The following is a 57,671-nucleotide window of genomic DNA, read 5'->3' on the forward strand; positions in this document are numbered from 1 at the left end:
TTAATGTGCTCTCCGTGCGAGCAGGACTGTCCGAGCAGGGAACCTTATGTTCCGCGCCACCCGGGCGGACGAACCAGGTCGATAGACCCGTTATTTGATCTTGGTCGTGCCCGGCGCCAGGTTGGGGTCGGTCTCGTTGGCCTCGGTCTGGAAGTGCTCGGTGTACACGTTCTTGCCGTCGCGGAACATCTCGTAATACTGCATCTTGGCGTAATCCTCGCGTGCCTTGGTGGCGGCTGCGGCAGCGGCGTCGTCACCGGTGACGTTGGAGGAGAGCGCCCAGCGCAGGCTGGCGTCCTCGTGGCCCACGGAGTTGATGGCGGGTAGCGACTCGCGCAGCGTCATGTGCGCCTTCTGGTAGTCGGTCAGCGGTGCGCCGATCAGCTGCATAAGCTGGGTGGACAGGTAGTTGGTAGACAAGTCGTCAACCTCGCTCGTCTGGTCGCAGCCGGCAACGTCGTAGTTGGCCCAGATGATGTAGTCGGTCTGCCACAGACGCTCCTGATGCGTAGCGTCGTCCTCGCCGGTAAACCACTTGTCATTGAACTTGGACGGGAAGAACGGCTGATGGTCGCCCCAGAACACCACGACCACCTTGCGGTCGAGCTTGCTCAGGGCGTTGAGGAAGTAGCGCAGCGCCTGGTCGGACTGCTCGATGCACGAGACGTACTCGTCGACATCGGACAGCGTGCCATCCTCGACGGTCTTGGCGTCCAGGTCGGTCGTGTCGATGTTCAGGTGCATCTGCTTGTCGACCGGCAGCAGGCCCGTGTCGTAGCCCGAGTGGTTCTGCATGGTCACGTCGAAGATGAACTGCGGGTCGGCGTTCTGGTCGAGCAACTCAAGAATCTTGTCGTAGGTTGCCTGGTCGGTCACCATGCCGCGCAGGGTATCGGCGCCCTGGAAATCGTTGATGGACAGGAACTGGTCAAAGCCAAAGTCCTTGTAGACGTTCTCGCGGTTCCAGTTGGTCGCGTGGTTGGGGTGCATGGCCGTGGTGGAATAGCCGAGCGATTTGAACTGCTCTGCCAGATTCCCGGTCGTTTCCATGTTGTAGATGGTGTAGGGGTACACGCCCGAGCCCAGGTTGGCCATGGAGTTGCCGGTCATAAACTCAAACTCGGTATTGGCGGTACCGCCGCCGTAGGCGCTCACATAGAGCTTGCCGCGGCTGAGGCAGTTGGACAGGCTCTTAAAGTACTGCGGGCCCTCGTAGCCGGCGCGCATGTTCTGGTAGATCGACAGGTCCGAGAAGGTCTCGTTCATGATGGCGATGACCGTGGGCTTCTCGCTGTCGAATTGCTCCTTTGCGGCGGTGCGATCGTCACTCTTGGCGGCGTCGGACTTGTCGTAGGCCTTGGCGTACTTTTTGAGCGTGGCCTTGGCGTCATCGACAGAATAGTCGGCGGGTTTGGGCGGCTTGATGGACTGCGCCGCACTAATAAAGGCGGGCAGGTAGCCCTCGCGCCAGTAGCTCTCGAGCGGACGCCAGGTGTAGACGGTGATGCCGAGGGTGTTGTAGTAGTCGATGAGCGTGACATGCGCGGTCACGCCGCCCAGGCACAGCACCGCCACGAGCAGATTGGTGAGCAGCATGCGCTTGGCGTTGGCGGTGCCCTTCTGACGGTGCGGTGCCACCAGGCCGGCGTACTCGCACAGCAGCATGGCGATGGCGGTAAAGCCCATGGATAGCACGCAGAACAGCGAGATCGAGAAGGTGTAGCCGGTGCCGGCGACTGCGGCGGCGGTGGAGATGGCCGAAAGGTCGCCCGGCTGGATGGGCATGGATTTAAACGTGATGACGAAGAACTCGGCAATGCCCAGGACAAAGAGGGCACAGGCCAGGACCGCGGGAGCTGCGCCGTGGCGCTGGAATAGGAAGAACAAGCCGACCATGAGCACGGTGATGATGGCCCATTCGAGCAGAATGCACAGGGGGTAGACCCAGGTAAAGTCGTGGTTGGACGAGACCTCCATGCCCAGCAGCGCAAAGACGCCGGCGAGCAGCAGGCACAAGACGGCGGCGACGAGCGGTTTGCCCACAAAGGCTCCGCGTAGGCGGGCGAGCTTGCCGGTGGGGACGGGGGCATCGGACCCGGCGAACGCAAAGACGCGCGGGGCGATGCGGTCGCGGGCAATGCTGGCCCAGGCGCATCCGGTAAGGATGGCGTTGGTCAGGATGAGCATCACAAAGGCGAGCGGCTCGTTTTGGGCGACGAGGCCAATGGCGCCCCAAATGGTCAAAAAGAGCTGGAACAGGCCGAAGGCGACACTCCAGGCGATGGCGCCTTTGGCGACGGTGCCCGACTGTGCGCGAATGGCCTTGGCCTCGCGCAAGACAAGGTAGACGGTCGCCGCAAGACCGACGAGCGAGATGGCGGCAGCGAACATGCTGAGACTCCTCACAAACTTAAAACCTACGAAAGCGGGGGTTTACCCGATTGTTACCAAGATATGCGCTGCAATTGGTGGCTGCGCACAACAACCAGCCATATTAACGCGCACGTGTGGCGGTGTGGCGCAATGTAGTGGCGACCTGCGCGATAATGGACGGGAATTACACGGAAACGTAAAGGCTTCTTAAAGAAATGGCGAGGATGAGGCGATGAACGAGCGGGTTTGTATGACGAGTGCGGGCGACGTGGGTGCCGGCATGGACGCGGGCGGCTATCCGGTCGAGACTACGGGCAACGCGGTGCTGGACATTTTGGAGCACCGTTCGTCTACGCGCGCCTTCGCGCGCGATGACAGTGACCGTCCCGTAGCGGTGACCGACGAGCGGCGGGCGGCGATTTTGCATGCGGCGAGTCGCGCGCCATCGGCGGGCGCCATGATGATGTATTCCATCGTGAGCATTCGCGAGCAGGCTACGCTGGACCGTCTGGCCGACCTGTGCGATCACCAGCCCATGATCGCCAAGGCGCCCTGGGCACTTATATTTGTGGTCGATTATGCCAAGTGGATCGATCTGTTTGAGCACGTGGGCTGCTTTGAGCCCGAGTTTGTCGAGCGCACGGGCAAGGCGCCCCGCCGCGCGCCGGGTTTGGGCGACTTTGCCATCGCGGCCCAGGACGCCGTGATCGCTGCACAAAACGCCGTGGTTGCCGCCGAGGCCCTGGGGCTGGGGAGCTGCTACATCGGTGATATCGTCGAGAATGCCGAGGAAGTTGCCGAGCTGCTCGATCTGCCGCCCTATACCATGCCGCTGTCGATGCTCATCATCGGCACGCCTCGCAAAGAGCGCCCGGCAATCGCGCACCCCGTGGTGAACCTGGTGCACGAGGAACGCTACCGCCGTGCGGACGACGCGACTATGGACGCGCAGGTGGCCGAGATGGACGCGATGTTCCGTCCGCATGCCCGCGAGGTGGGGGAGCGCGTCGTGGACATCTATACCCGCAAGCACACGAGTCCCTTTATGGCCGAGATGAGCCGCTCCATGGAGTGGTGGTTCAAAAATTGGCTCGGAAAATGACGAATGTGGCAAAGGGACAGTCCCTTTGCCACATTCCATATCGCGCGATGGCATAAAGGCCGTATAAATGTTTATCTAGCTGGGAAAACAGTGCATTAAAACATGGGCCGATTGCCTATAATCCCTTCGAACATTAAAGTTGGGAGGAAACCGGCTTATGGAACAAAAGGCCAAGGAGGCAGCCTCGCACGCTGCGATTCCTGTGAGCATCTCGGCGATGCTCGTCACGCTGGGCGTGGTGTACGGCGACATCGGCACCAGCCCTATGTATGTAACCAAGGCGCTCGTTGCCGGCAACGGCGGCATCGGAAGCGTGACGGAGGAGTTCGTGCTCGGCGCGCTCTCTCTTGTCGTGTGGACGGTCACGCTGCTGACGACCGTCAAGTACGTGCTGATCTCGCTGCGCGCCGACAACCACGGCGAGGGCGGTATCTTTGCCCTGTACAGCCTGGTCAAGCGTTGCGGCAAGTGGCTTATCATCCCCGCCATGCTGGGTGGCGCCGCGCTGCTCGCCGACGGCATCCTGACGCCGGCTGTTACCGTTACCACGGCCATCGAGGGCCTGCGCACCATCCCTGCGGTTCACGCCGTGCTCGGGGATGACCAGGGCCGCGTTGTCGCCATCACGCTCGCCATCATCATTGCGCTCTTCTTGGTGCAGCGCATCGGCACGGCCAAGATCGGTCACGCCTTTGGCCCTATCATGACGCTGTGGTTCCTGTTCCTGGGCGGCACGGGTCTGTTCTTTGTCTTCCAGCACCCCGCCGTGCTGCTGTGCCTCAACCCGGTGCGCGGCATCGCCTTTTTGCTGAGCCCCAACAACCACGCGGGCATCATGATCCTGGGCAGCTGCTTCCTCGCCACCACCGGTGCCGAGGCGCTCTACTCCGACATGGGCCACGTCGGCCGCGGCAACATCTACGCTACCTGGCCGTTCGTTAAGTGCTGCCTGCTGCTTTCCTATATGGGCCAGGGCGCTTGGCTTATGAACAACGCTGCCAACCCCGAGCTCATGGGCATTGCCGATCTCAACCCGTTCTACCAGATGCTCGCCCCGGGCCTGCGCCCGTTTGCCGTAGGCCTTTCCACCGTCGCGGCCATCATTGCCTCGCAGGCGCTCATCACCGGCGCATTCTCGCTGGTGTCCGAGGCCAGCCGTCTGGACCTCATGCCGCACATGCAGGTCTTCTACCCTGCCGAGACCAAAGGCCAGCTCTACATCCCCATGGTCAACAACGTCATGCTCGTGGGCTGCGTCATCGTGGTGCTGCTGTTCCAGAACTCGGCACACATGGAGGCCGCTTACGGCCTTGCCATTACGCTGACTATGATGTGCACTACGCTGCTGCTCTTCTTCTACCTGCACGAGGAGCGCAAGCTCAAGGTTGCTCCGTGGATCTTCGCGGCCTTCTTCCTTTTGCTCGAAGGCTTCTTCTTCGTGAGCTCGCTCACCAAGTTCTTCCACGGCGGCTACTTCACCATCCTCATGGCTGCACTCATCATGGGCATTATGGTGTGCTGGTACAACGGCACGGCGGTCGAGCAGCGCCAGTTTACGCTGCTGCCGCTGCGCAGCTATCTGCCGCAGCTCAAGCGCCTGCGCGACGACGACCGTTACGAGCGCATGAGCGACAACATCGTGTACCTGACCAAGGACACCCATACCGATTACATCGACCGTGATATCGTCTACTCGATCTTGGACAAGCATCCCAAGCGTGCTCGCGCCTGGTGGTTCGTGAACGTCGAGACCATGGACGAGCCGCATACCTTTGCCTATTCGGTCGAGACGTTCGGCACCGACTACGTGTTCCGCGTGCATCTGTACCTGGGCTACAAGATTAACCAGCGCGTCAATGCCTACCTGCGTCAGGTCGTTCAGGACCTGGCTGCCACCGGCGAGCTGCCGGCGCAGACGCATGACTACTCGGTCTACAAGGATCCGGGCAACATCGGTACGTTCAAGTTCGTCCTGATCCGTAAGCTTCTGGCGCCCGAAAGCGATGTGGAGCCGAGCGAGCGTACGGCCATCACGCTCAAGTACATCATTCGTCGCGCCGCCGGCACGCCTGCACGCTGGTACGGCCTGGAGAACTCCAACGTGAGCTTTGAGTACGTGCCGCTGTTCACCAAGTTCAAGGCCGTGAACAAGATGCAACGCCTGGCTCCCAACGAGCGCCCGTAGGCGCCGACAGGTTGCACGGAGTTGGTTTTCGATGGACAAGATTGAGGCCGGGGAGGCAAACATGGATGCAAAGATGCTTGATGGCCGCGAGGTGGTTGCCAAGCTGGTACGTGAGGCACGTGCCGACGCCGCCGAAGATCGGTTTTTGACGAACCGTGCCAACATGGATATGGCCGATCGCGTAATTTCGATCGTGGCACTGGTATTTGGAGCGGTGTGCGTGTGTGCCCTGCTCGCGCACGTGCTGTTTGTCTAGCGACCGCAGGCTGTAAAGGCTATACACTTGAAACCACCACAAGGAGGCCACCACCGCAAAGGTGCCAGTCCCCTTTGTGGTGGTTTTTGTTTTTGAGAGAGGGGCGGGGCGCTGATGGACGTCCGTGCGGACGGCGATATTGCCGAGAACTTTTGGTGGCGGCGTACAACGCTGACGCGTCGCAGCCCTCTGTATGACGCCTGCGTATCGGCGGGGCTGCTAGCCGCGGCGACGATTGTGGGCGCGCTGCTCGACCATCCGGGGCTCGCGCCGAGCATCATGATCGTCTATGTGTTCGCCGTGCAGCTGTGCGCTTTCTTTACCTGGAGCCGCCTGTACTGCCTGCTGAGCTCGGCTGCCGCCGTGGCGCTCTACAACTTCTTGTTTGTCGACCCGCGCTACGCGCTGTCGTTTATCGACCGCGTCTATCCCGGCATGTTCTTCATTATGTTTGCGGTCTCGCTCGTGTCGAGCTCAATCGCGCTGGCCCTGCGCCGCGCCTTGGCGCAGGCTGCCGCCAGCGACCGTCGCACGCAGATGGTGCTCGAGACCAACCGCATGCTGCAGCGGTGCGGCGATCAACAACAGATTGTGCACGCTATGGCAACGCAGCTGGCGCGTCTTTCGGACTGTCCGGTCGTGTGGTATAGCGCCGATGCCGATAACGATGACCTGCTGCCGCGCACGACGTACACGGCCGTGGGCGATGCCGCGCCGGTACACCAGCTGGCGCCGCAGATGCCGCCGCGGCTCTCGGCGTCCGCCTATGTGGGAACGCCGCTCGATGCCACCTATGGCGCCTCGGCGTTCTACGGCATATACCTGACCGTGCGCTCGGGCGACACCATGGTGCGCGCGGGCGATCCCGCCTCGGTGGTGGGGGTGTTCGCCATTGTCGCCGAGCCCGATGCGCTGACGCCCGAGGAGCGGACGCTTGCCGATGCCATCGCGAGCGAAGGCGAGCTGGCGCTCGATCGCGCCCGCGCCATGGAGGCTCGCGAGGAGGCGGCGGTGCTCGCCAAAAACGAACAGCTGCGTGCCAACTTACTGCGCTCCATCTCGCACGACCTGCGCACGCCGCTTACCAGTATTTCGGGTAATGCCGACGTGTTGCTCGACCAGGGCTCGACCGGCACGGCCGTGCTCGACGACCAGACACGCCGCGGCATGCTCCTATCCATTCGCTCGGACGCGCAATGGCTCAACGCCACTGTCGAGAATCTGCTCGCCATTACCAAGCTCGAGGGCGGCGGCATGCATCTGTCGACTACGCTCGAGCTCATGGACGATATCGTCGAGGAGGCGCTGCGCCACGTAAACCCGGCCGTGCGCGAGCACGACCTTAAGGTGGTGGCGTGCGATGAGCCGGCGCTTGTCAACGTCGACGCGCGCCTGATGGTGCAGCTGGTGGTCAATCTGGTGAACAACGCCATCGCCTATACGCCTGCGGGCTCGCATATCGTAATCTCGATTGGCGTCCATGATGGATGCGTGGCGTGCTCGGTTGCTGATGATGGCCCGGGCATTGCGCCCGAGGACCGCGAGCGAATCTTTGAGTCGTTCTACACCGCCAACCATGGCCTGGCCGACAGCTGCCGCAGTGTGGGCTTGGGGCTTTCGCTCTGCCGCTCCATTGCGCTGGCACATGGCGGTAGCATAGAGGTTACCGCGGCGGACCCGCACGGTTCGGTCTTTACGATTGAGCTTCCCGCCGCCGACGTTTCGTTTGATAAGGAGTAGCGCTGTGCCGAACTCTGCCGTGAAACCGCTCATCTTGGTCGTTGAGGACGATCCCGCCGTCCGCAACCTTATCGTCGCCGCGCTCGAGGCGCACGGTTTGCGCCATATGGCTGTGGAGACCGCCCACGCCGCCATCGCCGCCGCTTCGTCGCAGGCGCCGAGCATTGTGCTGCTCGATCTGGGCCTGCCCGATATGGACGGCGTCAAGGTGGTGGAGTCGGTGCGCGCGTGGTCGGGCATGCCGATCATCGTGGTTTCGGCGCGCAGCGAGGACGCGGACAAGATCCGAGCGCTCGATGCCGGCGCCGATGACTACCTGACTAAGCCGTTTTCGGTCGAGGAGCTGCTCGCGCGCATTCGCACCACGCTCAGGCGCCTTTCGTATGCGCAGGCGGGCGGTGTTGTCTCCGAGGGCTCGTTCGATACCGGCGAGTTGCATATCGATTTTGATGCCGGCATCGCCACGATGGATGGCGAGGAACTGCATCTGACGCCGATCGAGTACAAGCTCTTGTGCCTGCTGGCACACAACGCCGACAAGGTGCTGACGCACCAATTTATCCTGCACGAGATTTGGGGTACGGCGACCAAGAGCGACCTGGCGAGCCTGCGTGTCTTTATGGGCACGTTGCGCAAGAAGATCGAGTCCGACCCCGCGCACCCGCGCTATATCCAGACGCACGTGGGCATCGGTTACCGACTGGTTACCCAGGGATAGGTCGGCATCCGCCATCCCACTATGAGCTGCGGTGAAATACGGTCTAAATTTGCCTAATTCCAGGCAAAACAGTCCGTATTCCACCGCAACTTTGTTATTTGCCCTTGGGCTTGCTGGCGTAGAACTTCTTCTTTTTGGGCTTGCCGGCGGGGGAGGGCTTGCCGGAAAAGTTGGACTTGCCGTTGCCGGCCTGCGCGTGCGCGGGTACTGCCGCACGGGGCTTGCGGGCCTCGGGGTTGCGCAGTTCCTCGGTTCGCTCGGCAATCTCCTCGGCGCTAAAGCCGACCTCGGCCATGGCGTCCTCGATGGGCAGGCGGCGCACGATGTAGCAGTGGTGCACCTTCTGGTTGCGCGCGAAGTCCTCGGGGATGGTCTGCGCCGTAATGTCCTCCAGCACCACGCCCGCGCGGGCGAGCTTGCGCGTTTCGGGGCGGAAGCCGCGCAGGTTGCAGCTAAAGATGGCATGGCCGCCCTGCGCGAGCAGGCGTGATACGCCAGCCAAAAGCTCAACATGGTCGCGCTGGACATCCCAGGTGCGGCGGCCCATCTTGGACGAGTTCGAGAACGTGGGCGGGTCGACAAAGATCAGGTCCCAGCGGTTGCGCGTCTGGCGCTGGTCGCGAATCCAGGCGAGCACGTCGTCGCGCACAAAGTGATGCTGCGGCCCCACAAAGCCGTTCTGACGCATATTGCGCTCGGCCCAGTCCAGATAGGTGTTCGAGAGGTCAACCGTCACGGTCTCCTCGACGCCGCCGTCTGCCGCATAGCAGGTGGCAGTGCCGGTGTAGGCAAACAGGTTGAGGAAGCGGCGCGCCTGCTTGGCGTGCTCACGCACCAGATTGCGCGTGACGCGGTGGTCCAAGAAGATGCCCACGTCCAGGTAGTCGTCAAAGTTGACGGCAAAGGTGAGGCCGCCTTCCTCGATGAGCGGTAGGCGACGGCGCGCAATGTTGGCGCGCTCGCCCGAGCCGCCCTTGCCGGCGCCCTGCTTACCGTACTGCGAGCCGCCGCGCGAACGCATGCGGGCCTTGGCATGCACATGCTCGGCTGGGACATCCAGGATGCGCGGCGCGATGGCCAAGATGTCGAGCATACGGGCCTGGGCCAGCGCCGGGTCGATGGTCTTGGGCGCCGCGTATTCGGCGATGACGAGCCAGCGGCCTGGAGTCTGTGGGCAACCCTCGTACAGGTCGATGGCGGCGGAGTAGTCGGGCAGGTCGGCATCGTAGACGCGGTAGCAGCTCACGCCCTCGCGCTTGGCCCACTTGCGGCGCAGGCGAGCGTTCTTGCGCAGGCGGTTGGCGAACTGTTCGGATTCGGGGATGAGCACGGGCAGCGGCTTGCCGTCGCCCAGGTCGAGCGTGGCAGCGGGCTCGGGCATGGCAGAAGCTGCGGCCTCATCGTTGACTTCGTTGGCATCCGCAACCTCGGCCTCGGCATCCGCGCTGGTCGCAGCTTCAAACGCTGCGGCGGCGTGGTCGAGCGAGGGCCAAACCTCGATAGTCGCCTCTTCGTTGTTGGGCATGACGGCAATGGAGCGCGCGGGCTCGGCATGGAACGCGCGGGCCAGCAGGCCGTCGCGGGTGAGCGCGGCGACCGGTGCCGAAGCAAGCTCGGGCGCGCGGCGCAGCTCGCCGACCAGCGTCATGGCGTCATGCATAAGCGACAGCGGTGTCTCGGTCGTATCCGCGACGAGGGCGGCACCGGCGACGGCGCCCGCGTGGTCCAGTACGGTGGCAGATTTGGCGGCGCAAAAATCGACAAAGCGCTTGTAGCCGGCAAACTTAACCATGCGCTCGGCGGTCTTGCGGGCGGCGGGGTCGATGTCCGCGGCCACGATGCGCGCCTCGCGCTCACGCGCTGCCGCCTCGCGCCCGCGTGCCTCGGCAAGCAACTGCTCCCATAGGGCGGCATCGTGCAGCTGCCAGCCCTCAAAGCCCCAGCGCTCGCGTGCGGCGCCCGGGGCGCGGTCGGTCAGGATGTTCACGGCCTCCAGCAGCAGGCCGCCGCCGGCGCACGACGCGTCGATCAGCGTAGGTAGGGCCTCGTTTTCGTAGTCGTCGGCCGTCAGCTCGCGCTCGCACAGCGCGGTCCAGCCGACCTGCGCCAACACCAGGGCGGCGTAGTCGGGGCGTAGCACGTGCGCGCCCTCGCCGGCGCGAGTCGCGGCGGGCGGCAGGCGCTTGAACAGCGGGTCGCCCGAAAGGTCCAGGCTTATGCTCGCACGGCGCTGGCGTAGCGAAAGCAGCAGGTGGACATCGGGGTCGGCAGCATCGACATCGGCGCGACGGCCTGTGGTCTCGGCCAGGCGATCGCACAATGCGTCCTTGGCGCGCAGGGCAGAGAAGCGCGTGTTGCGCAGCTGCTCGGTCACACCACGGGCAGTGATGGCAATGGTGGCGCCGCGGCGGACGATGTTTTCCCAGGCAATGTCGTAAACGGCATCGTACAGCTCGTCGGCATCCTGTGCCTCAAAGCGTCCGAGCACCACAAACACGCGGCTGGCCAGGCGCGACCACAGACAGGCGCGGTAGCCTTCTTCGAGCTCGCCCTCAAACGTAGCGCGGCCCTTCAGGCGGCGGACATGCGAAAGCCCGAGCCACTTGAGCTCGTCGGCGAGTGCGGATTCAAAGCCCTCGGGGCAGCTTGCATAAAATTCCATGGGTGACCTCTCTGGTTGCGTCGCTCCATTATATGATGGATGCTTCGTTTGCCATCGCCCTCGAAAGGAACCCATATGATTGATGCGTGCCCCGATTCCGCTGTGCTCTTTTTTGACGTGGACGGCACGCTGACGTCGTTCGACCCCGACGATATGACCGATAAGGACTTTTCGGCGGTTCGTCCCTCGCAGACGGTGGTTGAGGCGTTCCGTGCACTGCGCGATGCGGGGCACAAGGCATTTATCTGCACGGGCCGTCCCTTGTGGCTGGTTGCCGATGGCCTGCGTGCGCTGAACCCGGCGGGTATCGTTGCCATGGCGGGCGCCACGCTCGAGGTCGAGGGACGCGTGGTGCACGAGGATTGCATTGACGAAGACATTGTTGAGGAGCTCGCGCGCCGCATTACTGTGGCGGGCGGCGAGGCGTTGTTCGAGACGAACGGTGCCACCTATTCACTTGAGCCAGTTGGTGTCGAACAGTCATTTCTGCTAGGCGCCGGCGTGGTGCATGGCGTTGATCAGATGCGCGTCGATGGCCGCTTGCACGTAGGCAAGGTGTGCATTAACGCGTGCAACCTGGCTCGCGTAGCCAACGATGATGGCTTTATCGATCGCAACTTTGAGCTGTGCAATACTGGCGGCCAGAACCGCGAGCTGAGTCCCAAGGGCATCGACAAGGGCGTGGGCGTGGCGCGAGCGCTGGAATACCTAGGTCGCACCGGCAACGCGCGCACCTTTGGCTTTGGCGATTCCGGCAACGATCTGGGTATGCTCGCCGCTGTCGAGACGGCTGTCGCCATGGGCAACGCCATGCCCGAGGTCAAGGCGATCGCCGACTACGTGACCGACGACGTCGCACACGACGGCACCGTCACAGCGATGCAGCATTTTGGGTTGATTTAATAAATGGCCGGGTCGCCCGCAGTGGGGGCGACCCGGCCATTTGAGCTATTTTGCAATATAGAGCTTGGGATGACTGCGACTGCTCTCGATCGCCGCCGTCATGATGCCCTCGTCGTCTCCATCAACGATGATGCCGTCGAGGTCATCGATCTGCGCGGACTGATAAAAACTGGTTTTGTTGAACTTTCCCTGGTCAACCATCATGTAGCCCTGGTTTGAGTTGGTAAGGTACATATGCTTGATCATGGCCGAGAAGTCGTGCTCGACGGTAAAACCGTGGTCGGGGTGGAATCCGTCGGCACTGACAAACGCCTTGTCGGCATGTAGTTTGCTCATGCAGTCGAGCGTCAGTGCGCCCGCGAGATAGAGGTGCCCCTTGCGCACGGAGCCGCCCAGCAGCACTACCGAAGCATTGGGGAGATTGAAGCTGGCGTAGTTCGCGATTGCAAGATCGCCGGTGATAATGGTGATCTCACGCTTGTCCATGAGGGCCTTAGCGAAGTAAAAGCCTGTGGTGCCGATATCAATTACCAGAACATCGCCATCATCAACAAGAGTTGCTGCGGTTGCGGCGATGGCCTCCTTGGCCTCGACTTGGACATTGATGCGCTCCTCGGGATACGAGATTGCGTTGGAGCGAGAAAGCGATACCGCTCCGCCGCGTACGCGACGCAGCTTGCCTTCGGATTCCAGCGAGATGAGGTCGTGTCGTGCGGTGACTTCCGAAACCGAAAAACGGCGAACGATGTCGGATACCGAGATATTTGGCTTTTCGGCCAGCCAATTCATGATAAATCGCTGACGCTCGGCCGGTGAAAGGTCTGAAGTAGATGCCATATGCCGCTCCTTTTGAACAAAAGGTAAAAGATGCGCCTTTCGTAATCGAAATATAACGTATCGATATGAAAAGAACAAGGCAAATTCGAATGAATCAAAAGAACGGAATGGCATGTCACAAATGCATGCGTAGCAGATAGTTCGCACGTAAACGGGCTATAAAGAGTCTCATTCTGAAGGTGCCGCCCAAAAGAAGTACGTTCACGCCCGATATTCGACCGTTCACGGAAAGTTGACAATTGAGCTTTCGATAGCTTTTGAAATGGTTTATAAAAGAAAACCGAAAAGCTTTTGAAACAAAGAAGAAGGCTTTCGATAGCAATAGTGTTAGATGAGAAAGGACCGAACATGGCGATCAAGGTGTTTGCCGACGGCGCTAACCTCGAGGGTATGCTTGACATGCATGACAATGGCAACGTTCAGGGCTTCACGACCAATCCTTCCCTTATGAAGGCCGGCGGCGTGACCGACTACCGCGCTTTTGCCAAGACGGTTCTTGAGCACATTACTGATGTGTCGGTCTCTTTTGAGGTATTCGCCGACGACGAGGCGGGTATGGAAGCCGAGGCTCGCGAGATCGCAACCTGGGCAGACAACGTCTACGTTAAGATCCCGGCGCTCAACACCAAGGGTGAGTCCACTGCCGCGCTGGTCAAGCGCCTTTCTGCCGACGGCATCAAGGTGAATGTCACCACTATCTTCACGCCCGAGCAGGTCGACGAGTTTGTCGATGCCGTCTCTGCTGAGACCCCCTCTATTCTGTCCATCTTTGCCGGTCGCATTGCCGATACCGGCGTCGATCCGCTGCCCCTCATGGCGGAGTCCGTAAAGAAGGCTGCCGTTAAGCCTGCTGCCGAGGTTCTCTGGGCGTCTACGCGCGAGGTCCTCAATATCTTCCAGGCGGAGTCCGTTGGCTGTCAGATCATTACGGTCCCCAATGCCCTTCTTGCCAAGCGCAAGAATTTCGGGAAAGATTTGCTTGAGTACTCGCTTGATACGGTCAAGGGCTTTGCCCGCGACATTCAGGCGCTTGGTTTTCATATCCTGCCCGAGGAGTAGGGGACGAGCATGCTGACCGATCTTCTTAAGCCCGAGCTTGTTGCCTGCCACGTCGAGGCCTCCGAATGGGAGGAAGCGATCAAGGCATGCGGTAAGTTGCTCGTAGACGCTGGCAAATGCGACCAGAGCTATGTTGACGCCATGATTTCATCGGTTCACAAATTCGGCCCCTATATGGTCTTGGAAGAGGGCATCGCCATGCCCCACGCTCAGGCAGATGGCAATGTGAGTGAAGCGGGGATCTGTATCGTCACGCTTGACCCTGCCATTGCGTTTGGACACGAGGATTTCGATCCGGTTCACGTGCTCGTGGGTATTTGCGCACCCGACCCCAAGGCTCATCTTGGCTGCTTGGCGGAGCTTTCGCAGATGTTCGAGGACGAGGACTGCGTTGCCAAGCTCAGCGCATGCGATACGCCCGAGCAGGTTTTGGAGACCATGCGTTCATTCTTTTAGGCCTTAATGGCACGGCGATGCGTCGCCGCTTTTGGATAGACGGAAAACCGTCACGTGTAGGAGAGGAAGGTTGCCATGCATATCATCACCGTATGCGGAAACGGCATCGGGTCCAGCCTGATGCTCGCTGGCAAAGTCGAGGAGCTTTGCGAGGAGGAGGGCATCAAGGCCGACGTTGAGTCTATGGACCTGAACGGTGCTTCTTCCGCAAATCCGGATCTGTTCATCACCGTTAAAGAACTCGCCCCCGAGCTCCACGGCAACGTTGTGATCGTTCGCAGCTATGTGAACAAGAAGAAGATCCGCGAAGACGCCCTCGAGGCAATCAAGGCGGCCGCCGCTAACGCCTAAAGCGGCACAAAAAAGGGCGGTTCCCTGTGGAAGAGGGAAACGCGCCCACGTTAGAGAGAAAGGAAGCGCAGATGCAAGCCATCCTTCCCATACTTGAGTTTATCCAATCGATTCTGACCAAGCCAGCGTGGATTATGGGTCTATTTGCCTTTGTGGGCCTTGTCGCGCTTAAGCGTCCTGCCCACAAGGTGATGACGGGCACCCTGAAGCCCATTCTTGGTTACATCATGCTGTCCGCCGGCGCCGCTGTTGTTCAGGAGAACCTTGCTCCGCTGGGTACCTTCATCGAGACCGGTTTCCACATCACCGGCGTCGTGCCCAACAACGAGGTCGTTGTTTCGATGGCTCAGAGCGTCCTCGGCGTTCAGACCATGATGATCCTGATTCTCGGCTATGTCGTGAACATTATCATTGCCCGCTTTACCAAGTTTAAGTACATCTTCCTGACGGGCCATCACAGCATGTTTATGGCCTGCCTGCTGTCTGCCGTTCTGCAGGCATCTGGCTTCCAGGATGTCCAGCTTGTCATCGTGGGCGGCATGTTCCTGGGCCTCGTGAGCGCTATGCTTCCCGCCGTTGGTCAGCGTTTCACCGAGAAGGTTACCCATGGCGATGAAATCGCCATGGGCCACTTCGGTTCACTCGCCTATTACATCTCCGCTGCAGTCGGTACGCTTTTTGCTAAGGACGCCGAGGAGAACAGCACCGAGAAGATCGAGGTTCCCGAGAAGTTCGCCTTCCTGCGCGACACTACCATCTCCACGGCTCTTACCATGGCCTTCTTCTACCTGGTTACCGCTTTCGCCGCTTACATCGCAGATCCTGCGGTCGTTACCAAGACCGCTGGCGGCGACAACGTGATTGTCTATGCCCTGACCTGTGCCCTGTCCTTTGCCGTTGGTGTCACCATCGTCTATAACGGCGTTCGTATGATCCTTGCCGACCTGGTCCCGGCTTTCCAGGGCATCTCCAACAAGCTGATCCCCGGTGCCATCCCCGCCGTCGACTGCGCCGTCTTCTTCCCCTATGCTCCCACCGCCGTCATCCTCGGCTTTGTCGCATCCTTCATCGGTGGCGTGGTCGGTATGTTCATCGTGGGCGCTACCCTGGGCATCTTCATCATCCCGGGCATGGTTCCCCACTTCTTCTGCGGTGCTACCGCAGGCATCTACGGCAATGCTACCGGCGGTCGCAAGGGCGCAGCTCTTGGCGCTTTCGTCAACGGCCTGCTCATCACCTTCGCCCCGGCCCTGCTCCTGCCCGTTCTTGACGTCTTTGGCTTCAAGAACACTACGTTCGGCGACTTCGATTTCTCCGTCATTGGTATTACGCTTGGCCGCGCTGCCGAGGCCTTCGGTACCACCGGTGTCTACGCGATTCTTGCTGTCCTTCTGATCGTCGCCTTCGTCCCCAACTTCATCCACACCAAGGGTGCTGTGATTAACCACGTTGAGGAAGAGTAATCCAGGCATACGTTAAGCCCTAATCGGGCGGAGCTCCGATAACCGGCTCCTACACGGAAGCGGTGACGTCTCAAATGAGGCGTCACCGCTTTTGTTTTGGAGTGGTTGTGAAAACGTACCGGTGAAGCGCTGTCTCTGCGCCGCGAACGGAATCAACCGCGATGATCAGCAAAAACGTTTTGCCGCTGGGGTGTCGATATAAAAATGGTAAAACTGCAAAACCGTTCGCCGAGAAGATGAAAACCCGCAGCTCACGCCTTGATAAACGTAGGTAAAGTGTTTAGCAGTTTATCGCCCATGTGCAAGCGAAAGGAATCAGGCAGATGGCAATCAAGGTGTTCGCTGACGGTGCAAATCTCGAGGGCATGCTCGACATGTACGAGAACGGCAACGTTCAGGGTTTCACGACCAACCCGTCCCTTATGAAGAAGGGCGGCGTGACGGATTACCGCGCGTTTGCCAAAGAGGTCTTGACCCACATCACCGATGTATCCGTGTCGTTTGAGGTCTTTGCCGACGACGTCGAGACCATGGAGGGCGAGGCGCGCGAGATCGCTACCTGGGCCGAGAACGTCTATGTCAAGATTCCGTGCGTGACTACCAAGGGCGAGTCCACCGCCGAGCTGGTCCGCAAGCTTTCGGCCGACGGCATCAAGGTCAACGTCACCACCATCTTTACGCCTGCGCAGGTCGACGAGATGGTCGAGGCCGTTGACGCCGAGACGCCGTCAATCATCTCGCTCTTTGCCGGCCGCATCGCCGACACCGGCGTCGACCCCATTCCGTTTATGACGGAGTCGGTCAAGAAGGCCGCCACCAAGCCCAACTGCGAGGTCCTGTGGGCGTCCACGCGTGAGCTTATCAATATTTACCAGGCGGAAGGATGCGGTTGCCAGATCATCACGGTGCCCAACAGCATCCTGGCCAAGCGTAAGAACATCGGCCGTGACCCGTACGAGGTCTCGCTCGATACCGTGCGCGGTTTTGCCAAGGATATCGCCTCGCTCGGTTTCCATATCCTGCCGTAACGCGAACGCTGGCTACATCGCGGGTTGTTCGCCCCGGCCTTTCCTTTCCCTATCGCTCACGCGCTTCGCGAGGGTCGCGCTAGGCAAAGGAAAGGCCGGGGCTGCCGACACGAACTTGCCGGTAGGTTGGTGATAGGCTTCCATATCCTGCCGTGGACAAAGGTACCCCCGCCTGCGCCGTGCAAAATTGAGAGTATTCAGCAAGGTAAAGGCTTTTACCAGCTGGGTGAAGCATGGAACAGCCCCCGTTTTGGCTCTGATGACGCTAAAACGGGGGCTGTTTTTGACGTTATTGTCTCTGAGGGGCGTTCGGAGCGGCGGAAATTGCAGAATACTCGCGATTTTGCACGTTGCTACAGGGGGTACCTTGCTTTGACGGTTTACTTCCCCTGCACCATGGTGAGGGAGATTTTCTTGCGGTCGCGATCGACCTTTTCGACCCACACCTTTACCGTGTCACCGACGCGTACCACGTCGCTCGGGTGCTTGACGAAGCGGTTGGCCAGCTTGGAGATGTGTACGAGGCCGTCCTGGTGCACGCCCACGTCGACAAAGGCACCAAAGTCGACGACGTTGCGCACCGTGCCCTTGAGCTCCATGCCGGGTTCCAGGTCATCGATGGAAAGCGCCGAGCGGCTAAAGACCACCTCGGGCGCGTCGTCGCGCGGGTCGCGACCGGGCTTCTTGAGCTCGTTGACGATGTCGATGAGCGTCAGGGTGCCGCAGTCCAGGTCGCTTGCCAGCGCCGAGATGCTGCCCAGGCGGCGCTCGATATCGGGCACGCCGCCGCGGCTGAGCTCGCTTGCCGCAACGCCGGCGCGCTCCAGGACGGCCGTGGCCACCTCGTAGCTTTCGGGGTGGACGCTTGTCGCGTCGAGCGGGTTCTTGCCGCCGCTGATGCGCAGGAAACCTGCGGCGTTGAGGTACGCCTTGGGTCCCAGCTTGGGGACCTTCTTGAGCTGGCGGCGATCGGTAAAGGCGCCGTTTTCCTCGCGGTAGGCCACGATGTTTTTGGCTACGCTCGGCGTAATGCCCGACACGTAGCCCAGCAGGCTTGCGCTCGCGGTGTTGACGTCGACGCCCACACGGTTGACGACGTCTTCCACCACGTGGCCCAAGGTGCGCGAAAGCTCGGCCTGGTCAAGGTCGTGCTGGTACTGGCCAACGCCGATGGACTGGGGCGGAATCTTGACGAGCTCTGCCAGCGGGTCTTGCAGACGGCGGCCCAGGCTCATGGCGCCACGTACGGTGACGTCCAGGTCGGGATATTCCTGGCTGGCGAGCTCGGAGGCGGAGTACACCGACGCGCCGGCCTCGTTGACGATGGTGTAGCGAAGGCTGGGCGCCTGCTCGGAGATGAACTCCGAGACGACTTCCTCGGTCTCGCGGCTGGCGGTGCCGTTGCCGATGACGATGGTGTTGACGCCGTCTTTCTTGACGAGGCGGGCGAGCTCGCGCTTGGTGCCGGCGACGTCGTGGCGCGGCTTGGTGGGGTAGACCACGCCGTGGTCGAGTAGCTTGCCGGTCTCGTCCATGACGGCGACTTTGCAGCCGGTGCGGTAGCCCGGGTCGAGCGCGAGTACGCGGGCGCCGCGCACGGGGCGCGCCGAGAGCAGGCCCTCGAGATTCTTGGCAAAGACGTTGATGGCCTCGGTCTGAGCGCGAACGGTGAGTTTGGCGCGGGCCTCGCGCTCCAGCGAGGGGGCCATGAGGCGCTTGTAGCCGTCGGCGATGGCTGCGTCAAAGACGGGGGCAAACACGCCCTGGCGTCGGGGCCAACGGCTGCCGAGACGCGCCGTGGCGGCAGCGCCGTCGACGTTTACGCGCACGCGGAGCTTGCCCTCGCGCTCGCCGCGGTCGATAGCCAACACGCGGTGGTTGGGAATACGGCGCAGCGGCTCGTCAAAGTTGTAGTAGGGCTCGTAGGGAGCCTTCTCCGCGGGGTCGGTGGCCTCGACGACGATGTCGGCGGTGTTTTGCGTAAAGGCGCGCAGGTCGGCGACGTTCTCGGGGTCCTCGGCCACCGTCTCGGCCACGATGTCGGCGGCGCCGGCGAGCGCCTTTTCGGGCGTGTCGAAACCGGCCTCCTCGTTGACGTATGCCGCGGCGGCGTCGAGCGCGCTGCCCTTGGCCGAGGCCTGCATGATGATCATGTTGGCAAGCGGCTCCAGACCTGCCTCGCGGGCCTTCTGCGCGCGGGTCATGCGCTTTTTGCGGTAGGGCTTATAGAGGTCCTCGACACGCTGGAGCTGTGTGGCCTCGCGAATCTGCTGCTCGAGCTCGGGCGTGAGCTTGCCCTGGGCGTCGATGAGCAGGACGACGTCCTCTTTGCGCTGCTCAAGATTGCGCAGGTAGGACAGGCGCTCGTCGAGTGCGCGCAGGGCGACGTCGTCCATGCCGCCGGTGGCTTCCTTGCGGTAGCGCGAGATAAATGGGATGGTGTTGCCCTCGTCGATGAGCTTGACGGCCGCCTCGACGTTGGCGGCCTTAAGGTTAAGCTCGCGGGCGAGCTGGGCGATAAGATCCATGGGACTCCTTGCGTTTAAGGTGCGTTTGCAGCACAGGGCTACCAAGGATACCACCCGCCCCAAAAGACTGTTTTGGGGCCGCGCCACGAAAGCGGCCTATCTACTACGTTTGAACCGTATGGGTCGACCATCCCCCGGTTTTCCGAGAATACGCAAGCCGTCTACCTGCGGCTTTTATTTCGCGAAATTTGGCATGGTTAAGGGCAATCGGTTAAACGTAGTAGATAGGCGCGTTTCGTGGCGAACGAATCAAGCCGAGGTGCAAAATAGCCCCCGCCCCAGAAAAATCGTCGGCAAGGTAGCAAAATGCCCCGCGGTCAGGAGGCTGCTCGCGGGGCAAAGAAGAGGGACTTGTTGATGGCAGACCGAGGGACTCGGCATGGGGTTTCTGCCGCGGCCGCTCTCAAGGCATTACAGCTCGACGAGCTGGCCGGTCTCGGCCGCCTCCTTGATAGCGTTGAGAAGCGTGAGCGTCTTGACGTTATCGGCGGGGGTTACGACGGGCTCAACCTCACGGCGGACAACCTTCACAAAGTGCTTGAGCTGCATCTTGTGCGGCAGCGCCGGGTCCACGGCCGGAATTTCCATCTGCAGCGGCTTGTGCCAGTTGGAGGCGCCGTCGTAGGAGAACTGGTGCAGGCGGGGCAGCGACAGGGCGCCCAAGGTTCCGCCGATAAAGTAGGCGTCGGCGTCGAAGGGACGGTACTGCGGGTCCTCGCGAGCGGTGGCCTCCCAGTTCCAGGGGCTGGCGGTGGCATCGGAGATGGTCATGCTTGCGAGCGCGCCGTCGGCAAAACGGACGTTGACCACGGCGGAGTCCTCGGTCTCAAAACCGCGGGCGGCGCTGGACTGCATGCCCTGGACGGCGACGGGCTCGCCCAGCAGGTAGCGGAGCAGGTCGACGTCGTGCACCAGGTTGACCAGGATCGGGCCGGCACCCTTCTTGCGGCGCCACTCGACATCAAAGTACTCGTCGTTCTTATAGATCATGTAGTGGAAGCTCGATACGGTGAGCTTGCCCAGCTCACCGGACTCGATGATTTCCTTGGCCTTGTTGACGAAGGGGTTGTGGCGACGGTGCTGACCCACGAGCACGGGCACGCCGGCGGTCTCGGCCTCGGCGGCAAAGGCCTGGGCATCCTCGAGGTCATTGGAGATCGGCTTTTCGACCAGCGGCACGATGTTGCGCTTCACGGCCTCGCGGGCAACGCCCAGATGCAGGTCGTTGGGGGTGGCGATGATGACGGCCTCGGGCTTGACCTCGTCCATCATCTGGGCGGGATCGGTGTAAAACGGCACGCCGGCGGCCTCGGCCGTGGCGCGGGCGCCCTCAAAGGCGTCGGCGATGGCGACGAGCTCGGCTTCGGGCTCCTCGGTGACAAAGCGGATGTGGTTGCGGCCCATGGCACCGGCGCCGATAACGGCAATGCGGACGGGATTGAGCTCAGACATTTCGACTCCTTAATACTGGTGACCGGTGGAATGCGACAAAGGGACTGTCCCTTTGTCGCATCGGTAAAACTAGGCGGACTTCTTCTTGCTGTCGGAGACCATCATGTAGACGGTGAGCACGACGGCGATGGCGGCGATCACAATGGCGCCGTAGAAGGACTGCTGGTAGGCGGCGCTGCCGGCCTCGGCGTGATACAGCACGGCGGTGATGGGCTGGCTGATCCAGGTAGAAGCGGCGTAGCCCAAAAACATGATGCCGTAGTTGACGCCGATGTTGCTGGTACCGAAGGCGCCACCGGTGAGCGGCGGGTAGATGACGAGCAGGGCGCCAAAGCTAAAGCCGAGCAGGGCGAGCGCCACAAAGAACATGCTCTGCGTAAAGCTCATCGACATGATGACGAGGGCGACGATGGTCACGACAAGGCTGATGAGCAGCGACTTGTAGGCGCCGAGCTTGTCGATGATCTGACCAAAGGACAGACGGCCGACCAGGTTGGCGCAGGTGTTGACGGAGACGACCACGCCGCCGAGGGCGACAGCCGCGGCGCTCGTGGGGTCGGCGAAGAGCTGGACGGCGGCGATGGAGGCAACCTTGCCCACGAGCAGGGTGCCCGCGGTGGCGGCAAAGGCGAAGGTGACGATGAGGACCCAGAAGCGCGGGGTCTTGACCATCTCGCCCGGGGTGAGGTCGCCGAAGGTACCGGCGTGCGCGCCGCCCTTGGGGGCCTCGAAGCCCTCGGGCAGCCAACCGGCCTCGGGGGCCTTCAGGAACAGGGCGGAGGCGGCGATCGTCACAAAGAAGATGACGCCGAGTGCCTTGAGGGCGCCAAAGATGCCCAGGCTCGGGATGAGCAGCGAGGCGAGCACCGGGGACAGCACGGCGGGGCCGGCGGTCGAAGCGGCCAGGGTGATGCCGGAGGCGAGGCCCTTCTTGTCGATGAACCACTTTTGGCCGGTGGTGAGCGCCGGGTTGTAGCCCAGGCCGTTGCCGATAGCGGCGACGAGCGAGAACCACAGGTAGAACTGCCACGGCTCAGTGACGGTGCCGGACATGAACCAGCCCACGCCGTAGCACACGGCGGCGGCAATCACGACGTTGCGGGGGCCGATCTTATCGGAGATGCGGCCGGCGAAGATGCCCGTCACGGCCATGATGGTCTGAAAGACCGGGAAAGCCCAGGTAAGGGCGCTGGACCACTCGGGGTAGACGGCGAGCAGGTTCTTGCTCACGACGGAATACAGAGCGATGGAGCTGATGAAGAACATGGTGACGCACGCGGCGGAAAGCACGACGGCGCGACCCTTGTTGGAGTTGGTGGAAGCCATTGGACTCTTTCTAATCGATGCGGGGGAGGGGCGGACACGTCCGCGGGGCCTCCCTGTCAGGCTGGTTTACTGGTCAGTGGGCTTTGCGACGCCAGACTCGTCGGACCAAAGCTCGACACCCTTGTTCTTGAGGTAGTTGTCGGCAAAGGCTCGACGGCCGCCGGGCTTGGCGGTGAGGTCGCCCATCATATTGGAGAAGCCGCCGTCGACTTTGATGGCGTCGCCGGTGGTGAAGTCCGAGCGCTTGGACGCCAGGAACATGACGGCGTTGGCGATATCACTGACCTCGCCGATGCGGCGCGTGGCGATGAGGCGGCTGCGGCTCTTCTCGACCTCGGGGTCGGCGTAAAAGCTCGCCGACATGGGGGTCTTGACAAAGCAGGGCTCGACGCAGTTGGAGCGCACACCGTAGGGGCCCCACTCGGCAGCCAGCATCTTGGACATCATGTTGACGCCCGCCTTGGTGGAGCTGTACACGCCCGAGAACGTCTCGGGGGAGTGGCTGGCGACGGTCGAGATATGCACCAGGCGGCCCTGGCCGGCCTTGATCATTTCGCGACCAAAGCGCTGCGAAGTGATGAAGTAGCCGGTGAGGTTGACGTTGAGCACCTGCTCCCAGTCGCTCAGCGGCAGGTCCTCCATGGCTGCGAAGCGCAGGATGCCGGCGGTGTTGACGAGAACGTCGACGCGGCCGAAGTCGGCGATGGTGGCGTCGACGGCGGCCTGAACCTCGGCCTCGTTGGTGGCGTTCATCTTGTAGCCCTCGGCGTGGATGCCAAACTCGGCGGCGAGGTCGGCGGCTGCGGCCTTGACCTTTTCCTCGTCCAGGTCGAGCAGGACGACGTTGGCGCCGTTGCGGGCGAACTCGCGGCAAATCTCGACGCCCATGCCGCCGAGTGCGCCGGTCACGGCGCAGACGTCGCCCTCGAGCTTAAGCCAGTTGCTCATAGGAACTTCCCTTCTTATGCCTCCCTGTGGGCCGTTCCCATTAACCGACCCACGTGGTTTTCGCTGGTTATCGTATGCTTTGCATTCGCGCAGGTGAATTGCATATTTGTTAGAATGGCGTTAACCTATGGTTTACAGCACGCAAGGCAATTTGTTCTTAATTGAGTGTGTGACCTGCCAAAACGACCCCCTTCGGCAGCGCATGTCCATACGTCTGGAAACGGGAGATTGACGTGTACGATCGGCGACTCGAGGCCATAACGGCCGCTGCGGAGCTGGGAAGCTTCTCGCGTGCGGCGGCACAATTGCGCGTGTCGACTCCGGCGCTCGTCAAGCAGGTGTCGGGCTTCGAGGCCGAGTTCGGCATCACTTTGTTCGAGCGCTCGCATTCGGGCGTTAAGGTGACACCAGCGGGGGCGCTTCTGGTGGACGACGCGCGCTCGATCATGCGCCAGTCCGAGGACGCGCTGCGCCGTGCCCGACGCGCGGCGGGCGACGGCGGTGCCGTGCGTCTGGGCGTGTCGATGATGTGCCCGGGGCGCCAGACACTGTCGATGTGGACGGGCGTGCACGAGCTGGAGCCAACGTTGCGCTTCGAGATCGTGCCGGTGAATGATCTCTATGACGAGCGCGAATCCGTCATGCGCAGTCTTGGTCGCGAGGCGGATGTAGTGCAGTCGAGTTTTTCGACCCCGCGCTGGGGCGACGCCTGCCAAAAGCTCCTCATCGTCAACGTGCCGTTTTATATCGATGTGCCCCGCACAAGCCGGCTCGCGCGCAAGACGCGCATTACGGTCGCCGACCTAGAGGGCATGCGCCTGCGCGTGCTCCGTCACGGTAACGATGCCATGGACAGCCTGCGTATTGATCTTTTGGCCGACGGCGGCGTGGACGTGATCGACGTGGACAGCTTTGACTTTGCGCTCTTTAACGATGCCGAGGAAAAGGGCGACGCGGTGCTCACCTGCGGAGCGTGGTCGGGCGTGCACCCGGCCTTTGTGGGCGTACCGTTTTTGTGCGGCCGCGAGGTGCCGGTCTATTTGCACTACCCGCTCGAGCCCACCCTCCAAGTCCAAAAATTCGTCAACGCCATTGCCCAACTCCTCAAGTAGCTCACACAAAACGAGGCCCTGGCCAAACGGCCAGGGCCTCACTAACCTTTATTCCGTTTTAAACGACGGGCTGATCACGCGTAGGAGGGTGCCCCGTGGACGGCGGTGTATTTCCTCCGCGCGCAGTTTCGCAGCGCAGCGAGAATGTTTGAGCACGGAGGAGTTACCCCGCCGCCCCGGGGAACCCTCCGTCAGTAATCGTTCCTACTCCAGCTCAAACGCACCCGTGTAGAGCTGGTAGTAATACCCGCGCTTGGCGATCAGTTCGTCGTGGTTGCCGCGCTCGATGATGCGGCCGTGGTCCAGGCAGATGATTGCGTCGGAGTTGCGCACGGTGGAGAGGCGGTGCGCGATGACAAACGTCGTGCGGCCCTCCATGAGCTTATCCATGCCCGCCTGAACGATGGCCTCGGTGCGGGTGTCGATGCTCGACGTTGCCTCGTCCAGAATCATTGCCGGCGGATCGGCGACGGCGGCGCGGGCGATCGAAATCAGCTGGCGCTGGCCCTGCGACAGCTGGGCGCCGTTGCCGGTGAGCATGGTGTCGTAGCCGTCGGGCAGGCGGGTGATAAAGTCGTCCGCGCCCGCGAGCTTGGCCGCCGCGATGCACTCCTCGTCGGTGGCATCCAGGTTGCCGTAGCGGATGTTATCCATCACGGTGCCGGTGAACAGGTTCACGTCCTGCAGCACGACGCCCAGCGAGCGGCGTAGATCGGCCTTGCGGATCTTGTTGACGTTGATGCCGTCGTAGCGGATCTTGCCGTCGGCGATGTCGTAGAAGCGGTTGATGAGGTTGGTGATGGTCGTCTTGCCGGCTCCGGTGGCGCCGACAAACGCGATCTTCTGGCCCGGCTTGGCAAACACGGACACGCCGTGCAGCACTTCGTGGTCGGGCGTGTAGCCAAAGTCGACGTTGTCCATGACCAGGTCGCCACGCAGCGGCACGTACTCGATCTCGCCGGTTGCGCGGTGCGGATGTTTCCACGCCCACATGCCGGTGTGGTGGTCAGCCTCCTCGAGCTGCCAGGTATCGGGGTTGACCTGCGCGTTGACGAGCGTCACATAGCCTTCGTCGGCTTCGGGCTTCTCGTCGATGAGCTCAAAGATACGGTCGGCGCCGGCGAGGCCCATGACCACGGCGTTGATCTGCTGCGAGATCTGGCCGATCTGTCCGCAGAACTGCTTGGTCATGTTGAGGAACGGCACCACGACGGCAATCGACAGCGCCATGCCCGAGATGCTCAGGTTGGGCACGCCCAGCGCCAGGAAAATGCCGCCGGCAAGGGCCACCAGCACGTAGAGCAAGTTGCCCAGGTTCATAAGGATGGGCATGAGGATGTTGGCGTACATGTTGGCCTTCTGTGAGACCTCGAAGAGCTTTTCGTTGCGCTCGTCAAAATCGGCCTCGGCGGCAGACTCGTGGCAGAACGCCTTGACGACCTTCTGACCGTTCATGACTTCCTCGATATGGCCCTCGACCACGCCGAGCTCGGTCTGCTGCGCAATGAAGAAACGCGCGGAATTGGAGCCGAGCAGCTTGGTCATAAAGGTCATAAAGGCGACGCCGGCGATGATGACCAGGCACATCCACACGCTGTAGTACAGCATGATAAAGAACACCGTGACGATGATGATGATCGTCATGAGCAGGTTGGGCAGCGACTGACTGATCATCTGGCGCAGCGTATCGATGTCGTTGGTGTAGTGGCTCATGATATCGCCGCGCTGGTGCGTGTCGAAGTAGCGGATCGGCAGGTCCTGCATGCGGTTGAACATCATCTCGCGCAGCTTCTCGAGCGAGCCCTGCGTGACGATAGCCATGGCGCGGTTCCAGAAGAGCGAGGACAGGACACCGACGCCGTAGATGCAGGCGAGGGTGGTCACGAGCTGTGCAATCTTGGGCTGCGCGGCCCCCCAATCGCCCGACTGCCACGATTCGCTAATAATTTGCAGGGCGCTCTGCAGGAAGGTCGCGCCGATGGAGTTGATGATGGCGCAGAGCACCACGCCGGCGACGACGAGGGGCAAAAGTACGGGGTAGAAGCCAAAGAGCGTCTTGATGAGGCGCGACATGGTGCCGCCCTTACGGTTGAGCGCGCGCTCGGCGGTCGTTGCCTTACTCATGTGCCTCGCCTCCTTCCTGGGTCTGAGCTTGCGTTGCGGATGCCTCGGTGTCGGCCTCGACGGCCCCTTCGCCCTCGGCAGACATCTTGTTTTGCGAGGTAAAGGTCTCTCGGTAGATCTCGCTCGTCTTGAGCAGCTCTTCGTGGTTGCCGATCTGTGCGATGCGGCCGCCCTCCATGACAATGATGCGGTCTGCGTCCTGCACGGAGCTGATGCGCTGGGCGATGATGAGCTTGGTCGTGTTGGGCAGATAGCTTGCCAGGCCTGCGCGAATCTTGGCGTCAGTCTTGGTGTCGACGGCGCTGGTGGAGTCGTCCAGGATCAAGATCTTGGGGCGACGCAACAGGGCGCGTGCAATGCACAGGCGCTGCTTCTGACCGCCCGAAACATTAGAGCCGCCCTGTTCGATCCAGGTGTCGTAGCCCTTGGGGAAACCGTCGACAAACTCGTCGGCGCAGGCCAGATGCGCTGCCTCGCGGACTTCCTCGTCGGTGGCGTTCGGGTCGCCCCAACGCAGGTTCTCGGCGATGGTGCCGCTAAACAGCACGTTTTTCTGCAGCACCATGGCGACCTGGTGACGCAGCGCGTCCAGGTCGTAGTCGCGCACGTCCACGCCGCCCACGCGCACAGCGCCTTCGGTGGTGTCGTACAGGCGGGCGATGAGGTTAACGAGCGTGGACTTGGCCGAGCCGGTGCCGCCGATGATGCCGATGGTCTCGCCGCTCGTAATGTGCAGGTCGATATCGTCGAGCGCCTGGCGCTTCGCATGCTTGGAATACTTAAAGCTCACGTGGTCAAAGTCGATGGAACCGTCGGCAACCTCGAGCACGGGCTCGGCAGGATCGGCGATCGTGGGCTCGGCGGCCAGCACCTCGGCAATGCGGTGTGCCGATTCGTCGGCCATGGTCACCATGACAAAGATCATCGACAGCTGCATCAGGCTCATGAGAATCTGGAAACCATAGGTAAAGGTCGAGGAGAGCTGGCCCACGTCGAACAGCGTGCCCTGGCTCGTGATGATGAGCTTGGAGCCCAGGTAGATGATGACGACAAACGCGCCGTTGACGCAGATGTTCATCATGGGGTTGTTAAAGGCGAGCAGCTTCTCGGCGCGGGTGAAGTCCATCTGGACGTCGCGCGCGGCGGTCGCGAACTTCTCCTTCTCATAGTCTTCGCGCACATAGCTCTTGACCACGCGCATGCCGGTGACGTTTTCCTCGACGGACTCGTTAAGGGCGTCGTACTTGTGGAACACGCGCGAGAAGATGGGGCGCACCTTAAAGATGATAAAGAACAGCCCAAAGCCCAGCAGCGGAATGATGACCAGGTAGACCATGGCGACGCTGCCGCCCATGATAAATGCCATGGTAAAGGCGAAGATCAAGACCAGCGGCGCGCGCACGGCGATACGGATGATCATCATAAAGGCCTGCTGCACGTTGTTGATATCGGTGGTCAGGCGCGTGACGAGCGAGGAGCTCGAGAACTCATCGATGTTGGCAAAGCTGAACGTCTGGATCTTGTAGAACAGGTCGTGACGCAGGTTCTTGGCGAATCCGCAGCTCGCATGGCTGCAGGTGACACCAGCCGCGGCGCCAAAAGCAAGCGACGTCAGCGCGATGAGCACCAAAAAGCCTGCGGTGGGAAGCATCTCGGCTACGGTGGCGCCGTCTTTGATAGCGTCGATCAGGTTGGCGGTGATAAATGGAATCAGCATCTCGCAGAGCACCTCGCCAAGCACGAGCAGCGGCGTGGCAACAGTGACTTTCATATAGTCGCGGATGCTTCCCATGAGGGTTTTAATCATCCAGTTCCTCCCAGGTTACGCGGATTTTATCGAGCATTTCGGCGAGGTCCTCGCGCTCGTCGTGGGTGAGCGCGCTAAAGGCCTGCTCTCTAAAGCGAATGCGGGCCGCCTGCTCTACGTGGGCCTTTTCCCATCCCGCTTCGGTCAGGCGAATGGTGAGCTGCCGCCGGTCTTTGGGATTGCGGCTGCGCTCGATAAGGCCGGCGCATTCGATCTTGGAGAGAATCTCGGAAAGCGAACCGGGCTTAAGATCAAAGTGCAGGCCTAGTTCCTGCTGTGACATCTCGCCGTTTGGCTGCTTGGCGAGCAAGCAGACGATGGGGGCCTTTCCCGAGGCGCCGCCGCCGTGAAAGTGCAGAAAGTGGCCGCAGAAGCCCAGCCCGTTTAGGATGTGCTTGGCGAGCGCGTCTGATTGGGACTGTGCCGCGGGCGCGTCTGCGGGTTCATGGGGGTCGCCGCCCGGCGTGTGGGGGCAGAGGCCGATGTGGTCATCGCACATGGTGTCGCTCCTTTCTTTAGTTAGGTAGTGCAATTGTTTTGTGCCTAACTAATTTAGGAGTGCAAGAAATAAATGTCAAGGTACCAAACTTATTAAGTTACGGCGTTTTACCAAACGCCGTAACCGCTCGATGCTGCAAACGCTCCTAAGCGGCAATCTGATCCCTTGGGGACGAAGGAAAAGGTATCGTTTTGGGCTGCGATGATGCCTTTCGAAGCGGCCTTGCCAAAAACCATGCCTAATTACTACGATGAATCCAGCGTCGCTGACCACAACAGCTGTTTCTGAAAAAACGCAAGCTATCTACCTGCGGTTTTGTTGGAGAGAAATTCGTTGTGGTTGGAGGCGGGCGGTTAAACGTAGTAAATAGGCATAGTTTTGAAATGGCGCTATATGAGTAGCATCAACTAGGCCGCTATGGAGCAAACAGCCCCCATTTCCGAAACCTTTCCGCAACAATTTGCCCTTCGTACCGCTCGCCTCCGCCCACAACGCCTCCTGCGCTACACTTAGTCGCACTGTGGCGCTGCTGCGCCGTGCCCGAACCAAGGGAGACCCTCATGAAGAATACTCAGCTGCTGCTGATTAACGATATGTGCGGTTACGGCAAGGTCGCGCTTTCCGCCATGCTGCCGGTGCTGTCGCACATGGGTTACCGTATCCACAATCTGCCGACGGCGCTTGTGTCCGATACGCTCAACTATCCCAAGTTCTACATCCACGACACCACGGAGTACGTGCGTCAGAGTCTTGCCATCTGGGAGGAGCTCGGCTTTGAGTTCGACGCCATCTCGACCGGCTTTATCGTGACCGAGGAAGAGACGCGTATCATCTCGGACTTTTGCCACCGCCGCGGGCAAAAGGGCACCAAGGTGTTCGTCGACCCCATCATGGGCGACAACGGCAAGCTCTATGCGGGCGTGCCCGAGTCCACGATCGGTCTCATGAGGCACCTGCTCGAGTGCGCCGATTACGCGGTGCCCAACTACACCGAGGCCTGTCTGCTCACCGATACGCCTATTGCAGAGCAGATCACGCCCGATGAGGCCCGCGCCCTTGTGGACGCCGTGCGCGAGCTGGGTGCCAAATCGGTGGTCATTACGAGCGCCGTGGTCAATGGCACGAACGCGGTTATCGGTTACGACTATGTGGCGGGGGAGTACTTCACGATTCCCTTTGACCTGATTCCGGTCTATTTCCCGGGCACGGGCGACACGTTCTCGGCGGTGCTCGTCGGCCGCGTTATGGCAGGCTGGAGTCTGCAGCGCGCGACGTCCGATGCCATGCGTGTGGTGGCTGAGCTTATCGAGCGCAATGCCGACCAAGAGGACAAGTCGGCTGGCCTTCCCATCGAGGCCTGCCTGGATGTGATTGACCATGAGTAATGCTGGCGAGGACGGCGTCAAGCCTGCGGGCGAGAACAGGCCGCTCGGCGCGCCGCGTGGCAAGCGGCCGCGTATCCGCGTGAGCTGCGTGGACCAGCTGGGGACGTGCCGCTGCCACCACGGTCACAAGCCGGGCGACGTTTTTGACTTCGACCGCGATCGCGGCAAGATGTGCTCCATGGCCTGCCACGTGGGCTTTCCCTATATCGATATCCTGCGCTACGGCGGAACCGTGCCTGGAAACGAGCCCGGTACGGCAAAGTTCTGCTGCCCCGAGGTCGACACCCTCAACGTCTGGCTTGCCGAGATCGTCGACGAATAGGTGAGCGTGGATTTTCTCCCGTTTAGAGCGCACTTGAATGCTCAAAGTGGGAGAAAATCCACGCTCATTTTTCATGCGGGAGATTATCCACGCTCGTTTCGCGCCGAAGGCGTGGCCTGCGACCTCGCTTTCCTACAGCTGCTCGAGCATAGCGGCGCAACCGGCGAGCACGTCGCGGTAGGTGGCATCGAAATTGCCGGTGTACCAGGGATCGGCCACGTCGCCGGGGCGCCCGGTCCAATCGAGCAAGCGCGTAATCTTGCCGTCGGGGTCGTCGCCAAAGATGCGACGCAGGCCGCGCGCGTTCTCAGCATCCATATAGACAATGTGATCCCAGTCGCCATACTCCGCGCGACGCACCTGGCGCGCGCGATGTGCTACGACGGGAATCCCGACCTCGCGCAGCTTGGCGACGGTGCCGTGATGCGGCGGGTTGCCGATCTCCTCAGTCGAGGTCGCAGCAGAATCAATGACGAACTCCGCCTCGCGCCCGGCACGGCGCACCAGCTCAGTAAACACCGACTCAGCCATCGTCGAGCGGCAGATATTCCCATGGCAGATAAACAGTACACGTTGCATATGCGGTTTCCTTTCGATCGCCATCATCGAGTTCGAGTATCGCATCTGCGCTTACACCCTCGCCTGCTTGCGCTCCCAGCGAGCCAGCTTAATCGTCACCAGCGTAAGCGCCCAGGCGACAAGCGAGAACGCGGCGCCCACGGCGCCCACGTACGCAATGCCAACGTTGTTTACCACGGCGCCGCCCACTGTGGTGCCAAACGAAATGCCGACGTTAAACGCCATGGGCTCAACCGAACTTGCGAGTACCATCGACTTGGGATGGCGGCTGCGTGCCACGTCCATAAAGTGTGTGATGCACGAGACTGAGAACAGGTACATGAGCAGCGCCAAGCTAAAGACAAAGACCAGCGCGAGCGGCATGGTGCCGCCCACGGCAAACAGCCCGAGCAACGCCGCAGCCTGCAGCACAAACGTCACAAGCAGTGCCTTCATGCCAAAACGTGCGTCGATCCATCCGCCCAGGATGTTCGAGATCAGGCAGAACACGCCGTAGGCCATAAGCGTGGTGCTCGCCTGAACAGTGCCCATACCCAGCACCTGCTCAAGATAAGGCGTAACGTAGCCGTAGAATACATAGACCGAGCCCACGCCAAACAAAAAGATAAGCATGCCGGTGATGATGCTCGGTTCGCGTAGCAGACCCGCCTGCTCGCGGAAGGTAGCGGGTTCGTCGGTCTGTCCGGCGCGCGGCATAAACGCCACGAGAGCTCCGCAGATCAAAACGGCAAAGGTCAGCGTGCCGTACATGGCCACGTGCCAGTCGAGCGTGTCGGCCACGAACTTGCCAATCGAAGTGACAAAGACCATTGCCACGGAAAACGCACCATATACCACCGAGATGGCAAGCGAAGTTTGCTGCGGGGACAGCAGCTCGGGGATGTACGTCACGCCCACGGCGAGCAGCGCGCCCGAGACAGAGCCCAGGACAATGCGCGAGATAAACAGTACCTGGAAGTTGGGCGCCAACGCCATGACCAGGTTGCCGAGCACAAAGACAATGCTGTAGCACACGAGCAGCTGGTAGCGGCGGAACCGCCCCGTGCTGAGCGCGAGCACCGGCGTGGCGATAGCGTAGACCAGCGCGAACACGCTGATGAGCTGACCCGCGGTGGCAAGCGATATGCCGAGTTCCGTTGCCAAGTCGCTTTCGATACCGATGACCACGAACTCGGAGCAGCCGAGCGAGAATCCCAACAGCACGAGCAGCGCCAGGCAGAGCTTGGTGCGCGCGGGGGAGAGCGCGGCGGCGGTTGACTTACTTTTAGGCGTGGTTGCGGCGGTCAAGGCTGTCACTCCAATGTCGCATGAATAAGCGGGATTCAATCCCTGCAACTCTAACAGAATGTGTCAGGTGCCTGCCCCCTTTGTCGCAGGCTGCGCTTGCCTGTATAGTCGCAATACAGGCGAAGATGGTCTCAGGTACATCGCGGGCGACAGGAGATCCCATGGGTATGCACACGACAAAGGTTGCAGTGGGCGAGGGCAAGTTTGCGCTCGAGGCCCAGTTGACGGTGACGCCGCGCGGCATGGTGGTGTACGCCTGCTCGCCGGAGTACGCGCATCTGGGCGCCACGGCGCAGGCCATTCCGCGCCCTGAGCCCGGTCGCACGGCGACCGTGAGCATCCTGGCCGTTCCGTGCCATCGAGATGAGATCCCGGCGCACGATATCGCGGCGGCGCTGGCCACGCGCTTTGGCGTGCCGGTAGTTGCAAGCACGGGCTTTCATGTGGAGCATGCGACTGCGGACGATCTGCAGCGCGTGCTCGCTACCACCAAGGAGCTCATCGCCGCGCTCGAGGAGGCCGCCGCGCGCATCCTGCGCGCCGGCTGGGATGAGGGCGGTGCAGGCGCCGAGGTCGTGGCGGTCGATGCCGCGACCGGCGAGGCGCTTGGCCCTGTCGATCGCATCGAGGCACATGCCGGCGAGGGCATCCTGCATCAGGCATTTCTGACGCTTCTGGTCGAGGGCCAGGGCGAGGACGCGCGCCTGCTGCTCTGCCGCCGCAGTCCGCTCAAGCGCCTGTGGGGCGGGGTGCTGGCCGATAGCTGCGCCGGCCATCCGCTCCCCGGGGAAGACGTCGCGGCCGCCACGGCGCGTCGCATCAACGAAGAGCTTGGCATTGCGCGCGAGCCCGACCAGCTCAAGCACCTCGGTCACGTGGTGTATCGCGAGGATCACGGCGACGGCCGCTGCGAGTGCGAATGGTGCGAGGTGTTCGCAGCCCATGTTGAGCCGGGCGAGCTGCATATCAACCAAGAGGAGATCTCGGAGGTGCGTCGCGTGGCCCCGTCCGAGCTCAAAGGCTACCTGCAGGGTCACCCCGAGCAGCTGGCCCCCTGGCTCCGCGAGGCACTCAGCGACCCATCCATCCGTACGGCCCTCGCTATGTAACAAAGGTACAGTCCCTTTGCCATATCCAAACCGTCACAACATTCGATGAAAATCTCGAAATCGAGGAAAAGCGTCGAAGATTGTGACGGTTTTTGCCCAGAGGATCGCTTCTCATCCAAAAATCCCGCTTGACTGTATTGCCACAACACAGCGCAACGTAAGGGGCGTCCGATAACGGGCGCCCCTTTTTAAGCGGCAACGTGGTTGCGAATCCGGAGCGCCCCCAACAAGAAAGGTGGGGAGATGGAAGCGGAAAAGAAGGCGTTTAAGATCACCAAGCGCGAAATTGGCTTTGTGCTGGGTATCGTTGTCTTTTTGCTGGTGAAGTTTCTTCCTTTGGCGGAGCTGAGCTCGACGGTCGAGCTCACGGTCGGCGGTCAGACCTGTCTGGCACTGACGCTCGCCACGGTGGTGTTCTGGGCATGCGGTGTGGCGCAGCCGGGCTTTGTGGGCCTGCTCTATTGCGCGCTGCTCGTTCTATTCAAGGTGTGCGTGGACGACACGGGCGCCGCGAGCATCTCGGCGACGGTCGCCTCCACGTTTAGCTCGTGGACCAAAGCCACCATGTGGCTCGTCATTGGTGCCTACCTCATCGCCAGCGCGGTCAAGGAGTCGGGCCTGGGCGAGCGCATCGCCTATGCGTTTATGCTCAAGTTCGTGCGCGACGCCAAGTCGCTCATCATCTCGATCTTCGCGCTCACCTTTGTGCTGTCGCTGCTGATCCCGCATCCGTTCCCCCGCGCCTTCCTCATCCTCGCCGTCGTCTCGGTCATCGCCGAGTCCGCCGGCTACGGTGACGACGACAAGGGTAAGCTCGGCTTCCTCGTGTTTGCCGCTGCTGCCCCGGGCTCCATGTTCTTCCTGACGGGCGACTCCACACTCAACCCGCTCGTCGCGCAGTACAGCGCCGAGGCCGGCGGCATGAGCCCGTCCTTCGTCGACTGGTTCCTGTACATGAGCGTGCCCATGCTGGTCGCGCTGCTGTGCACCCTGTTCCTGGGCCTCTTCTTCTTTAAGCCCAGCAAGGAGCTCGTTTACGATCGCGAGCAGATCGTGGCCAAGCAGGCCGCGCTCGGCAAGCTCTCCGTCAAGGAGATCCGCACCATCGTGTGGCTTGTCATCGCCATCGCGCTGTGGCTCACCGTCTCGGGCGACTATATCGGCTGGGTCACCCTGGCCATTGGCGTCGCACTCGCCATGCCCATCATCGGCGAGGTCCTCACTCCTGCCAGCTGGAACGCTGTCGACATCAAGTCCCTCATGTTCCTGACGGCCGCCATGGCCGTGGGTTCCGTGGGCGGCGCCACCGGCATGAACGCCTGGATCGCCGACGTCGTGCTTCCCAGCTCCGTGCCCGAGAACATCTTCCTGTTCGCCCTGCTCGTCGCCGCGCTCTCCATGATCATCCACATGTTCATGGGCTCGGTCATGGCCGTGCTCGGTGTGTGCGTGCCGGCGTTCATCAGCTTCGCGGCCGGCTCCAGCGTAAGCCCGCTTGCCGTGGCGCTCATCGTCTTCACGTCCATCAACATCCACTACATCCTGCCGTTCCACAACCTGCCGATCCTTATCGGCGAGGGCAAGGACGCCGGCGGCTACACCTCCAAAGAGGCCATGCGCATGGGTATTCCCCTCACCGCGGTCGTCTTTATCGTCGTGCTGGTCGAGGCCGCCTGGTTCCACCTCTTTGGCCTGATGTAAGCAGTCGAGTGCTTGGCTGTAATTAGCCGAGTGCTTGAACTGCGAGTGCCCGAGCGCCCCATCTATGAGCGCTGCGGCCCCATTACGTTACCAAGCCCGGCGGCATCCTCGCCGCCGGGCACTCTCCCGAAAGGAGCATGCTATGTCCACTACCGATGCTTCCCAGATTCACGACCTGCGCTCCGCGCTCGACTTTTTGCGCGAGATGCCGGGCCAGCTGCTTGAGACCGACACTCAGGTCGACCCGGACGCCGAGGTCTCGGGCGTCTACCGTCACGTCGGCGCCGGCGGCACCGTTATGCGCCCGACCAAAGAGGGTCCGGCGATGGTCTTCAACAACGTCAAGGGCTTTGACGATGCCAAGGTCTGCATCGGCATGCTTGCCAGCCGCAAGCGCGTTGCCGCCCTGCTCGACCTGGACGAGGAGCACCTGGGCCTCGAGATCGGCAAGCGCTTCGAGAACCTGATCGCGCCCGAGCAGATCGCCGAGGGTGCGCACGTCGACTGCCAAGAGGTCGTGTACAAGGCGACCGACGAGGGCTTTGACCTGCGCAAGATCGTTCCCGCTCCTACCAACACGCCCGTCGACGGCGGCCCCTACATCACCATGGGCCTCGCCTACGGCACGAGCCCCGACGGCTCCCAGTCCGACGTGACCATCCACCGCTTCTCCTGCGTCGACAAGGATAAGCTTGCCATGTGGATTACCCCCGGCAGCCGTCACTTGGGCGCGTTCTTTGACGAGTACTGCCAGCGCGGCGAAGACATGCCCATCTCCATCTCCATCGGTTTGGACCCCGCCGTGTACATGTGCTGCGGTTTTGAGGCTCCCACCACACCGCTCGGCTTCAACGAGCTGCAAATTGCCGGCGCCCTGCGCGGCCACGCTGTCGAGCTTGCCGACTGCGTCACCGTTCCGCAGAAGTGCATCGCCAATGCCGAGTACGTGCTCGAGGGCTACCTCATGCACGACGAGACCATCAACGAGGACGTCAACGGCCACGGCTACGCCATGCCCGAGTTCCCCGGCTACACCGGCGGCGCCAAGGTCTGCCCGGTGATCAAGATCACCGCCGTCACCACGCGTGTCAACCCCATTATGGAGAGCTGCATCGGCCCTTCGCACGAGCACGTGTCCATGGCCGGTATCCCCACCGAGGCTTCCATCTACAAGATGGTCGAGACCGCTATCTCGGGCCGCCTGCTCAACGTCCACGCTGCACCCTGCGGCGGCGGCAAGTTCGTTGCCATCATGCAGTTTAAGAAGTCGAGCAAAAATGACGAGGGCCGTCAGCGCAACGCCGCCATGCTCGCCTTCTCGGCATTCTCCGAGCTCAAGCATGTGATCTTGGTTGACGAGGATGTTGACATCTTTGATATGAGCGACGTGATGTGGGCCATGACCACGCGCTTCCAGGCCGACGTCGACCTCATCACCATCCCCGGCTGCCACTGCCACGTGCTCGACCCGTCCAACGACCCCGCGTTCGACCCCACGATTCGCGAGCACGGCATCGCCTGCAAGGCCATCTTCGACTGCACGGTTCCGTTCGACCTCAAGAAGAATTTCATTCGCTCGCAGTTCATGGAGATCGACAAGGACAAGTGGGCCAAGGAGATTGCTTTCTAAGGTTCCGGCGTTCTACCGAACGTCGGACCACTCGACGCTGCGCCCGCGCCTGGCGGGCAATCTGCCCCTCATCTGCGAAGGCATGGGCATAAGCCCTATGCCTTCTTGTTTCGGGGCACCTTGCCTCGCCAGGCGCGCGCTCGCTGACATTGCCTGACCTATAGCTGCCATTTTGTTGTAAGGAGTCGCTATGTCTGATCCTGTGATCCGTCCCCGTCGCATTGTCGTTGGCGTGTCTGGCGCCAGCGGTGCCGCGCTGGGTCTTGAGTGCCTCAAATGCCTGCGCCAGGCAGGTGCCGAGTCGGCGCTTGTCGTCACGCGCGGGGGAGAGATCACCATCGAGCAGGAGCTCGGCATGACGCTCGACGAGTTTGCCACGCATGCCGATGTGGTCTACGACAACAAGAACATCGGCGCCGCCATCGCAAGCGGCACCTATCCGGTCGACGGCATGATCGTGGCCCCGTGCTCCATGAAGACGCTCGCCGGCATCGCGAGCGGCTACAGCGACAATCTGTTGCTGCGTGCGGCCGACGTGCAGATGAAAGAGCAGCGCCGCCTGGTGCTCATGGTGCGCGAGACGCCCTTCAGCGCCATTCATGTCGACAACATGGCGCGCCTTGCGCGCGTACCGGGCGTCATGCTCATGCCGCCCATGCTCACGTTTTACAACGGCCCCGCCACGCTCGATGACGCGGTGCACCACATCGCCGCCAAGGCGCTCGAGGCCGTCGGCGTGTCATGCGCAAACTATAAGCGCTGGTCATAGGCGTCTTTAGGGTAGGATACGAGTAGTGTTTGAGCCCGCTGCCCCTGTGGGCGGCGGGCTTTGTGCGCAAAAAGGATGTGTCGGGAGGACCTATGCAGACGGGCATGTATGCGATTAGCGAGATGGCGAGTTTGTTTAACGTTTCGCGCCAAACGCTCATCTACTACGACAAGATCGGCCTGTTTAAGCCCGCCGTGGTTAACGAAAAAGGCTACCGTTTCTATTCGCCCACGCAGATCCCGCTCATGCGTCTGATCTGCATGCTGCGCGACCTAGGGCTCGAACTCGATGAGATCGACCGCCTAGCCTCGACGTTCGACATTAGCGAGATGACCGACCACCTGCGCTCGCGGGTGCAGGCGCTCGACGAGCAGATTGCCGGGCTCAAAGCCGAGCGTGCGAGCGTGCAGGAGCGTCTGAGCTTTTACGACGAGGCAGTTTACTGGCGCGAGCGCGAGGGCAAGCCGGAGCTCAAGCAGTTCGAGCGCCGCTTCGTGGTCTTTGAGGAGTTTCCAGGCGATATCGAGCGCGGCCGCTCGATGCTTCACCCCACGCTCATGCGGGCCATCCTGCGCATGCGTGCGTTGACGGGCACGCGCCCTATGCGCGGCTGGGGTGCCATGCTGCGTCGTGAGGCGCTGCATTCCGACGACCCTATCGCCGGCGCGGGCTCCTTTGCCGTGCTGCCGCGCGGTGTCGAGGAACTGCTGCCGAGCGATCCCGCCGAGCTGGCAGAGATCGGCATCGAAGTGCTGCCCGAGGGCACATACCTGTGCATGAGCCGCTGGGGTATGCCGTACGAGCCCGAGGGCATCCGCGCCATCGTTGCCTGCATGGACGAGCACGCGCTCCAGCCCGTTGGCAACGCTTTCGACTTTTGCTACCTCGATACCACGAGCTACGACGAGTCCCACCAAGAGGACTTTTGCTGCATCCAAATCCCCGTTACCCTCCAGATGTGACAAAGGGACAGTCCCTTTGTCACATTCGCGGCATGGCTGCCGCCCAAACCATCACAACATTCGATGAAAATCTCGAAAACGAGGAAAAGCCTCGAATGTTGTGACGCTTTTCCTGTCTGTGCCGGCGAGCTCCCGTGTCATCTGGGGGTATAAGGCTAGCAAGTGTTTATTTGCGAGGCCAAGGGGGCGCCCCGTATGGATATCGATAACTTTGAATGGTGGTATAGCGAGGGCGAGGCTCCGGACGAAGAGTGGGACGAGCCCGCGCCGTGTGACGTGTCGAGCGACGAGGACGAGACCGGCAACGATGCCGGTGTCGAGCCTGACGCCGCCTCCGATGCCGCCGAGCCCCTGACCTTTGAGCAGGCTTGGGCCCAGGCCGAGGCCGACGAGGCGAAGGCCGATGCCACGGCCACGCTCGGCGAGCCGGCTGATATGTCGATCTCGCCGGCAAAGACCCCACAGCCGCGCCATACCATCGACCCCGGCAGCACGGCATCCTTCAGCATACTCGACGTGCCCGCGCAGGGTGCCCAGGCGCCCGCCCCCACCCATCGCCCCAACCTGGCTCGCGAGGAAGACGCGGGCCGTCGCTCTCCGCTCGGCCCCATTCTCATCGCCTTTATGGCCGGCGTCATCGCTTGCTCGGCGATCGGCAGCATCTGGGGTCATGTCGAGCAGCAGCGCCAAGACGCCGCCAAGGTCGAGATGTCTGTCGAGCAATCGCTCAGCCGCACGCGCTCGGTGCATGTGTCGGTCGAGGTTAAGGACGGTGCGACATGGGACACCGCCCGCGGCGACAGCCAGATGCTCGTCCATATCGTGGGTCGCACGCTCAAGGGACAAGCAATCGACGAGTATCAATACGTCAATTCCGAAGGTGACGGTATCGAGCTCAAGCCCGGCGACTACGAGCTCACGGTCGATGAGCCGCCCGTCGCCACCGACGGCACGCGTTACCGCGCCTCAAAGCGCATGGTTCCGGTGAGCTTTAATTCACAGGCGCCCGATACGGTCGATAGCACGCCACAGGGCGGGTTTGACCTTTACGCTATTGCTCAATAACTGCACCTGTCGCTCAACCCCGCCGCCAAGAGTGGGACAATAGCCCTCGACACCGTTGTTTACTATTGGAGGAAGTAGCATGTCCACCGTCACTACCATCAAGCGCGGCGGCCTTACCGCGGCCATCGATTCCATGGGCGCCCAGCTCACGAGCCTTGCCCTCAACGGCAACGAGTATCTGTGGCAGGGCGACCCGGCCTTTTGGGGCAAGCACGCGCCCATTCTGTTCCCCATTGTGGGCTCGCTGCGCAACAACACGGCGACGTCTGCGGCCGGCACCTGCGAGATGCCGCGCCACGGACTCGCGCGCATCGTCGAGCACAAGCTGGTCGAGGTCTCCGAGGACGGCTCGTCCGTCACCTACGAGATCACCGATACGCCCGAGTCGCTCAAGGCTTTCCCCTTCCACTTTAAGCTCAACATGACCTATGCCCTAACCGGCGACGCCACGCTTACCCAGACTTTTGCCGTCACCAACACCGGCGACGTGGACCTGCCGTTCTCGGTGGGCGGTCATCCTGCATTCAACGTGCCCGCCCCCGGTGCCGAAGACGAGGCGTTCGAGGATTACGAGCTGGCGTTTACCGAGGCTTGGACCAACGAGGCTCCCATCATCACGCCCGACGGTCTTATGACGTTCGAGGGTAGCTACAAGGCCCCCGATAACTCGGACGTGCTGCCCATCACGCACCGCAGCTTCGATAACGATGCCATCATGTTCACCGATACTCCGGGCTCTACGCTCACACTGCGCGGCCGCAAGTCGGGCCACGGCGTCAAGATCGACTTTGAGGGCTTTAAGTACATCGGCGTGTGGTCTGCCGCCAACGATGCTCCGTTTGTGGCGCTCGAGCCCTGGACCGGTCATACCACCATGGACACCGAGGACGATGTCTTTGAGCACAAGGTCAACACCATCACGCTGGCGCCGGGCGAGACGGACGTCCGCAGCTTTAGCGCCACCTTGCTCTAGAGGTTCCGCCGTTCTGACGAACGGCGGACCGGTCGACGCTGCGCGCCGCCCAGAGCGACAATTTGTCATTCAAAAGGCAAGGCATGACCAGAAGGTCTATGCCTTGCCTTTTTCATGCTAACTTGTTCGCTCTGGGTGGCGCCTGCTGGCATTGCCAAAACATCGACGCTCCCAATGACTACCGTGTGTCTATTAATTTTTCGAGCTTGTGCTGCGCTGCTGGTCGCTGGCGTATATCCTGTTAAGTCGTCAGCATACGATTCAACAGGGAAGGCAGATTATGCATTCTCCCCATCAACGCGACGCGCATCCACAGCCGGTATGCAGCCGTCGCATCTTTTTGGGTAGCGCTCTCGCTGCGAGCGCTTCTGTCGTCGCCGGCGCACTTGCCGGCTGCCAGCGTCCCTCCACGCTGGAAGTAGTTCAGTCCACGACGGGCGGCGGTCGCGACGACCTGTCCGATTCTGTGATCGGCAAGGATAAGATCCGCATTGGCATGGAGGCGGCCTACGCCCCGTACAACTGGCAGGTTTCCGAGGCCAGCGAGTTCACGATCCCCATCGATAACGTGCAGGGAGCCTACGCCGATGGCTACGACGTGCAGATCGCCAAGATCGTCTGCAAGGCTCTCGGCGGCGAGCCCGTTGCCGTCAAGCAGAGCTTCTCGGGCCTTATCGACTCGCTCAACAACGGCCAGATTGACCTCATCATCGCCGGCATGAGCGCCACGCCCGAGCGCGAGGAGTCCGTCGGCTTTTCCGACCCGTACTTCATTGGCTACTTTGGCCTGTTCGTAAAAGAGGGCTCGCCCTACCAAAACGCCACCAAGCTCAGCGACTTCAGCGGTGCCACGGTGCTCGGCCAAAAGGACACCATGCTCGATACCGTCATCGACGAGATTCCGGGCGTTGTGCACAAGAACCCGGTCGATTCGGTCCCCACGGTGTTCTCGAATCTGCTGCAGGGCACGTGCGACGCCGTGACCTACAACACTGAGAACGAAAAGGGCTATATGGCCCAAAATCCCGGTATCGTCCCCATCCACTTTGCCGAGGGCGAGGGCTTTAAGCAGGAGGTCACGGCGAATGTCGGTTGCCGCAAGGGCTCGGACAAACTGCTTAAGCTCATCGACAAGACACTCAAGGGCATTAGCCAAGAGGAGCGCGACCAAATGTGGGACGCGTGCCTCGACCGTCAGCCGGCATAGGGAGGCAGCATGAAAGGCATCAATCGTCTGGCCTCCTTTATCAAGGCCGACCACCGTTATGTGTACCTGGGCACGAGCGTTATCGCGGCGCTCGGCTTGGCATTTAGCCAGCGCAACCCCACGCCGCTGAGCTTTTTGGCGCCCACCGGCATCTTCCAAGATTGCCTTTGGGCGATTCTTTGGGCCTGGATCGTCGTGTCGGCGGCAGCGCTCGTCACCAAGGTTATGCACTGGAGCGACTATCGCGAAAAGTCACCGTTTGCATCCGAGCGTTTCCGTCGCGGCGCGCGCCTGGGCAGCTATGTCGTGGTCGTCATCGCGGCGATCTTCTTTGTCGACCGCTGCGTCATGTCGTTTATCGACCTGGTGCAGGTGAGTATTGTCTCGGACTCCAACCCCAGCGACTTTTTGTCGAGCCTGGTCTACATGACCTACAAGAGCGGGGACTTCTTTATCCGCGGCATCGAGATCACCATCGCACTTGCGACCTTCGGTACCGTCATCGCTTTTTTCCTTGCGCTGCTCTTTGTGTTTTTGCGCATTCAGACCTTCGATCGCGTGGACAACGACCTGGTGCGCTTCTTTAAGAGTGTCGGCCGCGGCTTTGCGACCATCTACTCCACCATCGTGCGTGGCACGCCCATGATGGTCCAGGGCCTACTCATCTATTACGCGGGCTTCACCGTTTTGCGCGGCATGGGCTTCGAGACCGCCCAGGCCAACCAGATCTGGAGTACCTTCACTGCCGGCCTCGTCACCATCTCGCTCAACTCTACCGCCTACATGATGGAGGTCCTGCGCGGCGGCATCGAGTCCATCGACCCCGGTCAGGCCGAGGCAGCGCGCTCGCTGGGTCTGTCACAGTGGCAAGCCATGCGCAAGGTCGTGTTCCCCCAGGGCATTAAAAATGCGATTCCGGCGCTCACCAACGAGCTCATCATCAACATCAAGGATTCGTCGGTGCTTTCGGTCATCGGCGTGTTTGACCTCATGTACGCTACTACCACGGTCGCCGGCGTGTACTACCGCCAGATGGAGGTCTACTGCGTGGCGCTCGTGGTCTACCTGATCCTGACGCTCGTGGCGAGCCGCCTGCTCGAGGCCTTTGGCAAAAAGCTTGGCGCCGAGGCCCCGGCAACGCTGCCCAGCTCCAACTAGGCTCAAGACGAGGAGAATCATCATGGCAGATACCGCCACTACCGGCACCGCGGCCGCCGCACAGACCAATGAGCCGCTTATCCGCGTCGAGGGCCTGCGCAAGAGCTTTGGCTCGCTCGAGGTGCTTAAGGGCATCGACCTCGCTGTCAATCCCGGCGAGGTCGTCACCATTATCGGCGCCTCGGGCTCGGGCAAGTCGACCTTCCTGCGCTGCCTCAACCTGCTCGAGACCCCGGACGCGGGCCACATCTGGTTCCACGGCCAGGACCTTACGGCCGAGCGCTGCAATATCAATAAGCTGCGCGAGGACATCGGCATGGTGTTCCAGGGCTTCAACCTGTTCAACAATATGGACGTGCTCGACAACTGCACGCTCGCGCCCGTCACGCTCAAAAAGATGAGCAAGGCCGAGGCCGAGAAGGTCGCGATGGAGCATCTGGCGAGCGTGGGACTCGAAAAGTTCGCGCACGCCGCCGTGGGTCGCCTGTCCGGTGGTCAAAAGCAGCGTGTGGCCATCGCTCGTGCCCTGTGCATGAATCCGCAGATCATGCTGTTTGACGAGCCGACCTCGGCGCTCGACCCCGAGATCGTGGGCGAGGTGCTCGAGGTCATGCGCAAGCTCGCTGCCGACGGCATGACCATGGTCGTCGTCACGCATGAGATGGCTTTTGCCCGAACCGTATCCGACCGCGTGGTCTTTATGGACAAGGGCGTGGTACTCGAGGACGCCGCGCCGGCCGAGCTCTTCGGCAATCCCAAGCACCAGCGCACTCGCGAGTTCCTCTCTCGCTATCTCGAGGACAAATAACCGGCGCAAACGCCTACGTTGCAGGGCCGCTCCCGTGGGGCGGCCTTTGTCGTCACAATCGAAAGGATGTCATGGCCGAGGTTTGGCGCTTCTTTGCGCATGAGGACGATTTTGCCGATATGGACGAGGCCGGCGCGTGCGAGCGCTTGGGCCGCGTGCTGTCGTTTCCGACCATCTCGAGCATGGATGCCGAGGCGGTGGACTGGCAGCCCTTCGACGACCTGCGCGCCTATATGCAGCAGGCCTGGCCGCGCGTGTTTGCGGCGGGCGAGGTCGAGCTTATCGACCACTCGCTGTTGGTGACGCTTGGCGGTTCCGACTCCGCCCTCAAACCCGTCATGCTCATGGGCCACATGGACGTGGTCCCCGTGGTGCCGGGTACCGAGGCCGACTGGACGCACGCCCCCTTTAGCGGACAGGTGGACGACACCTACATTTGGGGTCGCGGCGCTATCGACATGAAGGATCAGGTCGCAGGCATTCTCGAGGCGGTTGAGTATGCGTTGGCGCACGGCTGGGAGCACAAGCGTTCGCTGTTGCTCGCCTTTGGCCAGGACGAGGAAACCACGCAGTACGGCGCTGGAGCTATCGGCCGCGTGCTCGAGGAGCGCGGTGTTGAACTTGAATATCTGATCGACGAGGGTGACTACCGTATTGTTTCGGCTGCCGAGTACAACGCGGGCGAGGGTTGGCTCATGCACGCCGACCTGGCTGAGAAGGGTTATGCCGACATTGTGCTCAAGACAAAGAGCGCGGGTGGGCATTCTTCCAACCCCTACGGCGGCACGTCGCTCGAGGTGTTGAGCCGTGCCATCACCGCAATCTGCGATATCGAGTGGCCGACGCTCGTCACGGACCTGCTTGCCGCACAGCTCGTCGAGCTGGAGCTCTACACGGCCGACGAGATTGCTTCCAACAAGGACGCCATCGTGCGCGAGTGCCTCGCCAGCAAGAAGCTCTATCCGCTCGTGACCACCACCTGTGCACCGACCCAAATCGAGGGCGGTAGCACCGGTGCTAACGTGATGCCGCAGGATATGTGGGCCAATATCAATTTCCGCATGCTCGAGGGCACGAGTGTGGCCGATGTCGTGGCCTGCTGCCGCGTCGCCGTTGCCGAGGCGGGGCTCGCCGACCGTGTCGAGATCGAGCTCGGTCCTGGCAGCTCCGAACCCTCGCCGTCTCCGCGCATCGGCGGACCGGGACTCGAGACCGTCCGCGCCATCGCCGCCCGCTATTTCCGTGATCCAGAGGGGACGGAGGAAAACGGATCATCAGCGGCGGGCGGAGCTCCTATCGGTATCGTTCCCTCGACCGTGATCGGCGCGACCGACGCTGCCAACTACCAGCACATTTGCTCCGAATGCATTCGTTTTTCGGCGTTTGTGGTCGACGATGACGAGTGCGACCGCGGCGTCCACGGCACCAACGAGCGCATCACCCGCCGCGCCTACCTCCAGGGCGTACGCTTCCTCATCGCCCTACTCCACACGCTCTAGAATCTGACAAAGCGACAGTCCCTTTGTTAGCCGTTGGGGACGCTCTTAAACGACTAGTCGTTAAGGAACGTACCCAACGGCTACGTCCACTCATTCCGTGCGGGTTATATGCAGGTTTGCCTGCGCACGCTATCATGTATGGGTTAGATCGCAACTATGTACCCCACACGCGAAGGGATGCGCATGTATCTGAAGATCGACATGCTCTAGCCGGGCTTACCCCCGCAGTGGCGCCATGCGCCCCATCAATTCTGCCGATTTTCACCTTCACGCATATAAAGGAGTCCCGCCATGCGCGACAAGCTCGAAAAGATCATCAAGGCCTATGAGGAGCTCGAGAAGAAGCTTTCCGACCCGGCCGTTGCCTCCGACATCAAGGAGTTCACGCGTCTCAACAAGGAGTACGCGCACCAGTCCGACCTCATCGCCGCCTCGCGCGAGTACATCGGCGCGCTCGATGACATCGAGGCTGCCAAGGAAATGCTCCACGATACTACCGATGCCGATGAGAAGGAGATGCTCCAGATGGACATCTCCGAAAACGAGGCCAAGCTTCCCCAGCTCGAGGAAGACATCAAGTACATGCTCATCCCGAGCGACCCCAACGACGACAAGAACACCATCGTCGAGATTCGCTCCGCCGCCGGTGGCGACGAGGCGGCCATCTTCGCCGGCGACCTGTACAAGATGTATCAGCGCTTCTGCGAGTCGCGCGGCTGGAAGACCACCGTGCTCGATTCCAGCCCCAGCGAGGCCGGCGGCTTTAAGTCCATCGAGTTCAAGGTCGAGGGCGACCGCGTCTACTCCGTCATGAAGTTCGAGTCCGGCGTACACCGTGTCCAGCGCGTTCCCAAGACCGAGTCCCAGGGCCGTATCCAGACCTCCACGGCAACCGTCGCCGTGCTTCCCGAGGCCGAGGAGATCGACGTCCAGATCAACCAGTCTGACCTGCGCATCGACACTTACTGCGCTTCGGGCCCTGGCGGTCAGTGCGTTAACACCACCTACTCCGCCGTGCGCATCACCCACCTGCCCACCAACACCGTGGTGCAGTCGCAGGAGCAGCGCTCCCAGATTCAGAATCGCGAGGTCTGCATGCAGATGCTGCGCGCCCGTCTGTACGAGATGGAACTCGAGAAGCAGCAGGCAGAGCTTGGTGCCGAGCGCCAGAGCCAGATCGGCCACGGCAACCGTTCCGAGAAGATCCGTACCTACAACCAGCCCCAGGACCGCGTGACCGATCACCGCATCGGTTTCAACTCCACCTACAATGGCGTCCTCCTGGGCGACCAGCTCGGCACCGTCATCGAGGCGCTCGCCGCCGCCGAGCGTGCCGAGAAGCTGGCACAGGCCGTGTAGGTTACGCGGTTTTACAAACCGCGTAACGACTCGACGCTGCGCGCCGCCCAGAGCGACAATTTGTCATTCAAAAGGCAAGGCATGACCAGAAGGTCTATGCCTTGCCTTTTTCATGCCAACTTGTTCGCTCTGGACGTCGCTCGCTGGCATTGCCAAAACATCGGCGTTTCCTTGGTTGTCAAATGATCCGTAGGGAGTCATTGGGGACATTGCTTTGAGATGTTATTCAATCGGTTTTGATGGCCTTTGAGCTGCTTACCTGCTTAAAGCAATTAACGGCATGCATCTGCAATTGAAAATATTGCTCGAAAAAACGTCCAAGAAATCGCGGGGCGATTTTTGATGGGTCGTGCGTCAAGCGATGTGGCAAGTTCTTGGTTAGATATTGGTCAGTTTTGGGGCAACCTTGCCAAAAGCTTGACGAATGCAAATTTAGACGTCAGCGAATGAACACTTTGAGCGAGCTCGGTGCAAAATTCTGGGCTGATTCTCGATAATCGCCTTCAATCGCCCCTTGCCAAGCGCTGGCCTCGCTTACAATCTGCTCCGACATTCGCGCGCCGTCCGGCGCTTAAGAGGGGAGGGCCCCATGGCAAACGAGATTTGGACCATCAAGCGTTGTCTCGAGTGGACCAAGGAGTACCTGGCCGAGCGCGGCGAGGAGCACCCCCGTCTTTCTGCCGAGTGGCTGCTGTGCGCCGCCACGGGCCTGGCGCGCATTGACCTATATATGCGTATGGACGAGACGCTTAACGCGGCCCAGCTCGAGACCATGCATGCGGCCGTTGTCCGCCGCGCTAAGGGCGAGCCGCTGCAATACATCACGGGCAGCACGCAGTTTCGCATGATCGACGTCGCGTGCGCCCCCGGCGTGCTCATCCCGCGCCCCGAGACCGAGATGCTCGTCGAAGAAGTCCTGAACTATCTGGATACCGAGGTGCTGAGCCCCGAGGCCGCTGCCCGTCAGCGTGTTGAGCTGCCTTGGAACGATGAGGTCGAGCAGGCCCGCAAAGCTGAGGCGGCGCTGGCCGACGAACGCGCGACCGCCGAGCGCCGTGCTGCCAACCTGACGGCTGCCGATGAGGCGGCGCTAGGCGGCGACGTACTGGGCAGCCGTGCCTATGCCGAGGAACTGGCCGATCGCGAGGCCGAGGAAGCCGCCGCGCAAGCAGCAGAAGCCGAAGCCGCGGAAGCCGCCGTGCCCGAGCTCGACGAATACGGCATCGCCATCGAGGGTGCCGACCAGGAGACGGTTTCAGCTCAGGATGCCGCTGCGTCTGCCCCAGCCGAGCCCCGCACTGCCCGCGTTCTCGAGGTCGGCTGCGGCACGGGCTGTATCTCGCTCTCGATCGCCTGGGAGCGTCGCGGCCACGTCACCTGCACTGCTACCGATATCGAGCCGCGCGCCATCGACCTTGCTACCAAAAACCGCGATGCGCTTGGCCTCACGTCCGATGAGGTCGCCTTCAGCCTCACGAACCTGGTGAGCTCCATTCCCCGTGAAGAGTGGGGCACCTTTGACGTACTCGTCTCCAACCCGCCCTACATCCCCACCGATGTCATGCGCTCGCTGCCGCACGAGGTCAAGGACTTTGAGCCCGATCTGGCGCTCGAGGGTGGCGCCGACGGCCTCGATATCTTCCGCCGCCTGCTCAACGCGGCGCCCTACATGTTGCGCGCCGGCGGCCTCTTTGCCTGCGAGCTCTACGAGGGCGCGCTCGACGCTGCGGCCGAGCTCTGCCGCCAAGCGGGTCTGTCGGACGTGCGCATCGTCCACGACCTCACCGATCGCCCCCGCATCGTCCGAGCCATCGTCACCGAGCCCAAACAGCGCCAGTAATATTTATTAACTGGTTAGCAAAAATTATAAATTAGTTTATAATTAGGACGGCTGAAAGAGGTCGGCCCATGCAACCTCCTACCTTTCGGGAAATCATTGCCCTACTCAAGCACGATGGATTCGTGAAGGTCGCGCAAGTCGGTAGTCATGCTAAGTATGTTTCTGGTGACCGTGTTGTCACCGTGAACGGCTCTGGTGGTGATCGACCAAAGAAGGGCACGTGGGCAAGTATTCGTCGCCAAGCTGGATGGTAGTTGGAGGCAAAATGAGGCAGCGATTTACCTATGACTGCGTTCTCATAAAAGAAGACGACGGTTACTGCGCCAGCTTCCCGCAGATTCCCGGCGCCTTTGCCGATGGCGATACGCGCGAAGAAGCGATTGCCCATGCCACCGAGGCACTGATGGCGTTTTTGGCCGACGACCTCAACAACGGTTTGACTCCGGCAGGGTACGAACGCTCGGCCGAGGTCGTGGCCCTTTCAGTCGAAATCGACCACGAGGACGCTCGGGAAGCGGCGTGCCGAACATTTAAAGACGCAGCGCTGGACCTCAAAGTCTCCGCTCCGCGGATTACCGCGCTGGTCAAAGCCGGCAAACTCGATGTTGAACTCGTCGATGGCCGTCGGATGATAACGATAGACAGTATCGAGCGTTACGCCGCCCAAGAACGTCACGCCGGCAGGCCAAAGAAGTTCGTCGCAGTCCAATAACCCCCTCACTTTCACCGACTACTAGAGCCGCTCACCAAACCAACATGCGCTCTGGGCAAATAGGTTGAACGTTTCGTGCGAGAATGCCCCACAGTAAACAAACTTGCACCAGAGCGTAAGGGGCTGGCATACACATGCAGACGGTCTATCGGGTATACGAGGGAACGCGCGAGCCGCATCGGCTTGCCGTCGAGCGCACGGCCGAGGTGCTCGGCCGCGGCGGCCTGGCTTTGATCCCGACCGAGACCGTCTACGGTGTCGCCGTGGCAGTCAACGCCTTCTCGGACGCCGTGCCCCAAGATACAAGCGAATTCCCATCGTGGCCGCGCGATCCGCAGGCTGCCGTCAATGGCGCCGCAGTTCCTGCGCTCGGCACCGGCTATCGCCGTATCTTCACTCTCAAGCAACGTGAACTCACGCAAACCGTCGCTTGGCTGGTCGATGGCGTCGAAGCACTCGACCGCTATGGCGTGGATATCCCGGAAGATGCCCGCATACTCGCGCGACGATGCTGGCCGGGAGCCCTGACTATCGTGGTCAAGGCAGCCCCCTGCGTGCCGACCTTTATGCGCGCTGCCGACGACACGGTGGCACTTCGCGCTTCGGCCTCGCCCGTGGTGCAGGCGCTCATTCGCGCCTGTGGCAGCCCCCTTGCCTGCACCAGCGCCAACACGCATGGCGCGCCCGCGCCGGCAAGTTTTATCACGGTGGAGGGTCGCATCCTGGAGGGGGTCGATGTTGCCGTCGACGCCGGTGAGACCCCGTGTCGCGACGCCTCGACCATCGTGTCGTTTCAGCACGGCGAGCTCCAGATCCTGCGCCAAGGCGCACTTCCCGCATCAGAGATCGAACGGGTCCTGTCCGACCCGATGCAATAGAAAGGTTTAAGCGATGTCGTTGAATCTGGGCAGCCTGGGCATGGAAGATGCCTCGTTTGACTTTGGCGGTTCCTACATCATGGCGCTCGACTGCGGCACCACCTCGGTACTTGCGACCATCGTCGACGAGTACGGATGCATCGTCGCGCAGGCACGTCGCAGCGTCAAAACCAGCTTCCCGCGTCCCGGCTGGGTGGAGCAAGACCCCATGGCGGTCCTTGCTAGCCAGATCGCCGTCATGATGGAAGTCCAGTTTAAGAGCGGTATCCACTCCGACCGCATTGCCGCCATCGGCATCTCCAACCAGCGCGAGACCACGGTGGTCTGGGATCGCGTGAGCGGTCAGCCGATCTATAACGCTATCGTATGGCAGTGCCGCCGTACCGCACCTCTGATCGACGAGCTGGTCGAGCAGGGCGCAGAAGGGCTGGTGCGCTCCCGCACGGGACTCACGCTCGACCCGTATTTCTCGGCCTCCAAGGTGCAGTGGATTCTCGACAACGTCGACGGCGCACGCGAAAGCGCGGCGGCGGGCGACCTCATGTTTGGCACCATCGACACCTGGCTCATCTACAACCTCACCGGCGGCCAGGTCTTTGCCACCGACTACACCAATGCCAGCCGCACGGCACTCTTTAATATCCATACGCTCGATTGGGACGACGACCTGCTGGCACTCTTTGACGTTCCACGTTCCATGATGCCCGAGGTTCGCTGGAGCTCGGGCGACTACGGCCGCGTCGCGAGCGACATCATGACCAACATGCCGCCCATCATGGGCGTGGCGGGTGACCAACAGGCGTCGCTGTTCGGCCACTGCTGTTTCCGTCCCGGCCAGACCAAAAACACCTATGGCACGGGTTGCTTTATGCTCATGAACACCGGCGACGAGATCGTCGAATCCAAGAATGGCCTGGTCTCCACCATCGGTATCGCTGCGGACGGCAAAGTCAGCTATGCGCTCGAGGGCTCTATTTTTGCCGCCGGCTCAACGATGAACTGGCTTCGCAACAACATGGGCATCATCTCGAGCGTGAGCGAGTCGGCACAACTCGCCGCTTCGATTAGCGACAACGAGGGCTGCTACTTCGTTCCCGCCTTTGCGGGTTTGGGTGCTCCCTGGTGGGACCCGCATGCTCGCGGTATCGTGTGCGGTCTGACCGGCGCCTCGAGCCGTGCGACCATCGTACGTGCCGCCTGCGAATCCATGGCATATCAGAGCTACGACGTGCTGCGCGCCATGGAGCAGGACGTGGGGCTTTCGATTGAACGCCTGTCTGTCGATGGCGGTGCCTCGCGCAACGAGTTCATCATGCAATTCCAGGCCGACCTGCTGGATATCCCCGTGCTGCAATGCGAGACGGTGGAGACCACGGCAATCGGTGCCGCGTACTTGGCGGGTCTTGCCGTCGGCTATTGGGAAGACCTGGAAGAGCTGGAGCAAAATGCCCAGATCGTTAGGACCTTCCTTCCCCACATGTCCGCCGAGCGCCGCGAGCAAAACCTTGCGGGCTGGCGTGATGCAGTCAGGCGCTCGCTCAGCACCTCACAGTAGGGCTGCGATAGGCTGCTCGATACAACAAACCGCTAAACTAATGCATGGCGTGCGGCGGCAACATTGCTGCACACCTTGTCAGCAAGGCCGTTTTGCGGCCGCAACGAAAGGGGCAATCAACCCATGACCGTCACCTACGATACGTCCCGTGTGACCCTTGTCGATCACCCGCTCGTCCAGCACAAACTGTCGATCCTGCGCGACAAGAGCACCGGCACCAATCAGTTCCGCCAGCTCGTGCGCGAGCTCGCGCTTTTTGACGGCTACGAGGCCATGCGCGACCTGCCCATGGAAGACGTCGAGGTCGAGACCCCCATCACCACCGCCACGTTTAAGCAGCTCGCCGGCAAGAAGCTCGCCATCGTTCCCATCCTGCGTGCAGGCCTTGGCATGGTCGACGGTATCCTCGACTTGGTACCCTCTGCCCGCGTGGGCCACATCGGTATGGAGCGCGACGAGGTCACCCACGAGCCGCATGAGTATTACTGCAAGATGCCCAAGGATATCGACCAGCGCATCTGCCTGGTTGTCGACCCCATGCTCGCCACGGGCGGTTCGGCCGAAATGGCCGTCAGCTACCTGCGCGAGCGCGGTGTCAAGGACATCCGCATGCTGTGTATCGTCGCCGCACCCGAGGGTCTCAAATCGCTGACCGAAAAGGACCCCGACGTACATATTTATACGTGCGCCATCGACGACCATCTCAACGAGGCCGCCTACATCGTTCCCGGCCTCGGCGACGCCGGCGACCGCATCTACGGCACGCTCTAGTCGCTGGGCTAAACGGCCGCGGCTGCAAATACGAAGAAACGGTGCGCGCGGACGAACAAAAGGCGACCGCGCGCACTCCTGTTAACGGACGTTTTGCCCTGCAGGGTTCGAGAAAAACGTATTACCGTACCTGCGGCATAAAGAAGGTCTTAAGAAAACGAACAGGTGCGTATTAACCGATGCTTTTTCGGTTGTACTTTAACGATTGGCTCGTACAATAGTCACCAATGTTTGGCGGGAACTGTTCTGTGAGGCGTTAAAAAGGAAAGTGAGGACGCCAGTGTTTCAGATAGCCGATCTGCTCGCTATCGTTGCAGGCGCCATCGCGGGCGCAATTGCCTTCCTTCCCTTTGTCTTTACGCTCAAGCCGGTTCTTGACGATAAGCAGAATGCGGACATGCTCAAGGGTATGGTGAGTCTGGCGGTCTCGGCAATCGCCCTGCTCGTCTTTACCTTGGTTGTGTTTGTGTTGTTCGGAGAGGCATTTCGCATGTTCCTCCTGGGCGAGGCGATCGGCTTCGTGGCCTTTATGGCCGCCTGCGCGGTTCGTGTCGCCAAGGCGCTGCGAGATCCTCATGAGGTCGAAAGGTAAGTCGTGGAAATTTTTGAAAAGCTGCCTGATGAGATTAATCATCTGGTCAGCGAGTTCAGCTCCACCCCTGTCGTGGGCGATCTGAGCTGCGGCATCACGCAGTACTCGTTTTGGCTGATCGTCTCCACGATCGTGCTCCTGATCGTCCTGGCCGTGTTCAAGAAGAAGCAGACCCTGGTTCCCAAGGGCTTCTTCGTCAACGGTTTCGAGTACATCATCGAGTACGTCGAGAACGATATCGGCAAGGGTGTCGTGGGTGAGAACTGGAAGAAGCACTTCCCGTTCCTGTGCTCGCTTTTCCTGTTCATCCTGATCAATAACATGATCGGCCTGATCCCGGGAATGAAGCCCGGCACCGGCGCAATCGGCTCCACCGCCGCACTCGCCATTTTCGCCTTCGTGTACTTCATCTACTACGGATGCAAGGCTCACGGCGTGATCGGCTACATCAAGAGCCTCGCCCCGCAGGGCGTGAGCTTCCCGATGAACGTGCTCGTGTGGGTCGTCGAGCTTTTCTCGACCTTCCTGCGCCTCATCACGCTCGCCGTCCGTCTGTTCTGCAACATGTTCGCAGGACACGTGGTCATGGGCTCGTTCGCCATCATGGCGAGCATGTTCATGCAGCCGCTGCTTCAGCAGGTTTCCGCGGCGCACGCCGTCGGCGCCCTGCCTTCGCTGGCCTGGCTTGCCATCCTCATCCTGATCTATGCGATCGAGCTTGTGGTCGGCGCCATCCAGGCTTACGTCTTCACGGTCCTTACCGCCGTGTATGTCTCCGAGGCAGAGGAGGTCGCAGAGGAGGAGTAGTCTTCCGTTCGCGCCTTAAAGGTAAGGCAATTCGTTAAACCGCCGGTGCCCGTACCCATGGAGCCCGGCAGTTATAAAAAGGTTATCCTGCGTGAAATAAGACACGCACGACAAAGGAGGAATCGTGGGAGTTATCGGTTACGGTCTCGGTGTTATCGGCGCTGGTCTTGCTATCGGCCTGTCTGCTCTGGGTGCTACGGGTGCTATGGCCCGTCAGCCTGAGGTCCAGGGCCGCGTGTTCACCGTCTTCATCATGGGCTCCGCCTTCGGCGAGGCTCTGGCTCTGATCGGCTTCGTTGTCGCGCTGATCGTTAAATAGCACGGAGCGTCAAGTATGAATCTTTCATCCCAGAAGAGCGCGATCGCACTCTCTGCGTCCGCGGCCGCGCTGCTCATGCCGGTTTCCGCGTTCGCTGAGGACGGCGCTGCCGGTGCGGACATCCTCATCCCTAAGATGGCGGAGTTCATCCCGGCGCTCATCGCCTTCCTGATCATCTGGATCGTGCTGGCCAAGGTTGCCCTGCCGGGCATCATGAAAACCATGGAGGAGCGCGGCAAGAAGATCGAGGAGAGCCTCGACGAGGCCGAGAAGACCAAGCAGGAGGCCATCGCCAAGCGCGCTGAGTCCGACTCGATCGTCACCGACGCCCGTCGTCAGGCTGCCGACATCGTCCTCGAGGCCCGTAAGGACGCCGAGTCCGAGCGCGCCCGTATCATCGAGGCTGCTCACAAGGAGGCCGAGGAGATCATCGCCAAGGCCCATACGACCGTCGAGGACGAGCGCAAGTCCATCTACGCCGGTGCCGCGAGCTCCATCGCCGACCTGTCCGTTGCCGTCGCCACCAAGATCGTGGGCGAGGCACTCGAGGACGATGCCGAGCAGAAGAAGCTCATCGAGCGCTACATCCAGGAAGCAGGTAGCCTGAATGCCGACTAGCCGCTATCAGGACAAGGTGCTCGAGACCTACGCGCGCTCCCTTCTGGAAGCCGCTAAGGCCGAGAACCATGTGTTCGAGGACCTCGAGATGATCGAGCGCCTGGCTTCTGCCAGCCCCGAGATCATCGCCGTGCTCGACACCATGTCCAAGCGCGACCAGCTCGACCTTCTTCCCAAGGTGGCAGCTGCCTTTAAGTATGTTGCCGAGGAAGACGAGGATGTAGTGGGCGTGACCGTCACCACGGCGATCCCGCTCGACGACGAGCTGCGTCAAACCATCACTAAGAAATGCGAGCAGGACTTCGGCCGCAAGGTATTCCTTATCGAGCAGGTCGACCCGTCTATCGTGGGCGGCCTGGTGCTCGAGGCCCGCGGCGAGCGTCGTGACATTTCCGTCAAGACGCAGCTGCGCATCGCGCAGGAGACCCTCGCAAACTCTGCTAATTCGTACGGAGGTGAAGCCTAATGTCCGAAACCCTCAATGCCCAGGATATCGCCAAGAAACTGCAGGAGCAGCTCACGAGCCTCTCCGCGACGGTCGATACGCATGAGGTTTCAACGGTCGACGAGGTAGGCGACGGCATCGCGCGCGTCTCCGGCCTCAAGAGCGCCATGGCAGGCGAGCTTCTGGAGTTCAAGAGCTCCGATACCGGTGAGACCGTCTTCGGCCTTGCCCAGAACCTTGACCGTGACGAGGTCGGCGCCGTTCTGTTCGGTGCCGTCGACTCCATCAAGGAAGGCGACGAGTGCCGCACCACTGGCCGCATTATGGATATCCCCGTGAGCCGTGCCATGCTCGGCCGCGTCGTCAATCCGCTCGGCCAGCCCATCGACGGCCTGGGCGACATCGTCGCCACGCACCGTCGCCCCATCGAGTTCAAGGCTCCCGGCGTCATCGATCGTACCCCGGTGTGCGAGCCGGTTCAGACCGGTCTGCTCGCTATCGACTCCATGGTGCCTATTGGCCGCGGTCAGCGTGAGCTCATTATCGGCGACCGTAAGACCGGTAAGACCGCCATCGCCATCGACGCTATCCTCAACCAGCGCGGCAAGGGCATGGTCTGCATCTATGTCGCCATCGGCCAGAAGGCCTCCACAGTTGCCAACATCCGCGAGACCCTCGCTCAGCACGGTGCGCTCGACTACACCATCATCGTTTCGGCCACCGCTGCCGATTCCGCCCCTATGCAGTACATCGCGCCTATGGCCGGTGCCGCTATCGGCGAGTTCTTCATGTACAACGGCGAGGACGGCAAGCCTGCCAGCGAGACCAACCCCGGCGGCCACGTGCTCGTCATCTACGACGACCTGTCCAAGCAGGCTGTGGCTTACCGTCAGATGTCGCTGACGCTGCATCGTCCGCCCGGACGCGAGGCCTATCCTGGCGACATCTTCTACCTGCACTCTCGTCTGCTCGAGCGTGCCGTCAAGATGTCCAAGAAGAACGGTTATGGCTCCATGACGGCTCTTCCGATCATCGAGACCCAGGACGGCGACGTCTCGGCCTACATTCCGACCAACGTCATTTCCATTACCGATGGTCAGATCTACCTGCAGTCCGAGCTCTTCTTCCAGGGCCAGCGCCCGGCAGTCGACGTGGGCATTTCCGTGTCCCGCGTCGGTGGCGACGCACAGACCAAGGCCATGAAGCAGGTCGCCGGCAACCTCCGTCTGGACCTCGCTTCCTATCAGGAGCTCGCTGGCTTTACGCAGTTCGGCTCCGACCTCGACGAGGCTACTCAGAAGCAGCTGACCCACGGCGCTCGCATGACCGAGCTCCTGAAGCAGCCGCGTTACAAGCCGTTTGAGGTTGGCGAGCAGATCGTTACGCTGTTCGCTGGCAACGAGGGCTTCCTGGATGACCTGGAGATCGCCGACGTGCTGCCTTTCCGTGCCGAGCTCATCGAGTACATGGACAATGGCTTTGGCTTGCTGCTCGACAAGGTTCGCGCCAAGAAGATCGATGATGACACCAAGGCTGAGCTCTTGCGTGTCATCGGCGACTTCAAGCAGCAGTTCATGGCCAAGCACCATTCGGATGTTTCTGGATCAGAGGAGAACTAAGCCCCATGGCCAACCTTCGCGACATTAAGAAGCGAATCTCCTCGGTTACCACGACCAAGCAGATCACGCGCACGATGGAGATGGTCTCTACGGCCAAGATCCGTCGTGCCCTCGATCGCTCCAAGCAGGCCGAGCCCTATAAGGAGGCGCTGACCGACGTCATGTTGACGGTCGCCGGCGACGCCTCCTGTTCGGGCACCGATCCCATGCTGCAGAAGCATGAGAGCGTCAAGCATGGCCTGATTGTCGTTATTGCCTCGGACCGCGGCCTTGCCGGCGGTTTCAATACGACGGTGGAGCGCACGGCCGAAAAGCTCGCCGCTTCTTGGGCGAACGACGGCATCGAGTGCGAGATCATCGCGTGCGGGCGTAAGCCGGCCACGTATTTCCGTGACCGCGCAAACGTTGTCATGCACTTTGAGGGCAACTCCTCTGAGCCCGATTTCAATCAGGCCCGCATGATCTCCTCTCATATCTGCGATGCGTATCGTGCCGGTGAGCTTGACCGTGTCGAGCTTGTCTACCACCACGCCAAGAACCGCGTGGATCAGGAGCTTCGCGTCGAGCATCTGTTGCCGCTCGACCCCGAGATGATCGCTATGGCCCACGGTCCGCGTAAGAACGAGACCGACGCCCCTAAGCGCATCTCGTCCACGTTCGAGTTCGTGCCCTCTCCCGAGCATGTTCTCGGCAAGCTTGTGCCGTCTTATATCCTGACGGTCATCTACCAGGCCCTGATCGATTCGGCGGCTGCCGAGCAGGGTGCACGCCGC

At 61.3% G+C, this 57,671-nt stretch carries 51 protein-coding genes (1 of these 51 cut by a window edge); 39 read left to right on the forward strand and 12 right to left on the reverse strand.

Annotated features, from left to right (window positions below; all coding sequences use genetic code 11):
- Nucleotides 1-90: 90 nt before the first annotated feature.
- Nucleotides 91-2,391, reverse strand: a complete 2,301-nt coding sequence (locus DXD16_RS05160; RefSeq protein ID WP_117655350.1) for an LTA synthase family protein — start codon at nucleotides 2,389-2,391, stop codon at nucleotides 91-93.
- Between the two features lie 214 nt (nucleotides 2,392-2,605).
- Here DXD16_RS05160 and DXD16_RS05165 point away from each other — a divergent pair, with 214 nt between their 5' ends.
- From DXD16_RS05165 to DXD16_RS05185, 5 genes are all read left to right on the forward strand, one after another.
- On the forward strand, nucleotides 2,606-3,475 hold the full coding sequence (locus DXD16_RS05165; RefSeq protein WP_117655351.1) for a nitroreductase family protein: 870 nt from the start codon (nucleotides 2,606-2,608) through the stop codon (nucleotides 3,473-3,475).
- 157 nt (nucleotides 3,476-3,632) lie between these two features.
- Nucleotides 3,633-5,660 carry a KUP/HAK/KT family potassium transporter gene (locus tag DXD16_RS05170; RefSeq protein WP_117655352.1) on the forward strand — a complete coding sequence of 676 codons (2,028 nt, stop codon included), beginning with the start codon at nucleotides 3,633-3,635 and terminating at the stop codon, nucleotides 5,658-5,660.
- Between the two features lie 31 nt (nucleotides 5,661-5,691).
- Nucleotides 5,692-5,916, forward strand: a complete 225-nt coding sequence (locus tag DXD16_RS05175; RefSeq protein ID WP_117655353.1) for a hypothetical protein — start codon at nucleotides 5,692-5,694, stop codon at nucleotides 5,914-5,916.
- 114 nt (nucleotides 5,917-6,030) lie between these two features.
- The gene (locus DXD16_RS05180; protein ID WP_117655354.1) at nucleotides 6,031-7,656 is read left to right on the forward strand and encodes an ATP-binding protein; all 1,626 of its coding nucleotides are present in this window, start codon (nucleotides 6,031-6,033) and stop codon (nucleotides 7,654-7,656) included.
- A 4-nt stretch (nucleotides 7,657-7,660) separates the two neighbouring features.
- The gene (locus tag DXD16_RS05185) at nucleotides 7,661-8,374 is read left to right on the forward strand and encodes a response regulator (protein WP_197032188.1); all 714 of its coding nucleotides are present in this window, start codon (nucleotides 7,661-7,663) and stop codon (nucleotides 8,372-8,374) included.
- Nucleotides 8,375-8,468: 94 nt separating this feature from the next.
- Here DXD16_RS05185 and rlmKL read toward each other — a convergent pair whose 3' ends face one another.
- Nucleotides 8,469-11,036 carry a bifunctional 23S rRNA (guanine(2069)-N(7))-methyltransferase RlmK/23S rRNA (guanine(2445)-N(2))-methyltransferase RlmL gene (gene rlmKL, locus DXD16_RS05190; RefSeq protein WP_117655355.1) on the reverse strand — a complete coding sequence of 856 codons (2,568 nt, stop codon included), beginning with the start codon at nucleotides 11,034-11,036 and terminating at the stop codon, nucleotides 8,469-8,471.
- 75 nt (nucleotides 11,037-11,111) lie between these two features.
- Here rlmKL and DXD16_RS05195 point away from each other — a divergent pair, with 75 nt between their 5' ends.
- Nucleotides 11,112-11,939: an HAD hydrolase family protein gene (locus DXD16_RS05195; protein WP_158551598.1), complete on the forward strand. Its 828-nt coding sequence runs from the start codon at nucleotides 11,112-11,114 to the stop codon at nucleotides 11,937-11,939.
- A gap of 45 nt (nucleotides 11,940-11,984) precedes the next feature.
- Here DXD16_RS05195 and DXD16_RS05200 read toward each other — a convergent pair whose 3' ends face one another.
- A complete protein-coding gene (locus DXD16_RS05200) occupies nucleotides 11,985-12,776 on the reverse strand; it encodes a DeoR/GlpR family DNA-binding transcription regulator (RefSeq protein WP_158548938.1) in 792 nt (263 codons plus the stop codon).
- Nucleotides 12,777-13,124: 348 nt separating this feature from the next.
- On the opposite strand from DXD16_RS05200, the gene DXD16_RS05205 reads away from it, so the two are divergent.
- The 5 genes from DXD16_RS05205 to DXD16_RS05225 all read left to right on the forward strand — a co-directional run bounded on the left by DXD16_RS05205 (nucleotide 13,125) and on the right by DXD16_RS05225 (nucleotide 17,133).
- Complete coding sequence (locus DXD16_RS05205; RefSeq protein WP_117564350.1) at nucleotides 13,125-13,835, forward strand: transaldolase; 711 nt, start codon at nucleotides 13,125-13,127, stop codon at nucleotides 13,833-13,835.
- Nucleotides 13,836-13,844: 9 nt separating this feature from the next.
- Nucleotides 13,845-14,291: a PTS sugar transporter subunit IIA gene (locus DXD16_RS05210; RefSeq protein ID WP_117655357.1), complete on the forward strand. Its 447-nt coding sequence runs from the start codon at nucleotides 13,845-13,847 to the stop codon at nucleotides 14,289-14,291.
- 75 nt (nucleotides 14,292-14,366) lie between these two features.
- Nucleotides 14,367-14,642, forward strand: a complete 276-nt coding sequence (locus DXD16_RS05215) for a PTS sugar transporter subunit IIB (RefSeq protein WP_022094539.1) — start codon at nucleotides 14,367-14,369, stop codon at nucleotides 14,640-14,642.
- 71 nt (nucleotides 14,643-14,713) lie between these two features.
- A complete protein-coding gene (locus DXD16_RS05220; protein WP_117655358.1) occupies nucleotides 14,714-16,105 on the forward strand; it encodes a PTS ascorbate transporter subunit IIC in 1,392 nt (463 codons plus the stop codon).
- Between the two features lie 323 nt (nucleotides 16,106-16,428).
- The gene (locus tag DXD16_RS05225) at nucleotides 16,429-17,133 is read left to right on the forward strand and encodes a transaldolase (protein WP_199408114.1); all 705 of its coding nucleotides are present in this window, start codon (nucleotides 16,429-16,431) and stop codon (nucleotides 17,131-17,133) included.
- Nucleotides 17,134-17,513: 380 nt separating this feature from the next.
- Here the strand turns inward: DXD16_RS05225 and DXD16_RS05230 are convergent, their stop codons facing one another.
- From DXD16_RS05230 to DXD16_RS05245, 4 genes are all read right to left on the reverse strand, one after another.
- On the reverse strand, nucleotides 17,514-19,661 hold the full coding sequence (locus DXD16_RS05230) for a Tex family protein (RefSeq protein WP_117655360.1): 2,148 nt from the start codon (nucleotides 19,659-19,661) through the stop codon (nucleotides 17,514-17,516).
- A 411-nt stretch (nucleotides 19,662-20,072) separates the two neighbouring features.
- Nucleotides 20,073-21,113 (reverse strand): Gfo/Idh/MocA family protein, encoded by a 1,041-nt coding sequence (locus DXD16_RS05235; RefSeq protein WP_117655361.1) that lies wholly within the window; start codon nucleotides 21,111-21,113, stop codon nucleotides 20,073-20,075.
- A gap of 69 nt (nucleotides 21,114-21,182) precedes the next feature.
- Entirely contained in the window at nucleotides 21,183-22,439 is a 1,257-nt protein-coding gene (locus tag DXD16_RS05240) for an MFS transporter (RefSeq protein ID WP_117655362.1), read from the reverse strand.
- Nucleotides 22,440-22,505: 66 nt separating this feature from the next.
- Nucleotides 22,506-23,387, reverse strand: a complete 882-nt coding sequence (locus DXD16_RS05245) for an SDR family NAD(P)-dependent oxidoreductase (RefSeq protein WP_117655363.1) — start codon at nucleotides 23,385-23,387, stop codon at nucleotides 22,506-22,508.
- A 233-nt stretch (nucleotides 23,388-23,620) separates the two neighbouring features.
- Between DXD16_RS05245 and DXD16_RS05250 the strand changes: the two genes are divergently transcribed.
- The gene (locus DXD16_RS05250; protein WP_117655364.1) at nucleotides 23,621-24,499 is read left to right on the forward strand and encodes a LysR family transcriptional regulator; all 879 of its coding nucleotides are present in this window, start codon (nucleotides 23,621-23,623) and stop codon (nucleotides 24,497-24,499) included.
- A 204-nt stretch (nucleotides 24,500-24,703) separates the two neighbouring features.
- Here the strand turns inward: DXD16_RS05250 and DXD16_RS05255 are convergent, their stop codons facing one another.
- From DXD16_RS05255 to DXD16_RS05265, 3 genes are read right to left on the reverse strand one after another with little or no spacing between them, the layout of a single operon-like run.
- On the reverse strand, nucleotides 24,704-26,623 hold the full coding sequence (locus DXD16_RS05255) for an ABC transporter ATP-binding protein (protein ID WP_117655365.1): 1,920 nt from the start codon (nucleotides 26,621-26,623) through the stop codon (nucleotides 24,704-24,706).
- Entirely contained in the window at nucleotides 26,616-28,430 is a 1,815-nt protein-coding gene (locus tag DXD16_RS05260) for an ABC transporter ATP-binding protein (RefSeq protein WP_117655366.1), read from the reverse strand. Before DXD16_RS05260 ends, DXD16_RS05255 begins: the two co-directional genes overlap by 8 nt.
- Nucleotides 28,423-28,929 (reverse strand): MarR family winged helix-turn-helix transcriptional regulator, encoded by a 507-nt coding sequence (locus DXD16_RS05265; protein ID WP_117655367.1) that lies wholly within the window; start codon nucleotides 28,927-28,929, stop codon nucleotides 28,423-28,425. The genes DXD16_RS05260 and DXD16_RS05265 overlap by 8 nt, the downstream gene beginning before the upstream one ends.
- A gap of 560 nt (nucleotides 28,930-29,489) precedes the next feature.
- On the opposite strand from DXD16_RS05265, the gene DXD16_RS05270 reads away from it, so the two are divergent.
- A complete protein-coding gene (locus tag DXD16_RS05270; RefSeq protein WP_117655368.1) occupies nucleotides 29,490-30,314 on the forward strand; it encodes a PfkB family carbohydrate kinase in 825 nt (274 codons plus the stop codon).
- A complete protein-coding gene (locus DXD16_RS05275) occupies nucleotides 30,307-30,636 on the forward strand; it encodes a TIGR04076 family protein (protein ID WP_199408116.1) in 330 nt (109 codons plus the stop codon). Before DXD16_RS05270 ends, DXD16_RS05275 begins: the two co-directional genes overlap by 8 nt.
- Before the next feature lie 132 nt (nucleotides 30,637-30,768).
- Here DXD16_RS05275 and DXD16_RS05280 read toward each other — a convergent pair whose 3' ends face one another.
- Nucleotides 30,769-31,215 carry a low molecular weight protein-tyrosine-phosphatase gene (locus tag DXD16_RS05280; RefSeq protein WP_199408118.1) on the reverse strand — a complete coding sequence of 149 codons (447 nt, stop codon included), beginning with the start codon at nucleotides 31,213-31,215 and terminating at the stop codon, nucleotides 30,769-30,771.
- Nucleotides 31,216-31,266: 51 nt separating this feature from the next.
- Nucleotides 31,267-32,502 (reverse strand): MFS transporter, encoded by a 1,236-nt coding sequence (locus tag DXD16_RS05285; RefSeq protein WP_233502625.1) that lies wholly within the window; start codon nucleotides 32,500-32,502, stop codon nucleotides 31,267-31,269.
- Nucleotides 32,503-32,663: 161 nt separating this feature from the next.
- On the opposite strand from DXD16_RS05285, the gene idi reads away from it, so the two are divergent.
- The 25 genes from idi to atpG form a co-directional block, all read left to right on the forward strand.
- On the forward strand, nucleotides 32,664-33,611 hold the full coding sequence (idi, locus tag DXD16_RS05290; RefSeq protein WP_158566082.1) for an isopentenyl-diphosphate Delta-isomerase: 948 nt from the start codon (nucleotides 32,664-32,666) through the stop codon (nucleotides 33,609-33,611).
- A 243-nt stretch (nucleotides 33,612-33,854) separates the two neighbouring features.
- Nucleotides 33,855-35,312 carry an SLC13 family permease gene (locus tag DXD16_RS05295; RefSeq protein WP_199408120.1) on the forward strand — a complete coding sequence of 486 codons (1,458 nt, stop codon included), beginning with the start codon at nucleotides 33,855-33,857 and terminating at the stop codon, nucleotides 35,310-35,312.
- 142 nt (nucleotides 35,313-35,454) lie between these two features.
- Complete coding sequence (locus tag DXD16_RS05300; protein WP_117655371.1) at nucleotides 35,455-36,942, forward strand: UbiD family decarboxylase; 1,488 nt, start codon at nucleotides 35,455-35,457, stop codon at nucleotides 36,940-36,942.
- Nucleotides 36,943-37,132: 190 nt separating this feature from the next.
- The gene (locus tag DXD16_RS05305; protein WP_117655372.1) at nucleotides 37,133-37,711 is read left to right on the forward strand and encodes a UbiX family flavin prenyltransferase; all 579 of its coding nucleotides are present in this window, start codon (nucleotides 37,133-37,135) and stop codon (nucleotides 37,709-37,711) included.
- Between the two features lie 92 nt (nucleotides 37,712-37,803).
- Nucleotides 37,804-38,673, forward strand: a complete 870-nt coding sequence (locus DXD16_RS05310) for a MerR family transcriptional regulator (protein ID WP_117655373.1) — start codon at nucleotides 37,804-37,806, stop codon at nucleotides 38,671-38,673.
- Between the two features lie 195 nt (nucleotides 38,674-38,868).
- The gene (locus DXD16_RS05315; protein ID WP_117655374.1) at nucleotides 38,869-39,738 is read left to right on the forward strand and encodes a hypothetical protein; all 870 of its coding nucleotides are present in this window, start codon (nucleotides 38,869-38,871) and stop codon (nucleotides 39,736-39,738) included.
- 79 nt (nucleotides 39,739-39,817) lie between these two features.
- A complete protein-coding gene (locus DXD16_RS05320; RefSeq protein WP_117655375.1) occupies nucleotides 39,818-40,711 on the forward strand; it encodes an aldose 1-epimerase family protein in 894 nt (297 codons plus the stop codon).
- Between the two features lie 280 nt (nucleotides 40,712-40,991).
- Nucleotides 40,992-41,918 (forward strand): transporter substrate-binding domain-containing protein, encoded by a 927-nt coding sequence (locus DXD16_RS05325; protein WP_117637677.1) that lies wholly within the window; start codon nucleotides 40,992-40,994, stop codon nucleotides 41,916-41,918.
- 9 nt (nucleotides 41,919-41,927) lie between these two features.
- Nucleotides 41,928-43,076, forward strand: a complete 1,149-nt coding sequence (locus DXD16_RS05330; RefSeq protein ID WP_117637676.1) for an amino acid ABC transporter permease — start codon at nucleotides 41,928-41,930, stop codon at nucleotides 43,074-43,076.
- A 22-nt stretch (nucleotides 43,077-43,098) separates the two neighbouring features.
- On the forward strand, nucleotides 43,099-43,884 hold the full coding sequence (locus tag DXD16_RS05335) for an amino acid ABC transporter ATP-binding protein (RefSeq protein WP_117637675.1): 786 nt from the start codon (nucleotides 43,099-43,101) through the stop codon (nucleotides 43,882-43,884).
- A gap of 71 nt (nucleotides 43,885-43,955) precedes the next feature.
- A complete protein-coding gene (locus DXD16_RS05340; RefSeq protein WP_117655376.1) occupies nucleotides 43,956-45,383 on the forward strand; it encodes a M20/M25/M40 family metallo-hydrolase in 1,428 nt (475 codons plus the stop codon).
- Nucleotides 45,384-45,674: 291 nt separating this feature from the next.
- Entirely contained in the window at nucleotides 45,675-46,742 is a 1,068-nt protein-coding gene (prfA, locus tag DXD16_RS05345; protein ID WP_055252487.1) for a peptide chain release factor 1, read from the forward strand.
- Nucleotides 46,743-47,331: 589 nt separating this feature from the next.
- Entirely contained in the window at nucleotides 47,332-48,582 is a 1,251-nt protein-coding gene (locus tag DXD16_RS05350; protein ID WP_117655377.1) for a HemK/PrmC family methyltransferase, read from the forward strand.
- 68 nt (nucleotides 48,583-48,650) lie between these two features.
- Nucleotides 48,651-48,836 (forward strand): type II toxin-antitoxin system HicA family toxin, encoded by a 186-nt coding sequence (locus DXD16_RS10560; RefSeq protein ID WP_089573106.1) that lies wholly within the window; start codon nucleotides 48,651-48,653, stop codon nucleotides 48,834-48,836.
- On the forward strand, nucleotides 48,803-49,294 hold the full coding sequence (locus DXD16_RS05360; protein WP_128620077.1) for a type II toxin-antitoxin system HicB family antitoxin: 492 nt from the start codon (nucleotides 48,803-48,805) through the stop codon (nucleotides 49,292-49,294). The genes DXD16_RS10560 and DXD16_RS05360 overlap by 34 nt, the downstream gene beginning before the upstream one ends.
- A 134-nt stretch (nucleotides 49,295-49,428) precedes the next feature.
- On the forward strand, nucleotides 49,429-50,172 hold the full coding sequence (locus tag DXD16_RS05365; RefSeq protein WP_089573104.1) for an L-threonylcarbamoyladenylate synthase: 744 nt from the start codon (nucleotides 49,429-49,431) through the stop codon (nucleotides 50,170-50,172).
- 13 nt (nucleotides 50,173-50,185) lie between these two features.
- Nucleotides 50,186-51,727, forward strand: coding sequence for a glycerol kinase GlpK (gene glpK, locus DXD16_RS05370; RefSeq protein WP_089573103.1), 1,542 nt, complete (start codon nucleotides 50,186-50,188; stop codon nucleotides 51,725-51,727).
- A 123-nt stretch (nucleotides 51,728-51,850) separates the two neighbouring features.
- The gene (gene upp, locus DXD16_RS05375) at nucleotides 51,851-52,498 is read left to right on the forward strand and encodes a uracil phosphoribosyltransferase (protein ID WP_117655378.1); all 648 of its coding nucleotides are present in this window, start codon (nucleotides 51,851-51,853) and stop codon (nucleotides 52,496-52,498) included.
- A gap of 280 nt (nucleotides 52,499-52,778) precedes the next feature.
- Nucleotides 52,779-53,090: a hypothetical protein gene (locus DXD16_RS05380; RefSeq protein WP_035138788.1), complete on the forward strand. Its 312-nt coding sequence runs from the start codon at nucleotides 52,779-52,781 to the stop codon at nucleotides 53,088-53,090.
- A 3-nt stretch (nucleotides 53,091-53,093) separates the two neighbouring features.
- Nucleotides 53,094-53,897 (forward strand): F0F1 ATP synthase subunit A, encoded by an 804-nt coding sequence (gene atpB, locus DXD16_RS05385; RefSeq protein ID WP_022094263.1) that lies wholly within the window; start codon nucleotides 53,094-53,096, stop codon nucleotides 53,895-53,897.
- 124 nt (nucleotides 53,898-54,021) lie between these two features.
- Entirely contained in the window at nucleotides 54,022-54,216 is a 195-nt protein-coding gene (locus DXD16_RS05390; protein WP_022094262.1) for an ATP synthase subunit C, read from the forward strand.
- Nucleotides 54,217-54,231: 15 nt separating this feature from the next.
- Nucleotides 54,232-54,834 carry a F0F1 ATP synthase subunit B gene (gene atpF, locus DXD16_RS05395; protein ID WP_006235712.1) on the forward strand — a complete coding sequence of 201 codons (603 nt, stop codon included), beginning with the start codon at nucleotides 54,232-54,234 and terminating at the stop codon, nucleotides 54,832-54,834.
- Nucleotides 54,824-55,300: a FoF1 ATP synthase subunit delta gene (locus DXD16_RS05400; RefSeq protein ID WP_006235713.1), complete on the forward strand. Its 477-nt coding sequence runs from the start codon at nucleotides 54,824-54,826 to the stop codon at nucleotides 55,298-55,300. Before atpF ends, DXD16_RS05400 begins: the two co-directional genes overlap by 11 nt.
- Nucleotides 55,300-56,898 (forward strand): F0F1 ATP synthase subunit alpha, encoded by a 1,599-nt coding sequence (gene atpA / locus DXD16_RS05405; protein WP_117641017.1) that lies wholly within the window; start codon nucleotides 55,300-55,302, stop codon nucleotides 56,896-56,898. The genes DXD16_RS05400 and atpA overlap by 1 nt, the downstream gene beginning before the upstream one ends.
- Nucleotides 56,899-56,903: 5 nt before the next feature.
- On the forward strand, nucleotides 56,904-57,671 hold the 5' portion of the coding sequence (gene atpG / locus DXD16_RS05410) for an ATP synthase F1 subunit gamma (RefSeq protein WP_006235716.1). The gene runs 141 nt beyond the window's last position; only the first 768 of its 909 coding nucleotides appear in the window; its start codon is at nucleotides 56,904-56,906; its stop codon lies off the right edge, out of view.

Source organism: Collinsella sp. TF11-5AC (assembly GCF_003436775.1).
Classification (GTDB): domain Bacteria; phylum Actinomycetota; class Coriobacteriia; order Coriobacteriales; family Coriobacteriaceae; genus Collinsella.

Bases quoted from the DNA above. Each gene is read 5' to 3' on its own strand.
- DXD16_RS05220 (WP_117655358.1), top strand. From the start codon at position 14,714: ATGCAAGCCATCCTTCCCATACTTGAGTTTATCCAATCGATTCTGACC.
- DXD16_RS05170 (WP_117655352.1), top strand. From the start codon at position 3,633: ATGGAACAAAAGGCCAAGGAGGCAGCCTCGCACGCTGCGATTCCTGTG.
- DXD16_RS05270 (WP_117655368.1), top strand. From the start codon at position 29,490: ATGAAGAATACTCAGCTGCTGCTGATTAACGATATGTGCGGTTACGGC.
- DXD16_RS05165 (WP_117655351.1), top strand. From the start codon at position 2,606: ATGAACGAGCGGGTTTGTATGACGAGTGCGGGCGACGTGGGTGCCGGC.
- DXD16_RS05200 (WP_158548938.1), bottom strand. From the start codon at position 12,776: ATGGCATCTACTTCAGACCTTTCACCGGCCGAGCGTCAGCGATTTATC.
- DXD16_RS05280 (WP_199408118.1), bottom strand. From the start codon at position 31,215: ATGCAACGTGTACTGTTTATCTGCCATGGGAATATCTGCCGCTCGACG.
- atpF (WP_006235712.1), top strand. From the start codon at position 54,232: ATGAATCTTTCATCCCAGAAGAGCGCGATCGCACTCTCTGCGTCCGCG.
- DXD16_RS05205 (WP_117564350.1), top strand. From the start codon at position 13,125: ATGGCGATCAAGGTGTTTGCCGACGGCGCTAACCTCGAGGGTATGCTT.
- DXD16_RS05175 (WP_117655353.1), top strand. From the start codon at position 5,692: ATGGACAAGATTGAGGCCGGGGAGGCAAACATGGATGCAAAGATGCTT.
- DXD16_RS05300 (WP_117655371.1), top strand. From the start codon at position 35,455: ATGTCCACTACCGATGCTTCCCAGATTCACGACCTGCGCTCCGCGCTC.
- DXD16_RS05230 (WP_117655360.1), bottom strand. From the start codon at position 19,661: ATGGATCTTATCGCCCAGCTCGCCCGCGAGCTTAACCTTAAGGCCGCC.
- rlmKL (WP_117655355.1), bottom strand. From the start codon at position 11,036: ATGGAATTTTATGCAAGCTGCCCCGAGGGCTTTGAATCCGCACTCGCC.
- DXD16_RS05245 (WP_117655363.1), bottom strand. From the start codon at position 23,387: ATGAGCAACTGGCTTAAGCTCGAGGGCGACGTCTGCGCCGTGACCGGC.
- DXD16_RS05365 (WP_089573104.1), top strand. From the start codon at position 49,429: ATGCAGACGGTCTATCGGGTATACGAGGGAACGCGCGAGCCGCATCGG.
- DXD16_RS05295 (WP_199408120.1), top strand. From the start codon at position 33,855: ATGGAAGCGGAAAAGAAGGCGTTTAAGATCACCAAGCGCGAAATTGGC.
- DXD16_RS05260 (WP_117655366.1), bottom strand. From the start codon at position 28,430: ATGATTAAAACCCTCATGGGAAGCATCCGCGACTATATGAAAGTCACT.
- atpA (WP_117641017.1), top strand. From the start codon at position 55,300: ATGTCCGAAACCCTCAATGCCCAGGATATCGCCAAGAAACTGCAGGAG.
- DXD16_RS05195 (WP_158551598.1), top strand. From the start codon at position 11,112: ATGATTGATGCGTGCCCCGATTCCGCTGTGCTCTTTTTTGACGTGGAC.
- DXD16_RS05400 (WP_006235713.1), top strand. From the start codon at position 54,824: ATGCCGACTAGCCGCTATCAGGACAAGGTGCTCGAGACCTACGCGCGC.
- DXD16_RS05350 (WP_117655377.1), top strand. From the start codon at position 47,332: ATGGCAAACGAGATTTGGACCATCAAGCGTTGTCTCGAGTGGACCAAG.
- idi (WP_158566082.1), top strand. From the start codon at position 32,664: ATGGGTATGCACACGACAAAGGTTGCAGTGGGCGAGGGCAAGTTTGCG.
- DXD16_RS05225 (WP_199408114.1), top strand. From the start codon at position 16,429: ATGGCAATCAAGGTGTTCGCTGACGGTGCAAATCTCGAGGGCATGCTC.
- DXD16_RS05210 (WP_117655357.1), top strand. From the start codon at position 13,845: ATGCTGACCGATCTTCTTAAGCCCGAGCTTGTTGCCTGCCACGTCGAG.
- DXD16_RS05330 (WP_117637676.1), top strand. From the start codon at position 41,928: ATGAAAGGCATCAATCGTCTGGCCTCCTTTATCAAGGCCGACCACCGT.
- DXD16_RS05235 (WP_117655361.1), bottom strand. From the start codon at position 21,113: ATGTCTGAGCTCAATCCCGTCCGCATTGCCGTTATCGGCGCCGGTGCC.
- DXD16_RS05310 (WP_117655373.1), top strand. From the start codon at position 37,804: ATGCAGACGGGCATGTATGCGATTAGCGAGATGGCGAGTTTGTTTAAC.
- DXD16_RS05215 (WP_022094539.1), top strand. From the start codon at position 14,367: ATGCATATCATCACCGTATGCGGAAACGGCATCGGGTCCAGCCTGATG.
- DXD16_RS10560 (WP_089573106.1), top strand. From the start codon at position 48,651: ATGCAACCTCCTACCTTTCGGGAAATCATTGCCCTACTCAAGCACGAT.
- DXD16_RS05255 (WP_117655365.1), bottom strand. From the start codon at position 26,623: ATGAGTAAGGCAACGACCGCCGAGCGCGCGCTCAACCGTAAGGGCGGC.
- DXD16_RS05180 (WP_117655354.1), top strand. From the start codon at position 6,031: ATGGACGTCCGTGCGGACGGCGATATTGCCGAGAACTTTTGGTGGCGG.
- DXD16_RS05325 (WP_117637677.1), top strand. From the start codon at position 40,992: ATGCATTCTCCCCATCAACGCGACGCGCATCCACAGCCGGTATGCAGC.
- upp (WP_117655378.1), top strand. From the start codon at position 51,851: ATGACCGTCACCTACGATACGTCCCGTGTGACCCTTGTCGATCACCCG.
- prfA (WP_055252487.1), top strand. From the start codon at position 45,675: ATGCGCGACAAGCTCGAAAAGATCATCAAGGCCTATGAGGAGCTCGAG.
- DXD16_RS05305 (WP_117655372.1), top strand. From the start codon at position 37,133: ATGTCTGATCCTGTGATCCGTCCCCGTCGCATTGTCGTTGGCGTGTCT.
- DXD16_RS05320 (WP_117655375.1), top strand. From the start codon at position 39,818: ATGTCCACCGTCACTACCATCAAGCGCGGCGGCCTTACCGCGGCCATC.
- DXD16_RS05340 (WP_117655376.1), top strand. From the start codon at position 43,956: ATGGCCGAGGTTTGGCGCTTCTTTGCGCATGAGGACGATTTTGCCGAT.
- DXD16_RS05315 (WP_117655374.1), top strand. From the start codon at position 38,869: ATGGATATCGATAACTTTGAATGGTGGTATAGCGAGGGCGAGGCTCCG.
- DXD16_RS05240 (WP_117655362.1), bottom strand. From the start codon at position 22,439: ATGGCTTCCACCAACTCCAACAAGGGTCGCGCCGTCGTGCTTTCCGCC.
- DXD16_RS05265 (WP_117655367.1), bottom strand. From the start codon at position 28,929: ATGTGCGATGACCACATCGGCCTCTGCCCCCACACGCCGGGCGGCGAC.
- DXD16_RS05335 (WP_117637675.1), top strand. From the start codon at position 43,099: ATGGCAGATACCGCCACTACCGGCACCGCGGCCGCCGCACAGACCAAT.
- DXD16_RS05160 (WP_117655350.1), bottom strand. From the start codon at position 2,391: ATGTTCGCTGCCGCCATCTCGCTCGTCGGTCTTGCGGCGACCGTCTAC.
- glpK (WP_089573103.1), top strand. From the start codon at position 50,186: ATGTCGTTGAATCTGGGCAGCCTGGGCATGGAAGATGCCTCGTTTGAC.
- DXD16_RS05275 (WP_199408116.1), top strand. From the start codon at position 30,307: ATGAGTAATGCTGGCGAGGACGGCGTCAAGCCTGCGGGCGAGAACAGG.